Annotated in this window: 54 protein-coding genes, 4 tRNA genes and 3 other RNA genes (1 of these 61 only partly in view); 42 read left to right on the top strand and 19 right to left on the bottom strand. The window is 49.7% G+C overall.

What is annotated here, in order from left to right:
* Positions 1 to 157: 157 nt before the first annotated feature.
* The 4 genes from fur to ybfF form a co-directional block, all read right to left on the bottom strand.
* Positions 158 to 607, bottom strand: coding sequence for a ferric iron uptake transcriptional regulator (gene fur / locus U0008_RS06185; RefSeq protein ID WP_025800678.1), 450 nt, complete (start codon positions 605 to 607; stop codon positions 158 to 160).
* Between the two features lie 319 nt (positions 608 to 926).
* Positions 927 to 1454: a flavodoxin FldA gene (gene fldA / locus U0008_RS06190; protein ID WP_025800679.1), complete on the bottom strand. Its 528-nt coding sequence runs from the start codon at positions 1452 to 1454 to the stop codon at positions 927 to 929.
* 121 nt (positions 1455 to 1575) lie between these two features.
* Positions 1576 to 1851, bottom strand: a complete 276-nt coding sequence (gene ybfE / locus U0008_RS06195; protein WP_025800680.1) for a LexA regulated protein — start codon at positions 1849 to 1851, stop codon at positions 1576 to 1578.
* A 270-nt stretch (positions 1852 to 2121) separates the two neighbouring features.
* Positions 2122 to 2892: an esterase gene (gene ybfF, locus U0008_RS06200; RefSeq protein WP_043491850.1), complete on the bottom strand. Its 771-nt coding sequence runs from the start codon at positions 2890 to 2892 to the stop codon at positions 2122 to 2124.
* Positions 2893 to 3167: 275 nt separating this feature from the next.
* On the opposite strand from ybfF, the gene seqA reads away from it, so the two are divergent.
* The 3 genes from seqA (at position 3168) to U0008_RS06215 (ending at position 5890) form a co-directional block, all read left to right on the top strand.
* Positions 3168 to 3707, top strand: a complete 540-nt coding sequence (gene seqA, locus U0008_RS06205) for a replication initiation negative regulator SeqA (RefSeq protein ID WP_025800682.1) — start codon at positions 3168 to 3170, stop codon at positions 3705 to 3707.
* Positions 3708 to 3790: 83 nt separating this feature from the next.
* Positions 3791 to 5434 carry a phosphoglucomutase (alpha-D-glucose-1,6-bisphosphate-dependent) gene (gene pgm, locus U0008_RS06210; RefSeq protein ID WP_043491854.1) on the top strand — a complete coding sequence of 548 codons (1644 nt, stop codon included), beginning with the start codon at positions 3791 to 3793 and terminating at the stop codon, positions 5432 to 5434.
* Between the two features lie 129 nt (positions 5435 to 5563).
* Complete coding sequence (locus U0008_RS06215) at positions 5564 to 5890, top strand: DUF3861 domain-containing protein (RefSeq protein ID WP_043491857.1); 327 nt, start codon at positions 5564 to 5566, stop codon at positions 5888 to 5890.
* 3 nt (positions 5891 to 5893) lie between these two features.
* Here the strand turns inward: U0008_RS06215 and kdpE are convergent, their stop codons facing one another.
* From kdpE to kdpF, 6 genes are all read right to left on the bottom strand, one after another.
* A complete protein-coding gene (gene kdpE, locus U0008_RS06220; protein WP_043491891.1) occupies positions 5894 to 6583 on the bottom strand; it encodes a two-component system response regulator KdpE in 690 nt (229 codons plus the stop codon).
* A 31-nt stretch (positions 6584 to 6614) separates the two neighbouring features.
* Positions 6615 to 9320 (bottom strand): two-component system sensor histidine kinase KdpD, encoded by a 2706-nt coding sequence (gene kdpD / locus U0008_RS06225; protein ID WP_043491859.1) that lies wholly within the window; start codon positions 9318 to 9320, stop codon positions 6615 to 6617.
* Between the two features lie 30 nt (positions 9321 to 9350).
* Positions 9351 to 9947, bottom strand: a complete 597-nt coding sequence (gene kdpC, locus U0008_RS06230) for a potassium-transporting ATPase subunit KdpC (protein ID WP_043491862.1) — start codon at positions 9945 to 9947, stop codon at positions 9351 to 9353.
* Between the two features lie 175 nt (positions 9948 to 10122).
* On the bottom strand, positions 10123 to 12189 hold the full coding sequence (kdpB, locus tag U0008_RS06235) for a potassium-transporting ATPase subunit KdpB (protein WP_043491864.1): 2067 nt from the start codon (positions 12187 to 12189) through the stop codon (positions 10123 to 10125).
* Between the two features lie 11 nt (positions 12190 to 12200).
* Positions 12201 to 13889: a potassium-transporting ATPase subunit KdpA gene (kdpA, locus tag U0008_RS06240; RefSeq protein WP_025800689.1), complete on the bottom strand. Its 1689-nt coding sequence runs from the start codon at positions 13887 to 13889 to the stop codon at positions 12201 to 12203.
* Positions 13889 to 13978, bottom strand: a complete 90-nt coding sequence (gene kdpF / locus U0008_RS22530; protein WP_038502049.1) for a K(+)-transporting ATPase subunit F — start codon at positions 13976 to 13978, stop codon at positions 13889 to 13891. Before kdpF ends, kdpA begins: the two co-directional genes overlap by 1 nt.
* Before the next feature lie 117 nt (positions 13979 to 14095).
* On the opposite strand from kdpF, the gene U0008_RS06245 reads away from it, so the two are divergent.
* From U0008_RS06245 to U0008_RS06270, 6 genes are all read left to right on the top strand, one after another.
* Positions 14096 to 14719, top strand: a complete 624-nt coding sequence (locus U0008_RS06245) for a hypothetical protein (protein WP_226930122.1) — start codon at positions 14096 to 14098, stop codon at positions 14717 to 14719.
* Positions 14720 to 14995: 276 nt separating this feature from the next.
* Positions 14996 to 15196 carry a YbfA family protein gene (locus tag U0008_RS06250; RefSeq protein ID WP_004096533.1) on the top strand — a complete coding sequence of 67 codons (201 nt, stop codon included), beginning with the start codon at positions 14996 to 14998 and terminating at the stop codon, positions 15194 to 15196.
* A 202-nt stretch (positions 15197 to 15398) separates the two neighbouring features.
* Positions 15399 to 16346: a YbgA family protein gene (locus U0008_RS06255; RefSeq protein WP_043491869.1), complete on the top strand. Its 948-nt coding sequence runs from the start codon at positions 15399 to 15401 to the stop codon at positions 16344 to 16346.
* An 18-nt stretch (positions 16347 to 16364) separates the two neighbouring features.
* A complete protein-coding gene (gene phrB / locus U0008_RS06260; protein ID WP_043491872.1) occupies positions 16365 to 17795 on the top strand; it encodes a deoxyribodipyrimidine photo-lyase in 1431 nt (476 codons plus the stop codon).
* A gap of 38 nt (positions 17796 to 17833) precedes the next feature.
* The gene (locus U0008_RS06265) at positions 17834 to 18814 is read left to right on the top strand and encodes an MBL fold metallo-hydrolase (RefSeq protein WP_043491874.1); all 981 of its coding nucleotides are present in this window, start codon (positions 17834 to 17836) and stop codon (positions 18812 to 18814) included.
* A gap of 31 nt (positions 18815 to 18845) precedes the next feature.
* Positions 18846 to 19589, top strand: coding sequence for a type 2 GTP cyclohydrolase I (locus U0008_RS06270; protein ID WP_040045718.1), 744 nt, complete (start codon positions 18846 to 18848; stop codon positions 19587 to 19589).
* Positions 19590 to 19667: 78 nt separating this feature from the next.
* On the opposite strand, the gene U0008_RS06275 is transcribed toward U0008_RS06270, so the two are convergent.
* The 4 genes from U0008_RS06275 to xapA all read right to left on the bottom strand — a co-directional run bounded on the left by U0008_RS06275 (position 19668) and on the right by xapA (position 23507).
* Positions 19668 to 20003, bottom strand: coding sequence for a zinc ribbon domain-containing protein YjdM (locus U0008_RS06275; RefSeq protein WP_025800696.1), 336 nt, complete (start codon positions 20001 to 20003; stop codon positions 19668 to 19670).
* Positions 20004 to 20243: 240 nt separating this feature from the next.
* Positions 20244 to 21179, bottom strand: a complete 936-nt coding sequence (locus U0008_RS06280; protein WP_051874094.1) for a LysR family transcriptional regulator — start codon at positions 21177 to 21179, stop codon at positions 20244 to 20246.
* Between the two features lie 78 nt (positions 21180 to 21257).
* The gene (gene tsgA / locus U0008_RS06285; RefSeq protein ID WP_043491876.1) at positions 21258 to 22472 is read right to left on the bottom strand and encodes an MFS transporter TsgA; all 1215 of its coding nucleotides are present in this window, start codon (positions 22470 to 22472) and stop codon (positions 21258 to 21260) included.
* 198 nt (positions 22473 to 22670) lie between these two features.
* Complete coding sequence (gene xapA, locus U0008_RS06290; RefSeq protein ID WP_043491878.1) at positions 22671 to 23507, bottom strand: xanthosine phosphorylase; 837 nt, start codon at positions 23505 to 23507, stop codon at positions 22671 to 22673.
* 303 nt (positions 23508 to 23810) lie between these two features.
* Here xapA and pxpB point away from each other — a divergent pair, with 303 nt between their 5' ends.
* The 4 genes from pxpB (at position 23811) to nei (ending at position 26975) form a co-directional block, all read left to right on the top strand.
* A complete protein-coding gene (pxpB, locus tag U0008_RS06295; protein ID WP_043491895.1) occupies positions 23811 to 24467 on the top strand; it encodes a 5-oxoprolinase subunit PxpB in 657 nt (218 codons plus the stop codon).
* On the top strand, positions 24461 to 25390 hold the full coding sequence (gene pxpC, locus U0008_RS06300; RefSeq protein ID WP_043491881.1) for a 5-oxoprolinase subunit PxpC: 930 nt from the start codon (positions 24461 to 24463) through the stop codon (positions 25388 to 25390). Before pxpB ends, pxpC begins: the two co-directional genes overlap by 7 nt.
* Entirely contained in the window at positions 25383 to 26117 is a 735-nt protein-coding gene (gene pxpA / locus U0008_RS06305) for a 5-oxoprolinase subunit PxpA (protein WP_043491884.1), read from the top strand. The genes pxpC and pxpA overlap by 8 nt, the downstream gene beginning before the upstream one ends.
* 66 nt (positions 26118 to 26183) lie before the next feature.
* The gene (gene nei, locus U0008_RS06310; protein WP_025800703.1) at positions 26184 to 26975 is read left to right on the top strand and encodes an endonuclease VIII; all 792 of its coding nucleotides are present in this window, start codon (positions 26184 to 26186) and stop codon (positions 26973 to 26975) included.
* Positions 26976 to 27096: 121 nt separating this feature from the next.
* Here nei and U0008_RS06315 read toward each other — a convergent pair whose 3' ends face one another.
* A complete protein-coding gene (locus U0008_RS06315) occupies positions 27097 to 28377 on the bottom strand; it encodes a citrate synthase (protein WP_025800704.1) in 1281 nt (426 codons plus the stop codon).
* Positions 28378 to 29139: 762 nt separating this feature from the next.
* Between U0008_RS06315 and sdhC the strand changes: the two genes are divergently transcribed.
* From sdhC to ygjG, 28 genes are all read left to right on the top strand, one after another.
* Positions 29140 to 29541, top strand: coding sequence for a succinate dehydrogenase cytochrome b556 subunit (gene sdhC / locus U0008_RS06320; protein ID WP_025800705.1), 402 nt, complete (start codon positions 29140 to 29142; stop codon positions 29539 to 29541).
* A complete protein-coding gene (gene sdhD / locus U0008_RS06325) occupies positions 29535 to 29897 on the top strand; it encodes a succinate dehydrogenase membrane anchor subunit (protein WP_025800706.1) in 363 nt (120 codons plus the stop codon). The genes sdhC and sdhD overlap by 7 nt, the downstream gene beginning before the upstream one ends.
* Position 29898: 1 nt before the next feature.
* Positions 29899 to 31680: a succinate dehydrogenase flavoprotein subunit gene (gene sdhA / locus U0008_RS06330; RefSeq protein ID WP_043491886.1), complete on the top strand. Its 1782-nt coding sequence runs from the start codon at positions 29899 to 29901 to the stop codon at positions 31678 to 31680.
* 51 nt (positions 31681 to 31731) lie between these two features.
* Entirely contained in the window at positions 31732 to 32448 is a 717-nt protein-coding gene (locus U0008_RS06335; RefSeq protein WP_025800708.1) for a succinate dehydrogenase iron-sulfur subunit, read from the top strand.
* A 451-nt stretch (positions 32449 to 32899) separates the two neighbouring features.
* Positions 32900 to 35707, top strand: a complete 2808-nt coding sequence (sucA, locus tag U0008_RS06340) for a 2-oxoglutarate dehydrogenase E1 component (protein WP_025800709.1) — start codon at positions 32900 to 32902, stop codon at positions 35705 to 35707.
* Positions 35708 to 35767: 60 nt separating this feature from the next.
* Positions 35768 to 36982 carry a 2-oxoglutarate dehydrogenase complex dihydrolipoyllysine-residue succinyltransferase gene (odhB, locus tag U0008_RS06345; protein WP_043491888.1) on the top strand — a complete coding sequence of 405 codons (1215 nt, stop codon included), beginning with the start codon at positions 35768 to 35770 and terminating at the stop codon, positions 36980 to 36982.
* Positions 36983 to 37112: 130 nt separating this feature from the next.
* Positions 37113 to 38279 (top strand): ADP-forming succinate--CoA ligase subunit beta, encoded by a 1167-nt coding sequence (sucC, locus tag U0008_RS06350; protein WP_025800711.1) that lies wholly within the window; start codon positions 37113 to 37115, stop codon positions 38277 to 38279.
* Positions 38279 to 39148, top strand: a complete 870-nt coding sequence (gene sucD / locus U0008_RS06355; RefSeq protein ID WP_025800712.1) for a succinate--CoA ligase subunit alpha — start codon at positions 38279 to 38281, stop codon at positions 39146 to 39148. The genes sucC and sucD overlap by 1 nt, the downstream gene beginning before the upstream one ends.
* Positions 39149 to 40005: 857 nt before the next feature.
* Positions 40006 to 41568, top strand: a complete 1563-nt coding sequence (cydA, locus tag U0008_RS06360) for a cytochrome ubiquinol oxidase subunit I (RefSeq protein ID WP_025800713.1) — start codon at positions 40006 to 40008, stop codon at positions 41566 to 41568.
* A gap of 14 nt (positions 41569 to 41582) precedes the next feature.
* The gene (gene cydB, locus U0008_RS06365; protein ID WP_043491900.1) at positions 41583 to 42722 is read left to right on the top strand and encodes a cytochrome d ubiquinol oxidase subunit II; all 1140 of its coding nucleotides are present in this window, start codon (positions 41583 to 41585) and stop codon (positions 42720 to 42722) included.
* A gap of 12 nt (positions 42723 to 42734) precedes the next feature.
* Positions 42735 to 42848, top strand: a complete 114-nt coding sequence (gene cydX, locus U0008_RS06370; RefSeq protein ID WP_020303871.1) for a cytochrome bd-I oxidase subunit CydX — start codon at positions 42735 to 42737, stop codon at positions 42846 to 42848.
* Positions 42848 to 43141 carry a cyd operon protein YbgE gene (gene ybgE / locus U0008_RS06375; protein WP_025800715.1) on the top strand — a complete coding sequence of 98 codons (294 nt, stop codon included), beginning with the start codon at positions 42848 to 42850 and terminating at the stop codon, positions 43139 to 43141. The genes cydX and ybgE overlap by 1 nt, the downstream gene beginning before the upstream one ends.
* 146 nt (positions 43142 to 43287) lie before the next feature.
* On the top strand, positions 43288 to 43692 hold the full coding sequence (ybgC, locus tag U0008_RS06380) for a tol-pal system-associated acyl-CoA thioesterase (protein ID WP_025800716.1): 405 nt from the start codon (positions 43288 to 43290) through the stop codon (positions 43690 to 43692).
* A gap of 5 nt (positions 43693 to 43697) precedes the next feature.
* Positions 43698 to 44372 (top strand): Tol-Pal system protein TolQ, encoded by a 675-nt coding sequence (gene tolQ, locus U0008_RS06385; RefSeq protein WP_202209954.1) that lies wholly within the window; start codon positions 43698 to 43700, stop codon positions 44370 to 44372.
* 13 nt (positions 44373 to 44385) lie between these two features.
* Positions 44386 to 44808, top strand: coding sequence for a colicin uptake protein TolR (gene tolR, locus U0008_RS06390; protein ID WP_004096609.1), 423 nt, complete (start codon positions 44386 to 44388; stop codon positions 44806 to 44808).
* A 171-nt stretch (positions 44809 to 44979) separates the two neighbouring features.
* Entirely contained in the window at positions 44980 to 46218 is a 1239-nt protein-coding gene (gene tolA, locus U0008_RS06395) for a cell envelope integrity protein TolA (protein WP_043491904.1), read from the top strand.
* A gap of 182 nt (positions 46219 to 46400) precedes the next feature.
* On the top strand, positions 46401 to 47693 hold the full coding sequence (tolB, locus tag U0008_RS06400) for a Tol-Pal system beta propeller repeat protein TolB (RefSeq protein ID WP_025800718.1): 1293 nt from the start codon (positions 46401 to 46403) through the stop codon (positions 47691 to 47693).
* Between the two features lie 48 nt (positions 47694 to 47741).
* Positions 47742 to 48257 (top strand): peptidoglycan-associated lipoprotein Pal, encoded by a 516-nt coding sequence (pal, locus tag U0008_RS06405; protein ID WP_025800719.1) that lies wholly within the window; start codon positions 47742 to 47744, stop codon positions 48255 to 48257.
* Between the two features lie 22 nt (positions 48258 to 48279).
* Complete coding sequence (gene cpoB / locus U0008_RS06410) at positions 48280 to 49071, top strand: cell division protein CpoB (protein WP_043491907.1); 792 nt, start codon at positions 48280 to 48282, stop codon at positions 49069 to 49071.
* A gap of 180 nt (positions 49072 to 49251) precedes the next feature.
* Positions 49252 to 49327: transfer RNA gene (locus tag U0008_RS06415), tRNA-Lys, on the top strand.
* A 13-nt stretch (positions 49328 to 49340) separates the two neighbouring features.
* Positions 49341 to 49462: non-coding RNA, RtT sRNA (locus U0008_RS06420), on the top strand.
* Positions 49463 to 49507: 45 nt separating this feature from the next.
* A tRNA-Lys gene (locus U0008_RS06425) sits at positions 49508 to 49583 on the top strand.
* A gap of 56 nt (positions 49584 to 49639) precedes the next feature.
* Positions 49640 to 49715 (top strand) — tRNA-Lys (locus U0008_RS06430).
* A gap of 28 nt (positions 49716 to 49743) precedes the next feature.
* Positions 49744 to 49819 (top strand) — tRNA-Lys (locus U0008_RS06435).
* A gap of 44 nt (positions 49820 to 49863) precedes the next feature.
* Positions 49864 to 49989, top strand: a non-coding RNA gene (locus U0008_RS06440) — RtT sRNA.
* Positions 49990 to 50033: 44 nt separating this feature from the next.
* Positions 50034 to 50157: non-coding RNA, RtT sRNA (locus tag U0008_RS06445), on the top strand.
* Positions 50158 to 50329: 172 nt separating this feature from the next.
* Positions 50330 to 51397: a quinolinate synthase NadA gene (nadA, locus tag U0008_RS06450; RefSeq protein WP_043491914.1), complete on the top strand. Its 1068-nt coding sequence runs from the start codon at positions 50330 to 50332 to the stop codon at positions 51395 to 51397.
* 369 nt (positions 51398 to 51766) lie between these two features.
* Complete coding sequence (gene ygjG, locus U0008_RS06455; RefSeq protein WP_025800722.1) at positions 51767 to 53167, top strand: putrescine aminotransferase; 1401 nt, start codon at positions 51767 to 51769, stop codon at positions 53165 to 53167.
* A 97-nt stretch (positions 53168 to 53264) separates the two neighbouring features.
* Here the strand turns inward: ygjG and zitB are convergent, their stop codons facing one another.
* A complete protein-coding gene (gene zitB, locus U0008_RS06460) occupies positions 53265 to 54233 on the bottom strand; it encodes a CDF family zinc transporter ZitB (protein ID WP_043491917.1) in 969 nt (322 codons plus the stop codon).
* Positions 54234 to 54353: 120 nt separating this feature from the next.
* Positions 54354 to 55007: a CPBP family intramembrane glutamic endopeptidase gene (locus U0008_RS06465; RefSeq protein ID WP_043491919.1), complete on the bottom strand. Its 654-nt coding sequence runs from the start codon at positions 55005 to 55007 to the stop codon at positions 54354 to 54356.
* Between the two features lie 445 nt (positions 55008 to 55452).
* On the opposite strand from U0008_RS06465, the gene aroG reads away from it, so the two are divergent.
* Positions 55453 to 56505 (top strand): 3-deoxy-7-phosphoheptulonate synthase AroG, encoded by a 1053-nt coding sequence (gene aroG, locus U0008_RS06470; protein WP_025800725.1) that lies wholly within the window; start codon positions 55453 to 55455, stop codon positions 56503 to 56505.
* Positions 56506 to 56573: 68 nt separating this feature from the next.
* Here the strand turns inward: aroG and U0008_RS06475 are convergent, their stop codons facing one another.
* Together U0008_RS06475 and gpmA are read right to left on the bottom strand one after the other, a co-directional pair.
* Complete coding sequence (locus U0008_RS06475) at positions 56574 to 56993, bottom strand: Spy/CpxP family protein refolding chaperone (RefSeq protein WP_025800726.1); 420 nt, start codon at positions 56991 to 56993, stop codon at positions 56574 to 56576.
* 219 nt (positions 56994 to 57212) lie between these two features.
* Positions 57213 to 57508, bottom strand: partial view of a 2,3-diphosphoglycerate-dependent phosphoglycerate mutase gene (gpmA, locus tag U0008_RS06480; protein ID WP_025800727.1) — the end only. It continues 457 nt past the right edge of the window; 296 of the gene's 753 nt are visible here — the last part of the coding sequence; its start codon lies beyond the right edge, outside the window; its stop codon occupies positions 57213 to 57215.

Consider the following 57508-nt stretch of genomic DNA (forward strand, 5'->3'; position numbering starts at 1 on the left):
GTATCTGCCGAAGCCATATGAGTGATTTAGTTGTGAGTTGCTTAGCCCCCTGCCTGAGGGGCTTTTTTTTGTCTGTTTTTCGACGAGAAAACGAAGATGGTGGATTTCAGGAAATAAAAAAGCGACCCTCAGGTCGCCTCATTACACTCGCGTGTGCTTACTCTCTGCCATCATGCAGACTTTCGTCTTCGCGGCAATCACCTTCAGCGCAGTGACCATAAAGGTACAGGCTATGGTTGGTTAGTTGGATACCATATTTTTTAGCGATTTCGTGCTGACGCTTTTCGATGGAGTCGTCGCTAAATTCGATCACTTTACCGCAGTCTAAGCAGATCAGATGATCATGGTGATGCTGTTGAGTCAGTTCAAATACGGATTTTCCGCCTTCAAAATTGTGACGAGTCACAATTCCAGCGTCGTCGAACTGGTTCAGTACACGGTAAACGGTGGCTAAGCCGATTTCTTCACCCATATCGATCAGCTTCTTATACAGATCTTCTGCGCTGACGTGGTGGCAAGTTGGATCTTGCAGAACTTCCAGAATCTTAAGACGCGGAAGCGTGACTTTAAGTCCAGCCTTCTTTAAAGCAGTGTTGTTATCTGTCATTCGGATTCTGTCCCGTTACTTAGCTCGAAGACGTTTAGGATAGCCTGCATTTGCTGCCTACGTTGCCCTAATTGTCACCGAACTGAAAATATAATTGAGATTCATTATAAGGCTGATGGCGGTAAATGGAAACCGCAGTGTGTTAACAACTTGGACGGAATTACAAGGTGGAAATAAAACGTAACACACTGACAAATATGTAACTCTGCTGGTGGCGGGGGCTAGAGCGGGAAAAATGAGTTACATAGATGTTGCAAGTTGCTTTCGCCAATCGCTGAAATACCCGCTGACTTATGCAGTCAGCGGGCACAATTTCAGATTAGCCAGCCAGCTCAGCCAAGCTCATCTCTTCGGAAATTTGTTTCACCCACGCATCAACACGCGTTGCGGTGAGTTCAGGCTGGCGATCTTCGTCAATAGCCAAACCAACGAAGGTTTTGTCATCAACCAGCGCTTTAGACGCTTCAAAATGGTAACCCGCCGTTGGCCAGTGACCAACGATAGTCGCGCCGCGTGGCTCGATCAAATCACGGATGGTGCCCATAGCGTCGCAGAAGTACTCTGCATAGTCTTCTTGGTCGCCGCAGCCAAACAGAGCAACCAGTTTACCGTTGAAGTCGATCTCTTCCAGAGAAGGGAAGAAATCATCCCAGTCACACTGAGCTTCACCGTAATACCACGTTGGGATGCCAAGCAGAAGAATATCGAATGCTTCGATGTCTTCTTTGCTGCTTTTGGCAATGTCATGAACTTCAGCAACGTCTTTTCCGAGTTGCTTTTGGATCATCTTAGCGATGTTTTCCGTGTTGCCCGTGTCGCTGCCAAAGAAAATGCCTACGATTGCCATGTCGCGTTTATACCTTTTATATCAAATAATTAAACTGGAATCTTGAGAAAGACCAGTACGTACTTTACGCACTATAGCACTTTAAACCGTATCGATTTGTCGTCATTGTGTGCTGGTGGCGTTAAGATTTTAAAATCTGATTGAGTAAAATTTGTTCAATCAATTCACTGCGGCTAATGTTTTGTTCCTGAGCCAAACGATTCAGCATTTCAACCGCTTCTTCGTTAATCTTTAGCTCGACGCGACGCAGTCCTTTCACTTTATCGCGGCGCAGTTGGTTGCGTTTGTTAATTCTTAGCTGTTCATCCCGAGATAACGGGTTAGTTTTCGGGCGACCCGGACGACGTTCATCTGCGAACAGATCCAGAGTCGTGCGGTCCGTTTGTTCTTTGGCCATATCAGGTAGCGGTACTACAAGGAGAATTTTGAATCTGCGTAACGAATCAGATCATGATTAACATACTAGGGCCATTCACCCTTTACCGGCACTATCCTTGAACAGCAAAACTGCCTGCCAGAATAATAGCGCGCCATAATACCCCAGCGCCCCCAGCTGCGACAATCCTTAATCTTACTTACCTCACTGATGAATGGTGATTTTTTCTACAGTGAGGCTGTCGTTAAGATGAAGTTAGGTCGTGAAGGCGACAAAATTAAGCTGTTTGACTTATTCATCGCTGTCGAGAAAACGGTGCAGAGTGCGTAGCACCAGCTCTGGCTTTTCCGCATGCAGCCAGTGGCCCGTACCGGCTACCACGTGAGCTTTAGCATGAGGAAACTGGCGCGCAATGGCGGCGCGATGAATATCTTGGATGTAGGGCGATGAGCCACCTTTGATAAACATCGCAGGGCCTTGGTAAGGCGTTACTTCTTGCCAGCCCACGATATTTTCGTATTGCTCCCACAGAACGGGCACGTTAAATAGCCATTCGCCCTCCTGAAAAGATTTCAGTAAAAACTGTATTACACCTTCTTCTTGGATGTAGCCGCGCATGATTTCAGCGGCCTCTTGGCGACGCGTCAGCCGTGCATCCGTCACTGCGTTGATAGCTGCAAAAATCGTATCGTGACGACGAACCTGATAGTCAACGGGCGCAATGTCCAGCAAGGCAAGGCGGCGAATACGCTCGGGGGCAAGTGCAGCTAACGTCATCGCGGCTTTTCCACCCATTGAGTGCCCAATGACATCCAACTGCGGCAACGAAAGATCGTCAATCAACGCCAGTAAATCTTCGGCCATCGCGGCATAATCCATGCGCTCTGAGCGCGGCGAGTGGCCATGATTGCGCATATCAACCTGAATCACACGGCGATCGCTGCGCAAGTCTCGGCCTAATACGCCAAGATTATCCAGACTGCCGAATAAACCATGGATCAATAATGCCGGTGGAAACTGGGCTTGCTGGGCTGGAATATGTTCGCGGTAGTTGAGTTTCATATCGTTAGGTCTATTCGTGGTGTCTATTCGCGGGCTTCATGCGCTAAACATGCGGCAACGGAGTGCGACAAATCTTATGTTGTAACAAATAGGTTACCACGACTAAGCATGATTGTTAGCCATCGAGTGTTATCCAGCAAAATTTAAGGGTATTCTTTCCATAAGTTTGGGAAAAAACTCACTGAATTGATCAGAGCATCGGGTTTACGCTATCCGCATGAGGCGTTTGACTTTATAATCCTGCTGATTAAGTCGTAAACCTGTATTGGATAATGATGAAAACTATTGAAGTCGACGAGGAGCTGTACCGCTACATTGCAAGCCACACGCAAAGTATCGGTGAGAGTGCTTCTGACATATTGCGCCGCCTGCTGAAAGTCTCTGAACATAAAGCCACTGCTGCTCCGGCTGTGACGCCTGCCGTCATCGCTGCGCCAGTGGCTGCTGCGGTATCTGCCCGTCCGGTAGATCGCGTTCGTACCATGCGTGAACTGTTGCTTTCTGATGAATATGCAGAGCAGAACAAAGCGGTAAACCGCTTCATGCTGGTACTTTCAACCCTTTACTCCATTGATAACCAAGGGTTCGCTGCGGCAACGGAATCCTTACATGGCCGCACGCGCGTCTATTTCGCCGGTGACCAGCAAACGCTGCTGCAAAACGGCACGCATACCAAGCCTAAACATGTTGCGGGCACGCCTTACTGGGTGATCACTAACACCAACACCGATCGCAAGCGCAGCATGATTGAACACATCATGCAGGCGATGCAGTTCCCAGCCGAACTGATTGAAAAAGTTTGCGGAACCATCTAATTCAAGAACTGCCTAATCGCAAGCACTGGCAACGCGATTAGGCACTCAACCATATAAGCGTAATAGCGTAGGGAGTAGTGACCATGGCAAATCACCCCCGTGCCGGGCAGCCTGCCCAGCAGAGCGATTTGATTAACGTGGCACAACTGGTTTCTCAATACTATGTATTGACGCCGGAAGTGGATAACACGTCGCATGCGGTAAAATTCGGGACTTCAGGTCACCGTGGCAGCGCTCAGCGTCATAGCTTTAACGAAGCGCACATTTTAGCTATTGCGCAGGCAATTGTTGAAGTGCGTAAAGCGAATGGCATCGAAGGTCCGTGTATCGTGGGTAAAGATACACATGGTTTATCTGAACCTGCGTTTATCAGTGTGCTGGAAGTTCTGACGGCAAACGGCGTGGATGTCGTGGTACAGCAGGATAACGGTTTCACCCCAACGCCTGCGGTTTCTCACGCTATTCTGACCCACAACAGCAATAAGAATGCGGCATTGGCCGACGGTATCGTTATCACGCCTTCGCACAACCCGCCTGAAGACGGTGGTATCAAATATAATCCGCCAAATGGTGGACCGGCAGATACTGACCTCACCAAAGTGATTGAGCAGCGCGCCAATGAACTATTAAGCCTTAACTTGCAGGGCGTGAAGCGTCAAACTCTGGATGCGGCTTGGAAAAGCGGTTTGGTGCATGCCAAAGATCTGGTGCAGCCATACATTGAAGGTTTGGTTGATATCGTTGATATGCCAGCCATTCAGCGCTCAGGACTGCATTTAGGCGTCGATCCATTAGGTGGTTCAGGCATCGAATATTGGCAGCGTATTGGTGAGCATTACAAACTTGATCTGACCCTGGTGAACGATCACGTTGATCCGTCATTCCGCTTCATGCATTTAGATCACGACGGCGTGATCCGTATGGATTGCTCATCGGAAAGCGCGATGGCAGGCTTGCTGGCGCTGCGCGATCAGTTTGATTTAGCCTTCGCTAACGACCCAGACTACGATCGTCACGGTATCGTCACACCTTCAGGTCTGATGAATCCGAATCACTACTTAGCGGTAGCGATCAATTATCTGTTCCAGCATCGCCCACAGTGGGGCGCTGATGTTGCCGTAGGTAAAACGCTGGTATCCAGCGCGATGATTGACCGCGTTGTGAATGATTTAGGCCGCAAGCTGGTGGAAGTTCCTGTCGGCTTTAAATGGTTTGTTGATGGTTTGTTTGACGGCAGCTTTGGTTTTGGTGGCGAAGAGAGCGCGGGGGCTTCCTTCCTGCGCTTTAACGGTACACCGTGGTCAACGGACAAAGACGGCATCATTATGTGTCTGCTTGCCGCTGAGATCACCGCAGTAACCGGCGAAAACCCACAGCAGCATTACAATAAGCTGGCGGAACGTTTTGGTGCGCCAAGCTATAACCGCATTCAGGCACCAGCGACACATGCGCAGAAAGATTCGCTGTCGAAGCTCTCTCCTGAGATGGTTAAAGCTGACAAACTGGCAGGCGATCCGATTACCGCGCGTTTGACTAAAGCGCCGGGCAACAACGCTTCTATCGGCGGGCTGAAAGTGATGACCGACAACGGCTGGTTTGCCGCGCGTCCGTCTGGTACAGAAGAAGCCTACAAGATTTACTGCGAAAGTTTCTTGGGCGCTGAACATCGCCAGCGAATCGAGAAAGAAGCGGTGGATATTGTGAGCGCCGTGCTCGCCAGCGCCTAATAAGCGAGTTCTTCAGAAATTCAAAAAGCGCCTTTAACGGCGCTTTTTTTATGCCACAAAAAGGGAAGCTCAATCTGACCGAATATGATAAAAGTTATCATTATCAAAAAAACTTAAAGAGGGAATACTATGTCTGGATACCGCTACCGCATCACCGTAGAGCCGATTGCCGATCGCAAAGGCGAACCGATTGATAAAGCGCCAATCAGCTTTGAAGTTGAAAATCATGATGAGATTTTATCTATCGTCGAAAGATTGGGTGCCCGAGACGATTTGCCGTTCACCGGCGATAAATCGAAGGCCTTTGCCGTTGGGTTAAAACTGTTTTCTGAATCGCTGTTGGAGAACCGTAAACACCCGTTGTTTGACGATCTGCGTGATTCATTCCGCGCTTTTATGATGACCTTAAAAGGTATCAAGCGCGGTGAGAGCGCCGAAGAAGCAAAAGAAGGCTAACAATTACAGCATAAACCGGTAACCCACGCCGGTTTCAGTCAGTAAATGCTTAGGACGTGCTGGTTCTGCTTCTAGTTTCTGCCGTAAATGCCCCATATAGATCCGCAGGTAATGGCTGTGCTCAACGTAGTTTGGCCCCCAAACCGTGCTAAGCAGCTGGCGCTGCGTAAGTACTTTCCCCGCGTTGGCGATGAGTTCGGTCAGTAAACGGAACTCCAATGGGGTGAGATGCAAATCCTCACCGGCTCGAGAGACTCGGCGGTTGATCAAATCCACCTCAACGTCTGAGAATTGAATCAGCGGGCTTTCCTGATTTTGCTGAGCATGGCGGCGCAAAGAGACGCGTACGCGTGCCAATAATTCCGCCACGCCAAAGGGTTTACTCAGATAATCATCGGCTCCGGCATCTAGCGCCAGCACCTTGTCCGACTCCTCGCTGCGAGCAGAAAGCACAATCACCGGAATTGAACTCCACTGGCGCAAATCGCGGATAAAATCCAGACCATCACCATCCGGCAGGCCTAAATCGAGAATAATGAGGTCCGGTTTGCGTGTGCCCGCTTCGATAAGCCCACGCTGCAATGTATCGGCGTCAAAAACTCGCCAGCCCTCACTCTCAAGCGCAGACCTGACAAAGCGGCGGATCTCTTTTTCATCTTCAACGATGAGCACATTTATCGGAGTCTGATTCACGTTATCTCTCTGTTTTGCCGCTTTCTGTTTCTCAAGAACTGGGATGATTAAGCTCATCTTCAATGTCAGGCGGTGCTTCTAGCGGTAGGGTGAAGTGGAAGCAGGCACCGCCTTGGGCAATATTTTCCGCCCATATTTTACCATCATGTACTTCTATAATGGCACGACAAATGGCTAAGCCCAAGCCGACGCCAGGAATAGCCGACTCTTTATCGCCACGGGTAAATTTATTGAATATCAGCTGTAGCTGCTCGGCAGGAATACCGTTGCCGCGATCTTCAATTTCGACTTCTAACCAATTCTCTGAAGCTTTGGCCCGAATCGCCAACGGTGATTCTAATCCGGCATATTTACCTGCATTTTCTAGCAAGTTTTGTATCACGCGCTCAATCAAGCTGCCATCGCAGTTCACCAAGGGAAGATCTGCGGGTAAATCAATCGTGAGCGGATGTGAGTTCAGCATCGGTTCTAACGTATTAACGGCGCTGCCTACGATTTCTTCTAGCGATTGCCACTCTTTGCGCAGGTTAAATCCGCCGGACTGAATGCGTGCCATATCCAGTAAATTATTGACCAGCCGCGTAGTATTGAGGATCTGCTGGCGGATTTGGTTAGCCTGTTGGGCATGCGGCGATTTTTCAGCGGCCAGATCGAGCGTTAAAATTTCAGCCTGACCAAACAACACGGTGAGCGGGGTACGCAGATCGTGCGAAAGGGCGGCTAACAGCGAGTTTCTGAGCTGTTCGCGCTCGGTGTCCATACGTGCGCTCGCCGCCGTTTGGGCCAGATGCAAACGCTCAAGCGCGCTGGCAATCATCACCGCATAGGTTTGTAACAGGCGTTGCTGTTCCGGCACCATCAATTGACGCATATTCATGGGTTCGATAGCTAGCACGCCAAAAGTCTGTTGTGAGGTGCTCAGGGGCAATAGTTGATAAGGAACACCGGGTAGCGTATCGGTGCCTGCTCCCGCCGGTTGCTGCTTATCGAAACACCAGTGCGCAATAGCAAAGTCAACGCCTGATACTCCTTCCTGCGGCGGCGTCACCTGAACTAACGGCGTATCATCGCTGGGAATTAATACTGATGTCCGTGCGTTGAAACTGCTGTTAAGAAAATAGCTGCCGCTGCGAGCGATATCTTCATTAGTGATGGCATTGCTCAGGGCTTTAGACAGCTCATACATATGGCGCGCACGCTGCTCGCGATAACGTGCAACCCGTGCCTGATAGCGTACACCGGCGGTTAGGTTACCAATCACGATCCCGACGGTCAGCATCACGCCAAAGGTCACGAGATATTGAACATCGGTAACGGCGAACGACCACTGAGGTTGGATGAAAAACAGATCGAAGCTGGCAACGCTAACCACGGCGGAAAGCACGGAGGGCCAACGGCCATAAAATAGCGCCACGATCACGACCCCCAGTAGATAGACCATGACGATATTGGCCTGATCGAAATTGGGGAAAATCATTCTCGCCAGCAGTGTAATCAGTGCACACAGCGCAATGGCAACCAGACAGCCGCGAATTTGTATCCGCCATTTTTCGCTGAAAGGACGGCTATCGGACTCTTTGCTGGTGGTGCGAGGCTTGTCTTCAACGGCGACGATAATTAAGTCTAGATCAGGCCCGAGTTTAGCTAGCCGGTCAGCAAAGCTTTCATGCCACCACCAACGCCGCTCTTTCTTATTGCGTCGGCCAATAATAATTTTGCCGAGATTATGTTCACGGGCGTAGCGCAGAATGGCTTTTTCTTCATTTGGATCGGATAGCGTGGTGGTTTCTGCACCTAATTCTTGTGCCAGCTTAACGCTGCGCAAAATGGCTCGTCGCTGATTTTCAGGCAATCGATGCAGGCGCGGTGTTTCTACATAAACCGCGTGCCAAATACAGCCAAGGCGAGCCGCTAATCGAGATGCGGTGCGAACTAGCTTGTCGTTATCAACGTTGTGGCCAATGCACAGTAAAATGGCATCTCGAGTATGCCAAACGCGTTCTTTATCTTGGCTATTACGAAACTCGCGCATTTGCTCATCAACGCGGTCTGCGGTGCGACGCAGCGCCAATTCACGCAGGGCAATCAAATTTCCTTTACGGAAAAAGTGCTCGATGGCACGTTCTGCCTGCCCAGGAATATAGACTTTCCCTTCGTTGAGACGCTGACGTAAATCATCTGGCGGTAAGTCCACCAGCACGATTTCGCTGGCGTCATCGAAGATGCGATCTGGCACGGTTTCGCGCACGCGAATGCCGGTTACGGAACCGACGACGTCATTGAGACTTTCAAGATGCTGCACATTCACGGTGGTGAGCACGTCGATGCCCGCATCCAGCAGCTCTTCGACGTCTTGCCAGCGTTTAGGATGACGGGAACCGGTGGCGTTGCTATGCGCCAACTCATCCATCAGGATCAGCGCTGGGTGGCGAGCTAGCGCCTGATCGAGCGCGAACTCCCGCACTTGACGACCGCGATGGTGAATCCGCTTGAGGGGCAGGATATCCAGCCCCTCAAGCTGTGCGGCCGTTTCCGCACGGCCATGGGTTTCCACCACGCCGACCAGCACGTCTAAGCCTTGAGCGCGAAGACGTTGCGCTTCTTGCAGCATTGCGTAGGTTTTGCCAACGCCAGCGCAGGCGCCGAAAAAGACTTTTAGTTTTCCGCGTGGCTTTTCACAAACCTGAGCCAGTAAGGTATCTGGATCGGGGCGGCGCAGCTCTTCATCGTCTAGCATGTCGTTCTCTTTATGATCGGGCTGGTGGCGTTATGAATGCGTGTTAGATGCATTGTGGGGCAATAATGCATCCAGTGCCATGTTCAGTTCTAATACGTTAACCACCGGCTGACCAATAAACTGCGGTAGGCTGTATTTTGTGTTAGCAGCGATCAGCTTCTCAACGCTGGCCTGCGGCAAATTGCGAACCTTGGCGATGCGTGCCGCCTGATAATAAGCCGCCTGCGGTGAAATGTGGGGATCTAAACCACTGGCTGAGCTGGTCATCAGATCGACCGGAATCGCCACTGGCGCTGAAGGATCCGCCTGACGTAATAGCGCTGCACGCGCCTGTAAATTTTTATCCAACTGCGGGTTGGATGCCGCCAAATTGCTGCCGCCGGAAGCCTGTGGGTTATAGGCTGCGTCAGCGGTCGCTGATGGACGATCCCAAAAATATTTAGGCTGAGTAAAGTTTTGGCCAATCAAACGTGAACCCACGATGACACCATCGCGTTCAATCAACGATCCTTCGGCCTGAGAGTGAAACATCACCTGCGCTAACCCCGTGGTCAGCAGCGGATAGGCTATGCCGGTGATGGCGGTCAAAATCAGCATCATCATTATAGAGGGGCGTAGTAGTGACATTATCTAATCCTTTTCCCCTTCATACTTGAAGCGGTATCTGCGTTGGCTGCGTTCATTCACCCGAATCACTTACTAGAGTAAGCTCATCGGGATGAACTCGCTTGCCGCCTTGATACCACTCCAATTATTTTGGGGATGTTAAGTATTATTGCTCTTTTGAGCGGTTCTATATGAACTAAGCCAAGCCACAAACGGTCAGCAACATATCAATCAGTTTGATCCCGACAAACGGCACTAACAGCCCGCCTGCGCCATAAACCCATAAATTTCGGCGCAGCAATGCGCTGGCGCTTAGCGGTTTATAGCTCACGCCTTTCAACGCCAGCGGGATTAAGAACACAATGATCAACGCGTTGAAAATGACCGCTGACATAATGGCCGACGCCGGTGACGTTAGGTGCATGACGTTGAGCGCATTCAACTGAGGATAAGTGGCTGCAAAGGCCGCAGGAATAATGGCGAAATATTTCGCCACGTCATTGGCGATGCTAAAGGTGGTTAGCGAGCCACGCGTCATCAGCATCTGTTTGCCGATATGCACCACCTCAATCAGCTTGGTTGGGTTAGAGTCTAAATCAACCATGTTGCCCGCTTCTTTAGCGGCCTGAGTACCTGAGTTCATAGCGACCGCCACGTCGGCCTGTGCTAGCGCTGGCGCATCGTTGGTGCCGTCGCCGGTCATGGCTACTAAGCGGCCTTCGGCCTGATACTGGCGGATTAGCGCCAATTTGGCTTCGGGCGTCGCTTCCGCCAGAAAGTCATCCACACCAGCTTCGGCCGCGATAGCCGCAGCGGTTAAGCGGTTATCGCCGGTAATCATGACCGTTTTGATACCCATGCGGCGTAGCTCGGAGAATCGCTCTTTAATGCCGCCTTTGACGATATCTTTTAGCGCCACCACGCCAAGAATGCGCCCATCTTCTGCCACCACCAGCGGTGTGCCGCCGGTACGTGCAACGCTTTCTACGCGTTCATCAACCGCACGTGGGAAGTGGCCTTGGTTAGATTCAACGTGGCGGCGTATTGCGTCCACTGAACCTTTGCGGATCATTCTTCCCTGCACGTTAACGCCGCTCATGCGGGTTTGCGCCGAGAAGGGCACAAAGGTTGCACCTAGGCTAGCTAAATCACGTTCGCGCAGGTTAAAACGCTGCTTTGCCAGCACCACAATGCTGCGACCTTCAGGCGTTTCGTCGGCCAGCGAAGCGAGCTGCGCCGCGCTGGCAAGCTCTTCCTCACTCACACCGGGGACGGGCAAAAATTCGGTCGCCTGACGGTTGCCCAACGTGATGGTGCCCGTTTTATCCAACAGCAGCACATCGACGTCACCGGCGGCTTCCACGGCACGCCCGCTGGTGGCAATAACGTTGGCCCCCAGCATACGGCTCATACCCGCCACACCAATGGCTGACAGCAAGCCGCCAATGGTGGTGGGGATTAAACAGACCAACAGGGCAACCAGTACGGTAATGGTGACCGGAACCCCAACGTGGCTGGCCTGCGCGCTAAATAGCGAGAAGGGATACAGCGTTGCCGTAGCCAGTAAAAACACCAGCGTTAAGGCAATAAGCAAAATGGTCAGCGCGATTTCGTTCGGGGTTTTACGGCGCTTAGCGCCTTCAACCATCGCAATCATGCGGTCGAGGAAGGTTTCGCCAGGGTTAACGGTGCATTGGATCACCAGCCAATCCGACAGAATCCGCGTGCCGCCGGTGACGGAGGAAAAGTCGCCACCCGATTCGCGAATGACCGGCGCTGATTCACCGGTAATCGCGCTTTCGTCCACCGAGGCACCGCCTTCCAATACTTCACCGTCACAGGGAATGGTGTCACCAGCTTCAACCAGCACAATATCGCCTTTGCGCAGAGAGTCAGCCGACACTTTTTCCTGCGGTGAATCATGTCGCTGTGAGGCCAGTTTTTTAGCCCAGCTGGTTTTTTTCACCCCTTTCAGGCTTTCGGCCTGAGCTTTACTGCGCCCTTCTGCCAGAGCTTCGGCAAAGTTAGCAAACAGAACCGTGAACCAAAGCCAAATCGTCACGCTTCCGGTAAATGCGGCGCTGCCGTCACTTTGCCCGCTGAGAATGGAGATCCAGATAATGGTGGTGAGAATGCTTCCCAAATACACCACGAACATCACCGGATTGCGCCACTGCACGCGGGGATCGAGTTTTTTAACAGCATCTTTGATAGCGGTACGGACCAGTTTTGGTTCGAACAACGCGCGTTGTTTACGAGTCATTATTTTATCTCTCAACGTGTTAACCAAACTTGCAGGTGTTCAGCTACCGGCCCCAGAGCTAGCGCCGGAATAAACGTTAATGCGCCGACCAATAAAATGGTGCCAACCAATAGTCCAATGAACAGTGCGCCTTGAGTCGGTAGCGTTCCGTTTCCGGCGGGTTGACGTTTTTTCGCGACTAAAGAACCCGCAATCGCCATCACCGGAATGATGACGCCGAAGCGACCAAGGAACATGGCAATCGCCAATAGAACGTTATAGAACGGCGTATTCACACTCAGACCGGCGAAAGCGCTGCCGTTGTTGTTTGCTGCTGAAGAGAGGGCATAAAGCACCTCGCTGAACCCATGAGCGCCCGGATTAAGAATGCCGGCGCGGCCTGCATCGGTCATCAGCGCGACGGCAGAGCCAATCAGCACCAGCGCAGGAGTAACCAAAATGGCCACCGCGGTCATTTTCATATCGAAAACTTCGATTTTCTTGCCGAGATATTCAGGTGTACGGCCAATCATCAAACCGGCAATAAATACCGTCAGCAGCACGAAGAGCAGCATGCCGTAGAGACCAGAACCTACGCCGCCAAAGACGACTTCACCGATCTGCATCAGCCACATGGGCACCATGCCGCCGAGCGCCGTGAAGGAATCATGCATCGCATTCACCGCGCCGCAGGATGCGGCGGTAGTGACAACGGAATACATCGCCGTTGCTAGAATGCCAAAGCGTGTTTCTTTCCCTTCCATGTTGAAATTACTGGCCGCGCCAAAGTCGGATAAATGCGGGTTTCCCTGCAGCTCGGCGTACATCACCACGATAACGGCCACCACAAAAATCAGGCTCATGGCCCATAGCAGCGTATGGCCTTGGCGGTTTTCTCCCACCGCTTGTCCGAAGGCAAAACAGAGCGCGGCAGGGATTAAGAAGATCGCCAGCATTTGCACCATATTGCTCAGTGCGGTTGGGTTTTCGAATGGGTGCGCTGAGTTTGCACCAAAGAAACCGCCGCCGTTGGTGCCGAGTAATTTAATCGCTTCCTGTGAAGCCACCGGCCCCATAGGCAACAGCTGAGTACCGCCCTCCAGCGTATGCACCGTGATATAGCTATGCAGGTTTTGCAGCACGCCTTGGCTGACGAAAAACAGCGCCAGAATGAGCGACAGCGGCAGAAGAACGTAAAGCGTCACGCGGAATAAATCGACCCATGCATTTCCTAGCGTGCTTGCCGAGTGGCGAGCAAACCCGCGGATCAACGCAAAGACCACGGCAATTCCCGTTGCGGCAGAAAGGAAGTTTTGTACGCTCAATCCAACCATTTGGCTGAAATAGCTCAAGGTGTTTTCGCCGCTGTATGCCTGCCAGTTGGTGTTGGTCACGAAACTCACGGCGGTATTCAGCGCAAGGTGCCAAGACATCCCTGGCATCTGCTGTGGGTTCAGCGGCAAGATGCCCTGTGCCATGAGTAGAACGAAGAGCAGCAAAATACCCAGTAGGTTGAAGGCAATAATGGCGAGCAAATACTGTAACCAGCTCATTTCCTGCGGTTGGATCCCACAGCAACGCCAAAAACCATTTTCAATGCCGCGTAGGGCAACAAAGGGTTCGCCATCGATCAGGCGAGCCAACACCCTGCTCAAAGGCAACGCCAAGGCAAAAAGCACCAGCAGAAATACCGCGATCATCAGAAACGCAGAAGCAGCCATCAGAATTCCTCCGCGTTAAATAATGCATAAATCAGATAAGCCAGCAGCAATACAACTAGGACTGCACAGGCAATCACCCCGATATTCATACAACCTCTCCAAAGGCATTTTTGATACTGCTTAGCCTAGGTAACTTAGGGAATAAATAGCGTAAAAAGGCAGGGGATGGGTGTAAAAAAAGTATAAAAATGATGGAAAAACAGTCGATGTCTGAGTGTTTTGCAAGCGTCATGTTGTTTAGTGAAAAAGCGTGGAATGCGTTTCGCAAATCTCATGGGAGCAGCTGGCATCGTTTTTCTTCTGCCACTAGGGTGAGGCAAATTCGTGGAGTGATGAGGAAAGAAGGGATGCTGCCGGTTTATCAGATAAATACATTTTTATATGCGGTGTTGCAGCAGGCGCAGGCTGCTCTGCAACAACAGGATATCCAACGCTTTGTGTGTGATGCGGTGAATGCGTCTCGGCAAGGGGCGACTGCCGAGCGCTCGCCAACGGCGCAGTTGCTATCTGCATTACCTTTTAACCGACAGCTAAAAAGGCTACAAGCCAGCGGTAAAGATCAGGCTTTTTTTGTCTGGAAAATGCTGTGTCTACCTTTGAAGCAATTCCCGAGTTCAGGAAAACTGGTTTTAAATCAGCAAACGGATGAACCTGAATTAAATCGGCGGTTAAAAAATCTCGCGATAGAGCTGGGCCCGGTTGAATTGCGGATCCTCAGGGGCTATCCATGGCTCGTGCTGTATTTATTTAATGGTCGCGAAGTGTGTTTGCTGCGTTTGCTTGATGCGTCGTTGTTTAGCGAAGCTTTTCTGAATGGCTATTTTTCATAGTGAAATAAAAAGCGAAATAAAATGTTAAATAAAAGTATCAATAAAATAACTAATGTTAAGTTTTTATTTAACCATAAAGTAACAAAATTACATAAAGGTACAATAAAGGCGAAAAAAACAGCAAATATAGTGGTCGGATGAGTGGTAAACTTTCAGCGGATGGGGTAATATTTTGTTCAGATTACAGGCAAACTTAAATTTGAAACATTTTAATTTATAACGTCCGCTGCTTTAGTGCTCCCTTCAGGGAAACAGCTACGTTTTAAGGAGGACTCAATGTACCAACAGTATTCATTATCTCGCATTCTCCTGCGTCGTTGTGGCGTTGTTATTGCCGGTGTTTTGGCTCTGCCAGTGATGTTATTCCGTAGCGATCGCGCACGTTTTTATAGCTATCTGCACCGCGTTTGGTCTAAAACCAGCGATAAGCCGGTTTGGTTGGCGCAGTCGGAGCAGGTCACCGCTGATTTTTATTAATCGCTGCTAGCGAAACGGCAAACGTGAAGAAACCACCTCAATGCAGGTGGTTTTTTGTTATCTGGAACCATTAAAAGCAATTTTCTGCATCTGGTTTAACTTCGATTGTCCATATCCCTATCTTTTCTTGGTGTAATTCCTTCTCTTCTGCACCTACACTGAAAGTGCACAACCCATAAATATCAATAAATAGAGGTGCGCGATGTCAGATAAAATACCCGTTGGTGTGAGTGCCTGTTTGCTGGGCGAAAATGTGCGTTTCGATGGCGGCCATAAACGATTACCGTTTGCGGTGGATGAGCTGTCACCCTTTGTGCGCTTCGAAGCCGTGTGCCCTGAGATGGCGATTGGTTTACCGTCGCCACGCCCAACCCTTCGTTTGATCAAACAGGGCGATGATGTGGCTTTGGTTAACAGCCGCGATGGGGAAGGGGATGTGACGCAAAAAATGCGTGAGTTTTCCAAACAGAAAGTGGCGAGCCTTGAACATCTGTGCGGCTATCTGGTCTGTGCGAAATCGCCCAGCTGCGGCATGGAAAGAGTGAAGGTGTATACCGAGCATGAAGCGCGTAAAAGTGGGGTTGGGATTTTCACCCAGCAGCTGATGGCGCATATGCCTTGGCTGCCGGTAGAAGAGGACGGCAGGTTATATGATTCTGAACTGCGAGAGAATTTTGTTGAGCGTATTTACGCGCTACACGAGTTTAACCAGCTTTGGAAAAACGGTTTAACCCGTGGTGCGTTAGTGGCCTTCCACAGCCGCTATAAGCTCTCACTGCTGGCTCATTCACAGCCGGAATATCGCGAACTGGGGCGTTTTGTTGCGGCGATGGAGCAGTGGGAATCCTTAGATGAATACGCGCACGAATACCGAAATCGTTTTATGGCTTTGCTCAAGCATAAAGCCTCGCGCCGTAATCATACCAACGTGTTACAGCACGTTCAGGGCTATTTCCGTCGCCAGCTCACCAGCAGCCAGCGGCAGGAGTTGGCCGATTTGATCCTGCGTTATCGGCAGGGAACCCAACCGTTGTTGGCTCCGATCACGCTGCTACGCCATTATCTCAAAGAATATCCAGACAGCTATTTAGCCGGGCAACGTTATTTCGACCCTTATCCTGAAGTACTGCGTTTGCGGTATGGCCACTAGCATTGACAAGGACGTGTAATGACTGCCACACATTTAGTTTGGTTTCGTAACGATCTACGGATAACGGATAATCGTGCGCTGCACGCGGCCTGTCAGGATGTTCACGCTAAGGTGATCGCGGTTTATATCGCGACGCCTGAGCAGTGGCAGCAGCATGATATGGCGCCGCGTCAGGCGGCGTTTCTTCAGCAAAATCTGCACTGCCTAGACGCCTCGCTAGCAGGAAAAAACATTCCTCTTTTCTCTCATCAATGCGCTGATTTTGCCGAGAGCGTTGAGTGGCTCAGTGATTTTTGCCAGAAAAACGACGTCACCGACCTGTTTTACAACCGCCAATATGAACTGAATGAGCGACGGCGTGACGACCGTGTTGGTGAGTTACTGCAAGGAAAGTGCAGGCTGCATGCCTTTGATGACAGTTTGCTTCTGCCACCCGGTAGCGTGGTGACCGGTAGCGGCGAAATGTATAAGGTGTTTACTCCCTTCCGTAAGTCTTTCTTACAACGCTTAACCCATTCAGATGCACGCTGTTTGCCTGCCCCCAAACCAAGAGCGGGTAACGCTGAACGGCTGCCGATAGTGTCTTTTGATTATCCCTTCGAGCAACCCGACCCGTCACTATTCCCTGCGGGAGAAGACGCCGCGTTACAGCGTTTGCGGAGTTTCTGCCGAGAACGCGTGCAGGATTATCAGCAGCAGCGTGATATTCCCGCTATTGATGGCACGAGTTGCCTGTCGCCTTATTTGGCTATCGGCGTGCTGTCGCCACGTCAGTGTTTTAACCGGCTTTTGGCTGAGTGTCCGCAAACGTTGGAAGACGATCAAAGCGGCGCCTTTGTTTGGCTCAATGAGCTGGTTTGGCGCGAGTTTTATCGCCACCTGCTGGTGGCTTATCCCAAGCTCTGTCGACATAAGCCGTTTATTGCGTGGACGGACAATGTGCGCTGGAGCGGTGACGCCGATCATTTAGCGGCATGGAAAGCTGGGAAAACGGGTTTTCCGGTTGTGGATGCTGCGATGCGGCAATTAAATCAAACGGGGTGGATGCATAATCGACTGCGCATGATTGTCGCCAGCTTTTTAGTTAAAGATCTGTTGATAAACTGGCGAGCGGGAGAGCGCTATTTTATGTCTCAACTGCTGGATGGGGATTTGGCGGCGAATAACGGCGGTTGGCAGTGGGCGGCATCTTCGGGAACCGATGCGGCCCCCTATTTTCGTATTTTTAACCCGACCACGCAGGGCGAGCGTTTTGACAAAAAGGGCGATTTTATTCGTCGTTGGCTGCCTGAGCTTGCGGATGTACCAGACAGTGATATTCATCACCCCCATCAATGGGCGATTAAACAAGGTCGCGTGTTAGACTACCCTGAACCACTGGTGGATCATGCCGTTGCACGTAAGCAAACCCTTCAAGCGTTTGAAGAGGCTAAGCGAGGCGCGGGCTGATATTTCCAGCCGCTTTTACTGCAAGGAGCACATAACAAATGCGAAAGACACTCATAGCTGTGGTGCTGGCGGGCTATTCCGCATTTACCTGGGCCAGTTTTGACGTAGTGGCGTTAGGCACTCAGGGAGGATTATCGGGAGATAACCTGACCTCCTACCTTATTCGCACCGAGGGGGATGCCAGATATATCGCGTTAGATGCGGGGAGCACTTTACCCGGCATTGCGAAGGGCATTGAAAAAGGGAGTTTCCCGGACGTCACCCCAGAAAAAGCTGCACCGCTCACGCCGCAGGGCTACATTTTTCGTGAGCAGATTAACGCCTATTTCATCAGCCACCCTCATCTGGATCACGTTGCTGGTCTGATTTTGGGGTCACCGGATGATAAAAAGAAGACTATCTATACCCTCGCCGACAGCGCGAATACGCTGCATAACCACTATTTCAACTGGAAAAGCTGGCCAAACTTCAGCGATGCAGGCAACGGTGAACGATTAGGTACCTATCGAATTAATTCGCCGCGCGTCGGTCAGACCTTTACGCTAGGCGTAACGCCGATGCGCGGGGTGATCTACCCGCTGAGTCATAATGGAACGGCATCGTCGATGCTGTTGATCAGCGCACGTGGAGAGTCTTTTGCCTACTTTGGCGATACCGGCGCTGATGCCGTAGAACGCTCTAAAAATCTGGATGCGATTTGGCGTGTTTTGGGGCCGCTTATCCAGCAAAAAGCGCTAAAAGGGATGATTATTGAAACGTCCTATGATGACGCGCAGCCAGACAATAAACTGCTTGGACATCTGACGCCAAAATTACTGCTTTCCGAGCTGACTCAGTTGGAGAAATACAGCGGCGGCGCAGGTTCGTTGAAAGATTTGCCGATTGTGATTAGCCATATTAAACCCACGCTGGTGGCGGGGAAGGATCCGCAAGCGTTGATTCAGCAACAGCTGAGCGCAGGGAATTCATTGGGCGTGAAGTTTATGTTTATGCAACAGGGCGACAAAGCCGTTTTCTAATGATTAATCAAAATTTTTGTGACTAGACACTATGAATAATATTGAACTGGAAAAACTGCTCGATCAGCATCTTAGCGTTAATGATTTCCGTGACTATGCACCCAATGGTTTGCAGGTTGAAGGGCGACAGGAAATTAAAAAAGTCATTACCGGTGTGACCGCCTGTCAGGCGCTACTCGACGCCGCCGTGGCAGAGCAGGCCGATGCTATTTTGGTGCACCACGGCTATTTCTGGAAAAACGATGCGCCAACCGTGCGCGGTATGCGTCGTCATCGTTTGAAAACGCTGCTGATTAATGACATTAACCTGTATGGCTATCATTTGCCGTTAGATGCCCATCCGGTGCTGGGCAACAATGCGCAGCTGGCGCGCGTGATGAAAATCAAGCCATTAGGGATGATCGACCCTTTACTGCCTTACGGTGAGTTTGAGCAACCGATGAGCGCAGGTGAGGTGATTGGCCGTTTGGAGCGTAAGCTGCAGCATGCCGTGCTACACAGCGGAGACAATGCGCCGCAGGAGATCCGTCGCGTTGCGTGGTGTACCGGCGGTGGTCAGAGCTATATTGAGCAGGCCGCTGAGTTTGGCGTTGACGCGTTTATTAGCGGTGAGGTTTCAGAGAAAACCATTCATATCGCGCGTGAGATGGGGCTGCATTTCTTTGCGGCGGGCCATCATGCGACAGAGCGTGGTGGCATTCGTGCGTTAGGCGAGTGGTTAGCGGCGGAACATGGATTAGATGTGAAGTTTATTGATATCCCTAATCCAGCGTAATGCAGTAATGCAGTAATGCAGTAATGAAAACACTCCGTTGCTATCGGTATTTGTCTGATAACAACGGAGGTAAGAATATTAGCTCTTTTTCACAAACTCAGATTTCAGCTTCATTTGGCCGAAACCGTCGATTTTACAATCGATGTTGTGGTCGCCTTCAACCAGACGAATACCCTTCACTTTGGTGCCGATCTTCAGCATAGACGAGCTGCCTTTTACCTTCAGATCTTTGATTACGGTGACGGAATCGCCATCCACCAGCAGATTGCCGTTGGCGTCTTTCACCACCAGTTCATCGCTTTCTTCTGCCGGTGCGCTGTCATTCCATTCGTAAGCACATTCAGGGCAAATGTACATATCGTTGTCCTGATAGGTGTATTCAGAGTTGCACTTCGGGCAGTTTGGTAATTGCATGCTAAGGTCGCCTTTAACAGAAAATAATAAAATGCAGCACTGCTATGGTGATGATTGACACCCACGGTCTTGGTGTGGTCTCAAGGACGTAGAGCATCTAACAGTGATTCCGCAGGGCGGATCTGCAAAGCGCGCGATCATACAACTTTTGACCAATATCGAAAATGATTTATGTTAAAAAGATCGCAATTAGAGTGCTTCTTATAACCTAAATAGCGTAAAGAGTCTATTTTCTCGCCGTTAGGCTGCAATGTGTCCCAATGCCTGTAGAAAGGCGTGCGCAATAGGTGATTGCAGTTCTCGATGGTAGAGCGCATAGAGATCGGCGGGGATTTGCTGTTTTAGAGGAACAAACGTCACGCCTGGCCAGTGAATTAGCGAGCAGGTTTCCGGTAATAGCGCGATACCCAAGCCTGCGCTGACCAGCGCCAACACCGTTTGCGGCTCCATGGCCTGTTGGGCAATGAGCGGATAGAAACCGGTTTGCACGCAGTAATCATAAAGCTGTTGGGCAAAATCGCTGTGGCTGAATGAGAGCGAGATAAACGGGCGTTCGGCAAGCTGCATGAGGTCGAGGCTAGGGAACTGGCATAAAGGATCGTGCTCGAGCAACGCAACCATGACCGATTCGCGTGCAATATGCTGATAGCAAATATTGGGCGTGGACTCTACGGCTACATTTCGGTTGATGCCGATATCAATGGTGTGCTGCATGATCTGCTCAATTTGGCGCTGCTGTGGCAGCTCGTGCAACGTCCACGTGGCGTGGGGATAATCCATGCGAAATGATTTTAGCGCGGGTAGCAGTGCGCCCCACAGCGCGGTGCCGATAATACCGATATTCAAATGCTGGTTTTCATTACGCCCGATCTGACGCACATAATTCAATGAGGTTTCGGTGGCACTCAAAATGCGATCGACCTCGGTCTTGAGCACGCGCCCAGCGTGCGTTAAAGCCACTTTTCGGCTGTTACGTTCGAGTAGCTTCACCTCAAGAATATCTTCCAGCTCTTTAATCTGCGTGCTGAGCGGCGGCTGGGAAATGTTCAGCAGCGCAGCGGCGCGGCCAAAATGCAGCTCATCCGCCAATACCTGAAAATAGCGCAACATACGCAGACTGATACGGCCGTTGCTGTGTCCGTGATGGGGGAGTTGAGAAATGGGCGTGGTTGGCATGAGGCACCTGAATGAAAAAAGGCAGTACTGCATGATGCAGACCGCCTTGGAGGGAGTCAAATCATCAGAAAAATATCGTTAGGCCGAGGCTTGGGTTGCTTTGGCATGAGAGATTTTTTCAGCACGGCTGAGTGCGATGGCGGCCAATAACGCAATCAGCAACAAACCATACGAAATTGCCGCGGTGCCTAATGCCCAATGCAGCCCGAAGTAGGAATTCATCAGCGATGACACGGTTGCAAACATCAATGTGCCCACGGTGCCACAGGTGAGCAAGGCAGAGATAAGGGTTGGCGGGCTGTTGCGTACCTGAAGCGAACCATAGCTCATCAATCCAGAGAATAATCCGGAGTTAAAGAAGCCAAATACACCGCAGGCGACCATGATGAGCTGGGTATGTGTGCTGGTGGTAATCACTAAAATGGAGGCCATTCCGATCAGCGCGCAAACCAGCAGGAAGGTGCGTAGCTTCATTAACTTCACGGTGAACTGGTTAACGAACAGCCCCGTGGCTTTCGCCCACCAGTAGCAGGCCGTGAACAGCGCAGCGTTTTCCGGCGTGATGTGGAAGCGATCTTGCAGATAGGTTGGTGTCCATAGCGTGAAAATAGGTTCAGCCAATAAGAAAGCGAACAGCGCAAAGCAGAGCAGATAAATAGCGGCTCCCCAAGGTTCTGCCGTGGTTTGGACGGCGTGCGTTGAGGTTTCAGCCGGTGCTTCGGTGGTCGGGAAGCGGCTGCGCAAGGTGATGGACAACATTAGGGCACCGATTGCGCCCATAATCGCATACATGGCTAACCAGTTAGCACCGAGTTTAAACATCCAGGCGAGCACGACCGAGAGCGTTGCTCCCGCTAAGCTGAAGAAAAAGTCGGTAAAAATCAGGCTGGAAGAGCGTTTTTTCTCTTCAGGATTGATACGAACCACCAAATAACTACCGATAGTCATAAATACGCCACCACAGGCACCAATCAAGGTGACGGCAAGGCTAAATACGGTAAGCGTTGGGCTAACAAATAGCAGGATACTGACGATCATGGTGATGGCAGAGGCGATCACCAATGGCTTTTGCAGACCCCATTTTTTCATTAGGATACCGCCGAGCATGATCGGTAGGAACATCCCCAGATTCATCAGCGTAAATACCTGACCGATGAAGCTATAGTCTTTATGAAATGCATCGCACAGCGGGCCAAGTACGATACCTAAGGTAGAAACCAGTGCGCCCACAAAGTAGTAGCTGAGGTAGGAAATCGCGTTCATATTCACGCGAGAGAAAGATGACTCTGTCATAGCGAAACTCCAAGCCGGAGAATGAATAAGGCGGGCTTATGCTGTAATACTTCCGCTGAAGTTCGATTTTAGGGGGAATCGTAGGGATGGGGTCGTAGCAGCTTTAGCTGCCGGAGCGCCCCACCCTGCGGTAGCCCCCGTGTATCTCGATCAATTAAACGTTCGCATTACGTTTATGCTGCCCGCTATTGGCCTAAATTACTGCGCATAGCCCGCAACAAATGTACCGATCAGGCGGACAAAATCGTCGGTCACCATGGCGGCGCATTTCAGCGTTTGTTCGTGCGAAAGCTCAACGTCGCTCAGGCCTTCAGCCATGTTGGTGATGGCGGAAACCGCCAACACTTTCAGGCCGCAGTGGCGAGCTGCAATCACTTCAGGCACCACCGACATGCCTACCACGTCGCCGCCGATCATTTGCATCATGCGAATTTCTGCAGCGGTTTCGAAGTTAGGCCCCGGATAGGAAACGAATACCCCTTCGTGCAGTTTTAGTGATAAAGACTCGGCGGTTTGATGTAAGCGGCTACGCAGGTCTGCGTCATAGGCGTTGGCGAGGCTGAAGAAACGTGGGCCAAAGCGTTCATCATTGGGGCCAACCAGCGGCGTAGAAGGCATGGTGTTAATGTGATCGTTGAGTGCCACCAGACTCCCTGCGGGAATACCCGTATTCAGAGAACCGGCCGCGTTGGTGCAAAACAGGAATTCGCAGCCCAGCAGTTTGAAGGTGCGTACCGCTGGCGTCATGATCCCCATACCTTTGCCTTCATAGAAATGGCCGCGGCCTTTCATACAGACAACGTCTACGCCGTTGATGGAGCCCAACACTAACTCTCCTGCATGGCCGACGACGGTGCTCACGGGAAAACCAGGCAGATCCTGATAGGAAATAGCGACTTTGTTATCAAGCTGGTCGGCAAATACGCCTAAACCAGAGCCGAGAATGAGCGCGATGCGGGGTTTGAATCCGGGCTTAGCCGCGCGAATGATCTCTGCGGCATGAAAAGGAAAGTTATCACAATGTGAGAAAGACATAGTCGACTCCAGAACAGGAAAGGTATGCCCGCATTGTGTGTATGGCTTCGATTGGCAATCCAATATTAAAAATGCTTTGATTGATACGAAAATCGAATCGATAGCGCGTTTAGGCATTTTATATTTCAGATTCAGCGGATTGTGAAAGTAGCGAGGAAGAGGTGCTTGCAGACGGGTGCCAACTCAAATTGCCATTCTGTGATCGGAATCTCATCGGGGGATTCATTGACGGCAGTGTTGTCTTTGCGCATAAGTTAACGTAGTGATTGATTATTTGTGGGTGAAATCCATTGGGAGGCGGTCTTGCAAAAAGCACGATGTTATCTGTTAGGTGAACGCGCGGCGGTGTTAGAACTTGAGCCCCCTTTGTCTTTAGAGAGTCAAAAGCGTATTTGGTCGTTAACCACGCGCCTGCGCGAGTATCCGAACGTAGCGGAAGTCATTCCCGGCATGAACAACATTACGTTGTTGCTATCGGTACCGCAGGCCGATCCGGTTGAAGCGCTAGAAAAACTACAGCAATGGTGGGAAGAGAGCGAGTCTGCCCAACCCGAGGTGCGCCACATTGATATTCCTGTGATCTATGGTGGAGCAGAGGGGCCTGATTTAGAAGACGTGGCTCGATTACATAATCTGACCGCGCGTCAGGCGGTAGAGATGCACAGCAGCGCCGAATATGTGGTCTATTTCCTCGGTTTTCAGCCGGGATTTGGCTATTTGGGCGGTTTGCCTGAGGCGTTGCATACGCCACGGCGCGCCGTTCCCAGAGTTAAAGTACCGCAGGGCTCGGTGGGTATCGGCGGCAGCCATACCGGCGTTTATCCGTTAGCGTCTCCCGGTGGTTGGCAGATTATTGGCAATACGCCGCTGGCGTTATTTGATCCTCAGGCTTCGTCATCAACCTTGCTACGTCCCGGTGATAGCGTGCGCTTTGTACCGCTGAAGGAGGGTGTATGTTGAAAATTATTCGTGCGGGTCTACAAACGACGGTTCAGGATCAAGGGCGTCATGGTTTTCGTGGCCAAGGCGTGAGTCTAGGTGGTGCCTTGGATGCACCGGCGCTGTATGCAGCGAATATCTTGGTGGGAAACAAAGGCACTGACGCAGGGCTTGAGATCACCCTAGGTGAATGTACGGTGGAGTTTGCCCGTGATGGCTGGATGGCATTAACCGGCGCGGGGTGCGATGCCTATCTGGACCAGCAGCGTGTTTGGACCGGCTGGAATTATCCGGTTCGGGCAGGACAGCGTTTGGTGTTACACCGCCCTAAGCGCGGCATGCGCAGCTATCTTGCCGTTAGCGGAGGGATTGATGTGCCCGAAGTGTTGGGATCGCGAAGCACCGATCTCACCGGTGGTTTTGGCGGATTGGAAGGGCGGAAATTAAAGGATGGCGATAGCTTGCCTTTAGGCGATATTCGCTTTGTGCCGAAAAAATCGCAGGGTATCAAGCAACTGCTTTTCAGCAACTATATTCGCGTATTACCGGGGCCAGAGTTTCAGGAATTTAGCCCGCAGGAACAGGATTTTTTCTGGCGTACACCGTGGCATCTGAGTCCGCAAAGTAATCGTATGGGCTATCGCTTAACTGGACATTCGTTGAAGCGTGAGAGTTCACGCGAGATGTTTGCGCATGGTTTATTACCCGGCGTTATTCAGGTGCCTCACGGCGGCCAGCCGATTGTGTTGATGGCTGATGCGCAAACCACCGGCGGATATCCGCGTATTGCCTGTGTGATCGAAGCCGATCTCTATCATTTGGCACAGATCCGCCTAGGTGAGCCGATTCACTTTATCCGCTGCACGTTGGCACAGGCCCAGCAGGCTTATAAAGAGCAGAAAATTTATCTGCGCCAGCTTGAGCGAGGGATTCAGGGTGATTGATCTCAATGCGGATTTAGGCGAAGGCGGGGCGAATGACTATGCGCTGTTAAAGCTGGTTAGCTCAGCCAATATCGCCTGTGGATACCACGCCGGTGATGATGCGACCATGCGACAGTCGGTGATTTGGGCCAAGGAATTGGGCGTCGCTATCGGCGCGCATCCGAGTTTTGCTGACCGAGAAAACTTTGGCCGCGGACGTCAAAATCTGTCTCCTGATGAGGTTTATCAGTTGGTCACTGAACAGCTTCATGCGCTTAATCGGCATTGTCTGGCACTGGGTGCCACCCTGCGGCACGTTAAACCCCATGGCATGCTCTACAACCAAGCGGCGGTTGAACCTGCGCTGGCGCATGCCATTGCGCGTGCCGTGCTGGATTTCAACCCCGCACTGCGTTTGGTTGGTCTGGCGGGAAGCGCGCTGATAAGTGAGGGGCAAGCCTTAGGCTTAACCACATGGCAGGAAGTTTTTGCCGATCGCAACTATCAGGCTGATGGATCTTTAGTTCCGCGCAGTGAACCCGATGCGTTAATCATCGACGACCAACAGGCACTGCGGCACACCCTGATGATGGTGCAGCATCATCAGGTAGTTACCCCTCAGGGGGATATCGTGCCTGTTCAGGCTGACACCGTGTGTTTGCACGGCGACAATGCGCATGCGTTGGATTTCGCACGTTTATTACGCACCCATTTTTCACAGCAAGGGATCAAGGTCAGCGCCGAGTGACGTTTGGCACGCTATGCCGAACGCGCTATTCTGGCCCTAGGTTCTAGCCAGATAAAGAGAGTTCAGATGCCAGAAGGCCCAGAGATTCGTCGCGCTGCGGATAAGCTCACCGATGCCGTAGTGGGCAAAACGCTGACCGAGGTGTGGTTTGCGTTTCCGCAGTTAAAGCATTATCAATCACAGTTGGTTGGCGAAAAAATAGAAGATATTGAAACGCGTGGTAAAGCGCTGCTGACACACTTTTCCAATGGTTTAACCATGTATAGCCATAACCAGCTTTATGGGGTGTGGAAAATCGTTGATGCGGGCGAAACGCCGGATACTAAGCGCGATCTGCGTGTGCGTCTTGAGACTGAAGATAAAGCCATTTTGTTGTATAGCGCGTCAGATATCACCATTGCACCGCGTGAAGAAATTGCGCAGCATCCCTTTTTACAGCGCGTTGGACCGGATGTTTTAGATTTGCGACTGAATGCGGCGCAGGTCAAAGAGCGTTTGATGCAGCCAGCGTTTCGCCGCCGTCAGTTTGGCGGGTTATTGCTGGATCAGCGCTTTTTAGCGGGCTTAGGTAACTATCTGCGGGTTGAGATTTTGTGGGATGCCGAGCTGGCTCCAACGCACAACGCTCAGTCGCTGCGTGAAGATCAGCTTGAGCACTTATCTCATGCGCTGTTGGATATTCCTCGCCTTTCGTATAACACCCGTGGAACGATGGATGACGATGTGCATCATGGCGCACTGTTTCAATTCAAAGTCTTTCACCGCGCCGGTGAACCTTGCCTGCGCTGCGGCGAGATGATTGAGAAAACGATGATTTCGTCTAGACCGTTTTATTGGTGCCCGAATTGCCAGCGGTGATGGTTGGGAATAATACGCCGTCCCAGCCCTCCCCTTGGTAGGGGAGGGAGCAGATCGGAACATATTCTCGGTATGCTTATCCCCCTGAAAAGGGGGAGACTGGGAGGGCGTTTTAGCGAAATTATTTTTTCAACTGAGACTCAAACGGACGTTTGTCGTAACCGGTGTACAGCTGACGAGGACGCGCAATTTTAATGCCGTCGTCGTGCATTTCGTTCCAGTGGGCAATCCAGCCCACGGTACGTGCCATAGCGAAGATAACGGTAAACATGGAAGACGGAATACCCATGGCTTTCAAAATGATGCCTGAGTAGAAGTCGACGTTTGGATACAGTTTTTTCTCGATGAAGTACGGGTCGTTCAGCGCGATGTGTTCCAGCTCCATCGCCACTTCCAGCAGGTCATCTTGCAGGTTCAATTCTTTCAGCACTTCGTGACAGGTTTCACGCATCACGGTAGCGCGTGGGTCATAGTTTTTATAAACACGGTGACCGAAGCCCATCAGGCGGAACGAGTCGTTTTTGTCTTTGGCACGACGAACAAACTCTGGGATGTGATCAACTGAGCTGATTTCTTCCAGCATTTTCAGTGCCGCTTCGTTTGCGCCGCCGTGCGCAGGTCCCCACAGCGAGGCAATACCCGCAGCGATACAGGCAAACGGATTAGCGCCGGAAGAGCCCGCGGTACGAACGGTTGAGGTTGAAGCGTTTTGTTCGTGGTCAGCGTGCAGGATCAAAATACGATCCATCGCGCGCTCAAGAATTGGGTTGACCACATATTCTTCACATGGCGTTGAGAACATCATGTTCAAGAAGTTGCCGGAGTAAGACAGGTCATTCCTCGGATAAACAAACGGTTGGCCGAGTGAATACTTGTAGCACATCGCCGCCAGCGTTGGCATTTTAGACAACAGACGATAAGCCGCAATCTCACGATGGCGCTCGTTATTAACGTCTAAGGAGTCATGGTAGAATGCCGCCAGAGAGGCGGTTACACCGCACATCACCGCCATAGGGTGAGAGTCGCGACGGAAACCGTGGAACAGGCGAGTAATCTGTTCGTGGATCATGGTGTGGCGCGTGACCGTGGTTTTAAAGGTTTCGTACTCTTTTGGCGTTGGTGCTTCGCCGTAAAGCAGGATGTAGCAAACTTCCAAATAGTTGGAGTTTTTTGCCAGCTCATCGATAGGGAAACCGCGGTGTAGCAGGATGCCTTCGTCACCGTCGATATAGGTGATTTTAGATTCGCAAGAGGCCGTGGAGGTAAATCCTGGGTCAAACGTGAAGTAGCCTTTTGAACCGAGGCTACGAATATCAATCTCATCCGCGCCCAACGTGCCCGAAAGTACATCAAGTTCAATTGTTTCGGAATCGAGCGTCAGCGTCGCTTTCTTGTTAGCCATTACAGTCTCCTTAGCGCCTCTAGATTTAAGAACCATTAACGACCGACACCGTTAGTGTGTACCAGCCTCCCTGTTAGCGGTTCTTCGCGCTCTGTTGACCACCGTCGAATGTCGTGGGGGTCTTAAATTATAGGGTACAGAGTGCAATTTATCCTGCTAACGGCCAGTTTGTCGTTCGACGACTACTCGCTCGTCGATGTTTAGAATGTTAATGATTCGTTGGTATTCTTTATAACATAATTAATTATTGCCTACGCTAAACCTATGGGTATTCACATATCCCACTGTTGCATAACTTTGCATTGGGGGAAAGAGTTTGCTCATCAATAGTACAACGTAGGTCTATTCGCCACCCTGTTGTAACGGAAATGTTGATTCCTTGTCAAATCATGTAATTAATTTTGACGTATTTGTTACTTTCGTGACTCATGTCACTGTTCCGGTCAAATGTCTTTAATCAGGTTGTATTCGAATTGTAATCAAATTGTGATACTTCTATACTGCCGCCAGGTCTCCGGGACTTATTGTTTTTTAGGGTTGTACCCTCTAAGAAACTGCCCTGAAGTAGGAGCACCCAGCGTGAATATGAAGCGCGCCGTTTTAGCACAGTGGAAGCTGTAGGCGTGTGACGTGAAGGATTACCCAACTTATTGGGTTGCGATAGGTGAACGCCGAAGCAACTTTAATCAGACAGGTAAAGCGCTGCTTGACCCCGCCCAGGCCCGGAGGAAGGAAAAATAATAAAAGAGCTGTGTGGGCGCTATGATAAAAAATGTCAAAAAGCTTTCAAAAAAACAAAGACCCGTCAATCTGGATCTGCAAACGATCCGATTTCCCGTCACTGCGATAGCCTCCATATTACACCGCGCTTCAGGTGTGATTACCTTTGTATCACTCGGTATTCTGCTTTGGTTACTGGGACTTTCCCTCTCTTCTCCAGAAGGGTTTGTTCAGGCCGCAGCGGTTATGGATAGCTTTATCGTTAAATTCATCGTGTGGGGGATCCTCACCGCATTGGCGTACCACATTTGTGGTGGTATTCGTCACATGCTGATGGATTTTGGCTACATCGAAGAGAGTTTCGCCGCAGGTAGTCGCACAGCTTATGTTTCATTTGCGATCACCGTCGTACTTTCTATTTTAGCTGGAGTCCTCGTATGGTAACCCCAAACTCAAAAACCAGTGCATCAGCCTTAGGCCGTAATGGTATTCATGATTGGTTACTGCTGCGTGCGGCGGCCATCGTTATTACCTTATATGTCCTCTACATTCTCGGTTTTATCTTCACCGCAGATTCCCTGACCTATGAAATCTGGCGCGGATTCTTCGCCTCTAACATCACTAAAGTCTTTACCGTGCTCACGTTGGTATCCATTTTGGCTCACGCCTGGATTGGTATGTGGCAAGTGTTAACGGATTACATTAAACCGCTGGCATTACGGCTGATCCTTCAGCTCGTTATCGTTGTCGCGCTGGTGGTTTACTTGGTTTACGGAACATTAGTTGTGTGGGGTGCCTAACATGAGTCAGTCAGTTAGTGGTCTTGAAGTAAGAGAATTTGATGCTGTTGTTATCGGTGCGGGTGGCGCAGGTATGCGTGCCGCGCTGCAAATTTCCCAGATGGGACTGTCTTGCGCCCTGTTATCTAAAGTATTCCCAACGCGTTCTCATACCGTATCCGCTCAGGGCGGCATTACGGTTGCACTGGGTAACACCCATGAAGATAACTGGGAATGGCATATGTATGACACGGTGAAAGGCTCCGACTATATCGGTGACCAAGACGCCATTGAATATATGTGTAAAACCGGCCCAGAGGCGATTCTAGAATTAGAACACATGGGACTGCCATTCTCGCGTTTGGACGATGGCAAAATTTATCAGCGCCCGTTTGGTGGCCAGTCTAAAAACTTTGGTGGCGAGCAAGCGGCACGTACCGCAGCGGCGGCTGACCGTACCGGCCATGCGCTATTGCATACGCTTTATCAGCAAAACCTGAAAAACCACACCACGATTTTCTCCGAGTGGTACGCGCTGGATCTGGTGAAAAACCAAGACGGTGCCGTGGTTGGGACAACGGCTATCTGTATCGAAACCGGTGAAGTCGTTTACTTCAAAGCAAAAGCCACTATTTTGGCGACCGGCGGTGCGGGGCGTATTTACCAGTCAACCACTAACGCGCATATCAACACCGGTGACGGCGTGGGCATGGCGCTGCGTGCTGGGGTTCCGGTGCAGGATATGGAAATGTGGCAGTTCCACCCAACTGGTATCGCCGGTGCGGGGGTTCTGGTTACAGAAGGTTGCCGTGGTGAAGGCGGTTATTTGCTGAATAAACACGGCGAGCGTTTCATGGAGCGCTATGCGCCAAACGCGAAAGACCTTGCAGGTCGTGACGTGGTTGCACGCTCCATCATGATTGAAATTCGTGAAGGCCGTGGCTGCGATGGTCCTTGGGGCCCGCATGCCAAACTGAAACTGGATCATCTGGGCAAAGATGTGCTTGAAGCGCGCTTGCCGGGGATCTTGGAACTGTCGCGTACCTTTGCGCACGTGGATCCGGTGAAAGAGCCGATCCCAGTTATCCCAACCTGCCACTATATGATGGGTGGGATCCCAACCAAAGTCACCGGTCAAGCATTAACCGTGAATGAGAAGGGTGAAGACGTCGTGATCCCTGGGTTGTTTGCGGTTGGCGAAATTGCCTGCGTATCGGTCCATGGGGCTAACCGTCTAGGCGGTAACTCACTGCTCGACCTCGTGGTATTTGGCCGTTCTGCTGGCCTGCATTTGCAAGAGTGCCTGACCGAGCAGGGTCCAAGCCGCGATGCGAGCGAATCTGATATCGAAGCTTCACTGGATCGTATGAATCGTTGGAACAACACCCGCAGCGGTGAAGATCCGGTTCAAATCCGTAAAGATCTCCAGTCTTGCATGCAGCACAACTTCTCGGTATTCCGCGAAGGTGATGCGATGGCGAAAGGCTTAGAAGAGCTGAAAGTGATCCGTGAGCGTCTGAAAAATGCGCGTCTGGACGATACTTCTAGCGATTTCAACACCCAACGCGTTGAGTGCTTGGAATTGGATAACCTGATGGAAACTGCTTTTGCGACCGCAGTTTCAGCGAACTTCCGTACCGAAAGCCGTGGCGCACATAGCCGCTTCGACTTCCCAGATCGTGATGACGCTAACTGGCTGTGCCATAGCCTGTATCTGCCGCAAACCGAGAGCATGACACGCCGCAGCGTGAACATGGAACCTAAGTTACGTCCGGCGTTCCCGCCGAAGATCCGTACTTACTGATTGTTCCATCAATCACTCGGTTAGTTACCCATTTTTTGCGGAGAAACGGTCATGAAAGTAGAGTTTTCTGTATATCGCTATAACCCGGACGTCGATAACGCGCCACGGATGCAAGATTATACCCTAGAGGCCGAAGAAGGCCGCGACATGATGCTGCTCGATGCGCTGATTTTGCTTAAAGAGCAAGATCCAACGCTGGCCTTCCGCCGCTCTTGCCGTGAAGGGGTTTGCGGTTCTGACGGTGTAAACATGAACGGTAAGAACGGACTGGCCTGTATCACGCCGGTTTCAACCCTACAGCGTTCAGGCAAAAAAATTGTGATCCGTCCGCTACCAGGTTTGCCCGTCGTGCGCGATCTGGTGGTCGATATGGGGCAGTTTTACACTCAATACGAAAAAATTAAGCCTTATCTGCTTAACGACGGTAAAAATCCTCCGGCACGTGAGCATTTGCAGATGCCGGAACAGCGTGAGAAGTTAGATGGTTTGTACGAATGTATTCTTTGTGCATGCTGTTCAACCTCATGCCCATCGTTCTGGTGGAACCCGGATAAGTTTATCGGCCCAGCGGGGCTACTGGCATCGTATCGTTTCTTAATCGACAGCCGTGACACCGAAACCGATAGCCGTTTAGACGATTTAGACGACGCTTTCAGCGTATTCCGCTGCCACAGCATTATGAACTGCGTCAATGTGTGTCCAAAAGGCTTGAACCCGACCCGTGCAATTGGTCATATTAAGTCTATGTTGCTTCACCGCAGTGCTTAAGGCTTACCCCGTCATACTTCAAGCTGCATGGGTGTTGGCTGCGTTTGTTCACCCTAGTCACATAGTTATCTCTGTGACTAGGGCTTCACAAACTTGCCGCCTAAATGCAACTCGAATTATTTAGGGGATATTTATTTAAAATTCCAGCGCTTAGCGTTGGATTTATGCGAACCTCTCCCTCCTTGAAAAGGGAGGATGAGAGGGGTTGCAATAGGTAGTACTAAGACGCAAGACACATTTTTGCAACAGGTGATGTATCTTCGTCACAAAAAGCACATAGAGTCATCTGACGATAGGTGCAATTACTATAAGATAGTTACGGTAAAGTAATTGCGATGTATGTAATTACGATAAATGTTTTTAATAACACTCGGTTGGATGCGAGCATTTGTTAAAAGCATGATGTTTATCACGGCGAAAACTAAAGCTGAAAACAGCTTAAGGGATCATGATGCAGAACGGCGCAATGAAGGCCTGGCTGGATTCCTCCTATCTGGCGGGCGCAAACCAGTCCTACATAGAGCAGCTCTATGAAGACTATCTCACCGATCCTGACTCGGTGGATCTGAGCTGGAAGGAAATTTTCCAACAGTTGCCGACGATCGGCCTGAAATCGGAACAATTCCACTCTCAAACACGAGACTACTTCCGCCGTCTGGCGAAAGACCCGTCCCGGTTTAATCTCTCTCTAAACGACCCTGATACGGATGCTAAGCAGGTCAAGGTGTTGCAGATGATCAACGCCTTCCGTTTTCGCGGTCATCAGCAAGCCAATCTGGATCCATTAGGTTTGTGGAAGCAGGATGCGGTGCCCGATCTGGAACCGTCCTACCACAACCTGACCGAAGAAGATTTTGATCAGACGTTCAACGTTGGTTCTTTTGCCATCGGCAAAGAGACAATGAAGCTGTCCGATCTGTATCAGGCGCTTAAGCAGACTTATTGTGGTTCCATCGGTGCAGAATATATGCACATCACCAACACGGAAGAAAAACGTTGGATTCAGCAACGTTTGGAATCTGTTGTCGGTCAGCCTTCCTTTACTCAAGAAGAAAAACAGCGTTTCCTGCGTGAGTTAACCGCAGCGGAAGGGCTGGAGCGCTATCTGGGAGCAAAATTCCCTGGCGCGAAACGCTTCTCACTGGAAGGCGGCGACGCGTTGGTGCCTATGCTCAAAGAGCTGATCCGCCATGCGGGTAAAAACGGTACGCGTGAAGCCGTTCTCGGGATGGCGCACCGTGGCCGCCTGAACGTGCTGATTAACGTGTTGGGTAAAAAACCGCAGGATCTGTTCGACGAATTTGCCGGTAAACATAAAGAACACCTCGGTGCCGGTGACGTTAAGTACCATATGGGCTTCTCGTCTGACGTTGAAACCGAAGGCGGTTTGGTGCATCTGGCGTTGGCGTTTAACCCGTCGCATCTGGAAATTGTGAGCCCTGTGGTCATGGGGTCGGTACGTGCCCGTCGCGATCGTCTGGACGAAGCGCGTAGCAACATGGTTCTGCCAATCACCATTCACGGTGATGCGGCAATCGCAGGCCAAGGCATTGTGCAGGAAACGCTGAACATGTCTCAGGCGCGTGGTTACGAAGTGGGCGGTACTGTTCGCATCGTTATCAACAACCAAATCGGGTTTACCACCTCTAATCCGAAAGACGCGCGTTCAACTCAGTACTGTACTGACATCGCGAAAATGGTTCAGGCGCCGATCTTCCACGTTAACGCGGATGATCCTGAAGCCGTTGCCTTTGTAACGCGTTTGGCCCTCGATTTCCGTAACACCTTTAAACGTGATGTGATGATCGATCTGGTGTGCTACCGCCGCCATGGTCATAACGAAGCTGATGAGCCAAGTGCAACCCAGCCGGTTATGTACCAGAAAATCAAAAAACATCCGACCCCGCGTAAAATTTACGCTGATAAGCTGACCGAGCAGAGCGTTGCCTCTCTCGAAGATGCCACGGAAATGGTTAACCTGTATCGTGACGCGTTGGATCGCGGCGAGTGTGTGGTGGACGAGTGGCGTCCGATGAACATGCATACCTTCACATGGTCTCCTTACCTGAACCATGAGTGGGATGAAGTTTATCCAAGCACCGTTGAGCTAAAACGCTTGCAGGATTTGGCTCGTCGTATCAGCCGTGCACCAGAATCGGTTGAAATGCAGTCGCGTGTGGCCAAAATTTATGGCGACCGTGCCGAGATGGCTGAAGGTAACAAACTGTTTGACTGGGGCGCGGCTGAAAACTTGGCCTACGCCACCTTAGTGGATGAAGGTGTTCCAGTACGTATTTCTGGCGAAGACTGCGGGCGTGGTACGTTCTTCCACCGCCATTCAGTGATTCATAACCAGAAAGATGGCTCCGTGTATATTCCGCTAGAAAACGTGCATAACGGCCAAGGTGATTTCAAAGTTTGGGACTCCGTGCTGTCTGAGGCCGCTGTTTTAGCCTTTGAATATGGTTACGCCACCGCAGAACCTCGCACGCTGACCATCTGGGAAGCGCAGTTTGGTGACTTTGCCAACGGTGCGCAGGTGGTGATTGACCAGTTCATCAGCTCCGGCGAGCAGAAATGGGGTCGTCTGTGTGGTTTAGTGATGCTGTTGCCACATGGCTATGAAGGCCAAGGCCCTGAGCACTCCTCTGCACGTTTAGAACGCTATCTGCAACTGTGCGCTGACCAGAATATGCAGGTTTGTATTCCGTCTACGCCGGCTCAGGTTTATCACATGCTACGTCGTCAGGCGCTACGCGGAATGCGTCGCCCTTTGATTGTGATGTCGCCTAAATCCTTGCTGCGCCATCCGTTAGCGGTATCTTCTCTGGAAGAGCTAGCAAATGGCAGCTTCCAGCCGGTGATTGGCGAGATTGATGAAATCGATCCAAAAGATGTTAAGCGTGTGGTGATGTGTTCCGGTAAGGTTTACTACGACCTGTTGGAACAACGTCGCAAAAACGAACAGAAAGACGTGGCGATTGTGCGTATCGAACAGCTGTATCCATTCCCTCACCAGGCGATTCAGGATGCATTTGCCCCTTATGCCCACGTACACGATTTTGTCTGGTGTCAGGAAGAACCACTGAACCAAGGTGCTTGGTACTGTAGCCAGCATAACTTCCGTGAAGTGATTCCTTTTGGAGCATCGTTGCGTTATGCGGGGCGTGCGGCATCGGCTTCGCCGGCTGTGGGTTATATGTCGGTTCACCAGAAACAGCAGCAAGATCTGGTTAACGACGCGCTGAACGTGGAATAAGAGTCTGGGCGCATAAGCGCCCAGTTCTGCAAAAAAATTGGTTATAAAAAAGGATATAGCATGAGTAGCGTAGAAATTCTGGTCCCTGACCTACCTGAATCCGTTGCCGACGCTACGGTTGCAACGTGGCACAAAAAACCGGGCGATACCGTTGCCCGCGATGAAGTGATCGTTGAAATCGAAACCGACAAAGTTGTTCTGGAAGTGCCAGCGCCGGAAGCCGGCATTATGGATGCCATTCTGGAAGAAGAGGGTGCAACCGTACTTTCTCGCCAGCTGTTGGGCCGTTTGCGTCCGGCTGATGTTTCCGGCAAACCGACCACTGACAAAGCGCAATCGTCTGAATCAACACCGGCCTCACGCCATACGGCGGATCTGGAAGACGGTAGCAGTGATGCACAAGGCCCAGCCATTCGTCGCCTGTTAGCCGAGCATTCTCTGAATGCCGCTGACATCAAAGGCACCGGCGTGGGTGGCCGTCTGACCCGCGAAGACGTTGACAAACATTTAGCTTCAGCACCTAAAGCCGCCAAAGCGGCTGAGCCAGAAGTACCAGCCGCCGCTCCATTAGGCGCTCGTACTGAAAAACGCGTTCCGATGACCCGCCTGCGTAAGCGTGTGGCTGAGCGTTTGCTGGAAGCGAAAAACAGCACCGCGATGTTGACGACCTTTAACGAAGTCAACATGAAGCCAATCATGGACATGCGTAAGCAGTACGGCGAAGCGTTTGAGAAACGCCACGGTGTGCGTCTGGGCTTTATGTCTTTCTACATCAAAGCGGTGTTGGAAGCGCTGAAGCGTTATCCAGAAGTGAACGCCTCTATTGATGGCGAAGATGTGGTTTATCACAACTACTTCGACGTCAGCATTGCGGTGTCCACGCCACGCGGCTTGGTAACGCCAGTGCTGCGCAACGTTGATACGTTGGGTATGGCTGACATTGAGAAAAATATTAAAGAACTCGCGGTGAAAGGTCGTGATGGCAAACTGAAAGTTGAAGAACTGACCGGCGGTAACTTCACCATTACCAACGGCGGCGTATTTGGCTCACTGATGTCTACTCCGATCATCAACCCACCGCAGAGCGCGATTCTGGGCATGCACGCGATCAAAGATCGTCCGATGGCGGTGAATGGTCAGGTTGTGATCCTGCCAATGATGTATCTGGCTCTGTCTTACGATCATCGCCTGATCGATGGACGCGAATCCGTAGGCTTCTTGGTTACGGTGAAAGAGATGCTGGAAGATCCGGCCCGTCTGCTGCTGGACGTATAAGCCAAGTCTCCTCCCCGTGCTCCTTTCAGGTGTGCGGGGGATGGAGAACCCCTACTGAAGTAAAGACGCTATGCACTGATTCGCTAACAGCGGGTCATATCCACAAATATAATTAAATGGATAGAACATCATGAATCTACACGAATATCAGGCCAAACAACTGTTTGCTCGGTATGGTCTACCGGCACCGGTCGGTTATGCCTGCACCACACCTCGCGAAGCAGAAGAAGCAGCATCCAAAATCGGTTCCGGCCCGTGGGTGGTGAAATGTCAGGTTCACGCTGGTGGCCGCGGTAAAGCGGGCGGCGTTAAGCTGGTTAAATCTAAAGAAGAGATCCGTGCTTTTGCTGAGAACTGGTTAGGTAAGCGTTTAGTGACTTACCAGACAGATGCGCTGGGTCAGCCGGTTCACCAGATTCTGGTGGAAGGCGCAACGGATATTGATAAAGAGCTGTATCTGGGCGCGGTTGTCGATCGTGGCACACGTCGCGTGGTGTTCATGGCATCCACCGAAGGTGGCGTGGAAATTGAGAAAGTGGCTGATGAAACGCCACACTTGATCCATAAAACTGCACTTGATCCACTGACTGGCCCACAGCCTTATCAGGGGCGTGAGCTGGCATTCAAACTGGGTTTGACGGGCAAACAAGTCGGTCAATTCACCAAAATCTTTATGGGCCTGGCGACGCTGTTCCTTGAGCGCGATCTGGCTTTAGTTGAGATTAACCCGCTGGTTATCACCAAGCAGGGCGATCTGATTTGTTTAGACGGCAAACTGAGCGCTGACGGCAATGCGCTGTTCCGCCAAGCTGAACTGCGTGAAATGCGCGATCCTTCTCAGGAAGATGCGCGTGAATCTCAGGCTGCACAGTGGGAACTGAACTACGTTGCGCTAGACGGCAACATCGGTTGCATGGTGAACGGTGCTGGCTTAGCGATGGGTACCATGGACATCGTTAAATTGCACGGCGGCGAACCCGCTAACTTCTTAGACGTTGGCGGCGGTGCAACCAAAGAGCGTGTGACTGAAGCGTTTAAAATTATTCTCTCCGATGAGAAAGTGAAAGCGGTGCTGGTTAATATCTTCGGCGGCATTGTGCGCTGTGACCTGATCGCTGATGGGATTATCGGTGCGGTAGCTGAAGTGGGCGTTAACGTACCGGTTGTGGTGCGTTTAGAAGGTAACAACGCTGAGCTGGGTGCGAAAAAACTGGCTGACAGCGGTCTGAATATTATTGCAGCGAAAAGCTTAACGGATGCTGCGCAGCAGGTTGTTGCTGCCGTGGAGGGGAAATAATGTCCATTTTAATTAATAAAGATACCAAAGTGATCTGCCAAGGTTTTACCGGCAGTCAGGGCACCTTCCATTCTGAACAGGCTCTAGCCTACGGTACTAAATTAGTTGGCGGTGTTACGCCAGGTAAAGGCGGCACCGAACATCTGGGTCTGCCAGTATTTAATACCGTGCGTGAAGCAGTTGAAACGACAGGTGCAACGGCGTCGGTTATCTATGTCCCTGCGCCTTTCTGCAAAGATTCCATTCTGGAAGCGATTGATGCAGGTATTAAGCTGATCATCTGTATCACTGAAGGCATCCCGACTCTGGATATGCTGGTGGTGAAAGCGAAGCTGGAACAGAGCGATGCTCGCATGATCGGTCCAAACTGCCCAGGCGTTATCACTCCGGGTGAATGTAAGATCGGTATTATGCCTGGTCACATCCATCTGCCGGGTAAAGTGGGTATCGTGTCTCGTTCTGGTACCTTGACCTATGAAGCCGTTAAGCAAACGACAGATATCGGTTTTGGCCAGTCTAGCTGTGTCGGTATCGGCGGCGATCCCATCCCAGGCTCTAACTTCATCGATATCCTGAAACTGTTCCAGGAAGATCCGCAGACTGAAGTGATTGTGATGATTGGTGAAATCGGCGGTAACGCTGAAGAAGACGCTGCTGCATACATTAAAGAGCATGTGACTAAGCCTGTAGTCGGCTATATCGCGGGTGTTACTGCGCCTAAAGGTAAACGTATGGGCCACGCAGGCGCCATTATTGCTGGTGGGAAAGGTACTGCGGACGAAAAATTTGCAGCGTTGGAAGCAGCAGGGGTGAAAACCGTACGCAGCTTGGCCGAAATTGGCAACGCCGTGAAAACAGTATTGCGTTAAGTCTTGTTCAAACATCACGTTTGAACGCTGTTTGTTGAAAGAAACAGAAAAGTTTCGACATGTTGGGTCACTTCGGTGGCCCTTTTTTATACCCTGAGCAACAACATTCCGTATCGCGGTTAAATGACCACTGCAATTCCTTCGCCACACAGAGAAAAATGGCGATATTTTATGCTCCATCAACTCTGCGCTATTGCTTCTTTCGCCATTAACTTCTTACCTGTTTGCGTAACGTTTCCACTTTGCTTACTGACGATTTGTCACGTTGCTTTATTACTCTGTTATTGAAAATAGCGCGTAATGAAAATAAAAAATCACGGAAAAGAAACAGGATGCCGAATAAATAACAATCAATTAACAATAAGTAACCATGAATACGTTTATGATACTTTTGCTTAACATAGATCAATGAAATTCCTATAAAAAAATGCCAGAAATAGTGCCTTAAACAGTGGGTTTTGCTAATCTTGTTGCAGATCAATTTTGGGTAATTATAACCATTTGCCTAAAACGTGACCTAAATACACAAATCTAATTCCTAACATGAAAATACCTATTTATTGTGTGGGAATGGCGGGGTACTATTTACTCGTCTGTAATACTGAGTCGTTTTTATTGTTATATTTGTTATCTTCCTTCGGTTTTTCGTTGCAAACGTTTTCTGAACTATGCTGATGGAGAGGTTTTACCTCAACACCCGTTGCTAAGATTTGGAAAGCGTAGGCTGCCGAGAATTGGGGGAGGTTCCAATTTGTTGTTGAAGGGCATTCACTGCTGGTAGTTATGTGACTTCCGTACTCGAACGGGAGCCGTGTTGCCGCAAGTCGGAGTCTTCCTGCGAGGAGCAAGGAGTCAAGATGTTGGATATTGTCGAACTGTCACGGTTACAGTTTGCCTTAACGGCGATGTACCACTTCCTGTTTGTGCCACTAACGCTGGGTATGGCGTTCTTGTTGGCCATCATGGAAACGGTATACGTTCTTACGGGCAAACAAGTTTATAAAGATATGACTAAGTTCTGGGGCAAGTTGTTTGGTATCAACTTTGCGCTTGGGGTTGCCACGGGTTTAACCATGGAATTCCAGTTCGGGACTAACTGGTCATACTATTCCCACTACGTTGGAGACATCTTTGGTGCGCCGTTGGCCATTGAAGGGTTGATGGCGTTCTTCCTTGAATCTACCTTTGTTGGTCTGTTCTTCTTTGGCTGGGATCGTCTGGGCAAAGTACAGCACTTGGCAGCCACCTGGTTAGTTGCGTTAGGTTCCAACCTGTCTGCACTGTGGATTCTGGTGGCTAACGGCTGGATGCAGAACCCAATCGCGTCGGATTTCAACTTTGAAACCATGCGTATGGAAATGGTGAGCTTCTCTGAGCTGGTATTAAACCCAGTTGCTCAGGTGAAATTCGTTCACACCGTTTCTGCGGGCTACGTGACCGGTGCCATGTTCGTTCTGGGTATCAGTTCCTACTACTTGCTGAAAGGCCGTGATTTCGCCTTTGCTAAGCGTTCATTTGCTATCGCCGCGGCGTTTGGTCTGGCTGCGTCTCTGTCTGTTATCGTTCTGGGTGATGAATCCGGTTACGAGATGGGTGACGTACAGAAAACCAAACTGGCAGCGATTGAAGCAGAGTGGGAAACCCAACCGGCTCCAGCATCGTTTACTCTGTTTGGTATCCCTAATCAGGAAACCATGACCAACGAATATGCGATTCAAATTCCTTACGCACTGGGCCTGATCGCGACGCGTTCGCTTGATCAGAAAGTGACTGGCCTGAAAGAGCTGATGGCTCAGCATCAGGTTCGTATCCGTAATGGTATGAAAGCTTACGAGTTGCTGCAGGAACTACGTACCGGTAACACCGATCCTACCGTGCGTGATGCCTTCAACAAAACCAAGCAGGACTTGGGCTACGGTATGCTGCTGAAGCGTTATACTGATAACCCATCTCAGGCAAGTGAAGAGCAGATTCAGGCCGCAACCAAAGATTCTATTCCTAAAGTTGCTCCGTTGTACTTTGCCTTCCGCATCATGGTGGCATGTGGCTTTGCGCTGTTGCTGATCATTGCACTGTCCTTCTGGAGCGTTGTTCGCGGTAACGTGGGTAAAAAACGCTGGCTGCACCGTGCGGCATTGCTGGGTATTCCTTTACCTTGGATTGCCTGTGAAGCGGGCTGGTTTGTTGCTGAGTATGGTCGTCAACCATGGGCTATCGGTGAAGTATTGCCGACCGCGGTGGCGAACTCTTCTCTAACAACGGGCGATCTGCTGTTCTCCATTATTCTGATCTGCGGTCTGTACACGCTGTTCTTAGTCGCAGAAATGTATTTGATGTTCAAATTTGCTCGCCTGGGGCCAAGCAGCCTGAAGAGCGGTCGTTATCATTTTGAACAGACGAATGCAGTAGAAGCGCGCTAACAGGAGTCCACGCTATGTTTGATTATGAAGTATTGCGGTTTGTCTGGTGGCTGCTCGTTGGTGTGCTGCTGATTGGATTCGCAGTCACCGACGGTTTTGATATGGGGGTAGGTGTGCTCTCCCGTATCATCGGTAAGACCGATACCGAACGCCGTATTATGATTAACGCGGTTGCCCCTCACTGGGAAGGTAACCAAGTTTGGCTGGTAACCGCGGGTGGTGCGCTGTTTGCTGCATGGCCAATGGTTTACGCGGCTGCATTCTCCGGCTTCTACGTTGCTATGATTTTAGTACTGGCGTCATTGTTCTTCCGTCCGGTTGGCTTTGATTACCGTTCTAAGATCGAGAGTACACGCTGGCGTAACATGTGGGACTGGGGCATCTTTATTGGTAGCTTCGTGCCTGCACTCGTCTTCGGCGTGGCATTCGGTAACTTGCTGTTGGGTGTTCCATTCCATATTGATGAATACCTGCGTCTTTACTACACAGGCAACTTCTTCCAACTGCTGAATCCGTTTGGCCTGTTGGCGGGTGTGGTAAGCTTGACGATGTTGCTGGCTCAGGGCGCAACTTATCTGCAAATGAAAACCTCGGGCGAAGTGCATTTGCGCTCTCGTACTGCGGCGCAGATTTGTTCTCTGGTCATGGCAGTCGCATTCTTGCTGGCAGGCGTTTGGCTGGTGAAAGGCATTGATGGTTATGTGATTACTTCTGCTATCGATACTACGGCCCAGTCTAACCCACTGCGTAAAGAAGTTGCTCATCAGGCCGGTGCATGGCTGTTGAACTTCAACAAGTACCCAATCCTGTGGGCTCTGCCTGCGCTGGGTGTGGTACTGCCGTTGCTGACAACGTTGTGCTCACGCGTTGAGAAAGGTGGCTGGGCGTTCCTGTTCTCCTCTCTGACCATTGCCTGTGTGATCCTGACCGCCGGTGTGACCATGTTCCCGTTCGTGATGCCTTCTATCACCAACCCAAGCATGAGTCTGACCATGTGGGATGCGACGTCTAGCTTGCTGACTCTGCAAGTGATGACCGTGGTTGCGATTATTTTTGTTCCAATTGTGCTGCTGTACACCATCTGGTGTTACTACAAAATGTTCGGCCGTTTGGACAAAAAATATATCGAAGAAAACACGCACTCACTTTATTAAGGAGCGATAACCATGTGGTATTTTGCCTGGATTTTAGGAACGCTTCTGGCTTGTTTCTTCGCTATCATTACAGCGATGGCGATTGAAAACAGCGAAGCCAAGGCAACGGCGAAAGACGCCGAGTAATGGCTAACTTATCTGATAAGCTCTATCAGATCATGGACAAGGGCCCGTTACGGGCCCTTTCACTGGTTCTGGCATTAGTGGTGGCGTTTTGTGTTTTTTGGGACCCATCGCGTTTTGCCGCCAAGACCAGTGAGCTTGAGATTTGGCAAGGGCTATTAATTATGTGGGCGGTTTGCGCCGGTGTGATACATGGCGTAGGTTTTCGTCCTTACCGCAGTCTGTGGAAAGCCGTGTTCTCTCCATTGCCTGCCGTGATTATTCTGCTGGCCGGTTTGTTACACTTCTTCAGTTAACGTCAAGAACGGTTAGTAATTCTTCAAAATAATTATGGGTCCATGATTGATCCATAATTATTTTCGTTCTCATCTACCTCCCCCATTCCCAACCCGTTTTCAAGTGAGTATAGTAACCGCGTTAATTTGCATTTCTGAGATGTAGAGTGAGTATTATGATCTTCCGATGGCCGGTACGTGTATATTACGAAGACACGGACGCCGGGGGCGTGGTTTATCACGCACGATACGTCGCTTTTTATGAAAGAGCGCGCACAGAGATGCTGCGCCAACATAATTTCAGTCAGCAACAATTGCTGAGTGAGCATGTCGCTTTTGCTGTCCGTCGCATGACGGTAGAGTATCTGTCACCTGCACGTCTGGATGACATGCTGGAGGTAGAGACTGAGATTACCGCCATACGAGGGGCTTCTCTCACGTTTGCCCAACGTATCATCAATTCGCAAGGCAAAATTTTAAGCCAAGCTGATGTGTTGGTTGCATGCATCGATCAAAACCAAATGAAGCCTATTGCGCTTCCCAAGTCTATTGTCGCGGAGTTTAAGCAGTGACTGACATGAACATGTTCGATTTATTTTTGAAGGCGAGCCTGCTGGTAAAGCTTATCATGCTGGTTTTGGTGTGCTTCTCTATCGCCTCTTGGGCCATCATCATTCAGCGTACCCGCATCCTGAATGCGGCCACGCGTGATGCTGAAGCCTTCGAAGATAAATTCTGGTCGGGAATTGAGTTATCTCGTCTGTATCAGGAAAGCCAAACTCGTCGTGATAGCCTGACTGGCTCAGAGCAAATCTTCCATTCTGGTTTTAAAGAATTTGCGCGTTTACACCGTGTAAACAGCCATGCTGCGGACGGCGTGATTGAAGGCGCAACGCGTGCGATGCGCATTTCATTAAATCGCGAAGTTGAAGGTTTGGAAACGCATATCCCGTTCTTGGGTACCGTTGGTTCAATCAGCCCGTATATCGGCCTGTTCGGTACCGTTTGGGGGATTATGCATGCCTTTATCGGTTTGGGTGCTGTTAAACAGGCAACCCTGCAAATGGTTGCTCCAGGTATTGCAGAAGCATTGATCGCAACGGCGATCGGTCTGTTTGCTGCAATCCCAGCGGTTATGGCCTACAACCGTCTGAATCAGCGTGTGAATAAGCTTGAACAGAATTACACCAATTTTATGGAAGAGTTCATTGCCATTCTGCACCGTCAGGCTTTTGCTACCGAATCTAAATAAGTAGGAGGTTAGCATGGCGAGATCAAGTGGCCGTCGCGAGCTCAAATCTGAAATTAACATCGTTCCGTTACTGGACGTGTTATTAGTTCTGGTACTGATTTTTATGGCGACAGCGCCGATTATCACCCAGAGCGTTGAGGTTGATTTACCCGACGCAACGGATTCAAAAACGGTAAGCACCAACGACAACCCACCGGTTATCGTTGAAGTGTCTGGCATTGGCCAATATGCGGTTGTGGTTGATCATAATCGTATGGAACAGCTGCCAGCGGAGCAGGTTGTTGCGGAAGCGCAATCTCAGCTTAAAGCTAATCCAAAAACCGTATTTTTGATCGGTGGTGCTAAAGATGTACCTTATGACGAAATCATTAAGGCGCTGAATCTTTTGCATCAGGCAGGCGTAGCCTCTGTAGGGTTAATGACGCAGCCGATCTGATTGCTGTAAAAAAGCATGAAATCCGTGTTGGAATTCCTGTACTAAAGCGCTAGCATGCAGCCTGTTTATAGGCTGCGTGTTGCATTTTGCGCAGAGGATATTTGGCACTTAATTTGTTTAACTGAGCTTTTGGAAACCGGCTCCGGGATACTGGCTCTTGGAAACTGAATCGTGGTAAAGGCATCTGAGAAAAACGATAAGCTAAATCGCTCTGTCATCGTTTCAATCATTTTGCATATTGTCCTGATAGCGTTATTAGTCTGGGGCTCAATGATGCAGGATTCAACGATAAGTGCTGGCGGCGGCGGTGGCGGCGGTTCTGCCATTGACGCGGTCATGGTTGATTCCGGTGCAATGGTTCAACAGTATAATGATCGCCAGCAACAGCAGCAAAGTGATGCGCGTCGTGCAGAACAGCAGCGTAAAAAACAAGCCGAAAAGCAGGCTGAAGAACTACAACAAAAACAGGCTGAGGAACAGCAGCGTCTAAAAGAGCTGGAAAAAGAGAGAATTCAGGCGCAGGAAGATGCTAAACAAGCTGCAGAAGACGCCAAACAGGCGGCTGAAGAAGCTAAAAAGCAGGCTGCGGAAGAAGTGAAAAAGGCAGCAGAAGACGCTAAGAAAGAGGCTGCTTTAGCAGCGGCTAAAGCGAAGCAGGAAGCAGCCAAAGAGGCAGCGCTTGCTGCCGCTGCCGCGAAGAAACAAGCGGAAGAAGAAGTTAAGAAAGCGGCAGCAGAGGCGAAGAAACAGGCCGAAGCTGAAGCGAAAAAACAAGCTGCAGCTGATGCTAAGAAAGCCGCTGAAGAAGCCAAAAAACAGGCTGCTGATGAGGCGAAGAAGGCGGCTGAAGACGCTAAGAAAGAAGCCGCAGCTGAAGCGAAAAAACAAGCTGCCGCAGATGCTAAAGCGAAAGCAGATACTGAAGCTAAAGCCGCAGCCGCTGCGAAAAAAGCCGCAGATGCCAAGAAAAAGGCCGATGCCGCCGCCGCTGCGAAAGCCGCAGAAGGCGTTGACGACCTGTTTGATGGCCTCGCTGATGGCAAAAACGCGCCGAAGGGTGGGGGAGCCGCAGGTGCTGCGGGGACTTCTGGCAAAGCTGGCGCGGCAGGAAAAGGTAATAGCAAAACGAGTGGAGCTTCTGGCGCAGATATCAGTAACTACGCTGGACAGATTCAAGCGGCGATTGAAAGTAAGTTCCATACAGATCCGAGCTTTAGCGGCAAAGTATGTAACCTGCGTATTAAGCTCGCGTCGGATGGCATGCTGTTAAGCGTGACTTCTGAAGGTGGCGATCCTGCGCTTTGTCAGGCGGCGGTTGCAGCTGCGAGAATGGCGAAATATCCTAAGCCGCCAAGTGACGCCATTTACCAGATATTTAAAAATGCGCCCGTTGATTTTAAACCGAATTGATTTGACTAATTTTGTTTGAATAACAGTGCATTAGATAAAGCCGAAGTAAAGCAACATATAGTGAAGGTAAAGTTTCGGAATTATATGATGGTTACACTGGGCAATATGTAGTTTTGTGTGCGTTGGTTTGTTAAAATTCTGCTAAATTATCGTGGCCATCGGGGTCAGATAAGGGAGATATGATGAAGCAGGCGTTTCGTGTAGCGATGGGACTATTAATCCTGTGGGCCAGTGTGCTCCACGCGGAAGTCCGAATAGTGATTACTCAGGGTGTTGATACCGCTCGTCCGATCGGTGTAGTGCCTTTCAAATGGATGGGACCGGGTTCTGCTCCTGAAGATATCGGTGGGATTGTCGCGGCTGACTTACGCAACAGCGGTAAATTCAACCCGATTGACACCAACCGTATGCCACAGCAGCCAACGACGGTTGCTGAAGTGACTCCGGCAGCGTGGACAGCATTGGGTATTGATGCGGTCGTGGTGGGTCAGGTTCAGCCAAGCGCAGATGGCGGCTATATGGTTTCTTATCAGATGGTTGATACCTCTGGTAACCCTGGCAGCGTTCTGTCTCAGAATCAGTACAAAGTGACCAAGCAGTGGCTACGCTATGCGGCACATACCAGCAGCGATGAAGTTTTTGAAAAGCTGACCGGTATTAAAGGCGCATTCCGTACCCGTATTGCCTATGTTGTGCAGACTAACGGCGGCCAGTTCCCTTATGAACTGCGCGTTGCTGACTACGATGGCTATAATCAGTTTGTTGTTCACCGCTCACCACAGCCATTGATGTCTCCGGCGTGGTCTCCAGACGGTAGCAAACTGGCTTATGTGACTTTCGAAAGCGGTAAATCAGCGCTGGTGATTCAGACTCTGTCTAACGGAGCAATCCGTCAGGTAGCGTCATTCCCACGCCACAACGGTGCGCCATCGTTCTCTCCAGATGGCAGCAAGTTGGCGTTCGCGCTGTCTAAAACAGGTAGCTTGAACCTGTATGTTATGGATTTGGGCTCTGGCTCAATTCGTCAGGTTACTGATGGCCGTAGCAACAATACGGAGCCTTCATGGTTCCCGGATAGTCAAACTTTGGCATTTACATCTGACCAAGGTGGACGTCCACAGATTTATAAAGTGAATATTAATGGTGGTGCGCCTGAACGTCTGACCTGGGAAGGTTCTCAGAATCAGGATGGCGACGTAAGTTCTGACGGCAAGTTCCTTGTCATGGTTGGCACTAGCGGCGGTTCACAGCACATCACTAAACTGGATCTCGGATCGAATGCGAATCAAGTTTTGACCAGCACGTTCCTAGACGAAACGCCGAGTATCGCGCCAAATGGTACCATGGTTATCTATAGTTCTACTCAAGGACTGGGTTCCGTGTTGCAGCTAGTCTCGACCGACGGGCGTTTCAAAGCGCGTCTTCCGGCAACCGATGGACAGGTGAAATTCCCTGCCTGGTCGCCGTATCTGTGATGCATGTATAAAAAGATATGTATAGCAAATTATAAAAGGATCAAAGAGATGCAACTGAACAAAGTTCTGAAGGGGCTGATGTTGGCACTGCCTATCATGGCTGTAGCTGCTTGTAGTTCACATAAAAATGCGAACGACGATCAATCAGCAATGGGTGCTGGCGCTGGTAACGGTATGGAAAACGGCAGCAGCAACCTGTCTTCTGAAGAACAGGCTCGTCTGCAGATGCAAGAACTCCAGAAAAACAACATCGTTTACTTCGGTCTGGACAAGTACGATGTGAGCTCTGACTACGCTCAGATGCTGGATGCGCATGCTGCTTTCCTGCGTAACAACCCATCTTACAAAGTGACTGTAGAAGGTCATGCGGATGAGCGCGGTACTCCTGAGTACAACATCGCCCTGGGCGAACGTCGTGCTAACGCAGTTAAGATGTACCTGCAAGGTAAAGGCGTAGGCGCTGATCAGATCTCTATCGTTTCTTACGGTAAAGAAAAACCAGCAGTACTGGGCCACGACGAAGCAGCCTATGCTAAAAACCGTCGTGCCGTACTGGTTTACTAATAGTTAGTAAGACGAGTATCGCATGAGCAGTAACTTCAGACTTCACTTGTTGAGTCTGTCGTTACTGGTTGGAATAGCGGCCCCCTGGGCCGCTATTGCCCAAGCACCAATCAGTAGCGTCGGCTCCGGCTCGGTTGAAGACCGAGTCACTTCACTTGAGCGTATAACCAATGCTCAGGGTCAACTATTTTCTCAGCTCCAGCAGCAACTCTCCGATAACCAGCGCGACATTGATTCTCTTCGTGGTCAAATCCAAGAAAGTCAGTATCAACTGAATCAAGTTGTTGAACGTCAAAAACAGATCCTCTTGCAGTTAGACAGTCAAGGTAGTGCCAATACAGGTGCCGCAGCCGCAGATTCGGCCGCCGCAGCCTCGACGGCTTCTGATGCTTCTAGCACTACGGCAGCCCCTGTAGCGAGCACTGCACCAGCTAGCAGTGGTGATGCCAACACGGATTACAACCGTGCGGTAGATTTGGTGTTGGTGAAAAAGCAGAACGATCAGGCAATTACCGCCTTCCAAAGCTTTGTTAAGCAATATCCAGATTCGACCTATCAGCCAAATGCAAATTATTGGCTGGGGCAACTTTTTTACAACAAAGGTAAAAAAGATGACTCGGCGTATTATTTTGCCGTAGTTGTTAAAAATTACCCTAAATCCCCGAAAGCGCCCGACGCGATGTACAAGGTTGGGGTGATCATGCAGGAGAAAGGGCAGGCTGATAAAGCCAAAGCCGTCTATCAGCAGGTTATTAAGCAATATCCAACGAGCGATGCTGCGAAGCAGGCTCAAAAACGTATTGCTGCATCATAAGCGTATTTTCAGGCTCAGAAGTAGACGATTTGTTTAATTTATGGGCCTGAACGTACGAAGTGCAATCAATTGAACTGATTATTAAAATTTTTGGTTGCGCTGTCCTGATAAATGGGTAATATATGCCGCCGTTGCCCAGACAAACTGAAACAGAGTGATTCAGGCAACAATTTTTGAAATGGGTCGTTAGCTCAGTTGGTAGAGCAGTTGACTTTTAATCAATTGGTCGCAGGTTCGAATCCCGCACGACCCACCATTCAAAAATAGTAGAAATAGGTAAGACGTGTGGGTGAGAACCGTAAAGGTTCGAGTCGAGCGAAAGCGAGACAACGTTGCGAAGCAACGGCCCGAAGGGCGAGGCGAAAGCCGAGTCATCCCGCACGACCCACCATTTCAAAATGATTTAGTTTTAAGGTAGTAAGCCAGATAAATAAATGGGTCGTTAGCTCAGTTGGTAGAGCAGTTGACTTTTAATCAATTGGTCGCAGGTTCGAATCCCGCACGACCCACCATTTATTTATTATGTTTGAGCATCAAACGGTTTTCTACTGAAGTAGCACTCTCGAATGGGTCGTTAGCTCAGTTGGTAGAGCAGTTGACTTTTAATCAATTGGTCGCAGGTTCGAATCCCGCACGACCCACCATTCGAAGAGAGTTACACTCCGCTACAGCGGGTCGTTAGCTCAGTTGGTAGAGCAGTTGACTTTTAATCAATTGGTCGCAGGTTCGAATCCCGCACGACCCACCATTTCTTTTAGTACCCTCATCGTTTCAAATAATCTAGATATATACAGAGTTCACTTGTCGTGTGGGTAAGAACCTGCGTTCAGGTTCGACAAAACACGTTAGTGTTTTGAACGTCGCTTGCGACGACCCTAAGGGCGAGGCGCAGCCGAGTAATCCCCGCACGACCCACCATTTCTTTTAGTACCTTCATCGCTTTAAATAATCTATATATATACAGAGTTCGCTTGTCGTGTGGGTAAGAGCCTGCGTTCAGGTTCGACAAAACACGTTAGTGTTTTGAACGTCGCTTGCGACGATCCGAAGGGCGAGGCGCAGCCGAGTCATCCTAACCAAATATCACTTTAGTGCCATTTCTTACCGATACTAAACAATCTCACGCTAACCTACCATTTCTGGCCTGAATTTGGCCTATCTCGACTAACTATGTTTAGTATACAAAACAAAAAGTCTAATTAGTGCTCACCTGTGTTAATCATTTGTTGTATACTCGCCAAACAATCAACCCTCCAAGATGAGCTATAGCGCGATGTTTGACCCAAATGCTGCGGTATACCCTTTTCCACCCAAGCCAACACCGCTGGTTCCAGATGAAAAACGCTTCTACCGCGAGAAAATCAAAACGCTGCTTAAGCAACGTAACGCGGTTCTAGTCGCACATTACTATACCGATCCAGAAATTCAGGCATTAGCAGAAGAGACCGGTGGCTGTGTGTCTGATTCATTAGAGATGGCGCGTTTTGGCCGAGATCATCCAGCGACGACTTTGCTTGTCGCCGGCGTTCGCTTTATGGGGGAAACGGCAAAGATCCTCAGCCCTGAAAAGCAGGTATTGATGCCAACGCTGCAGGCTGAATGCTCGCTCGATCTTGGCTGTCCTGTTGATGAGTTTAGTGCATTCTGCGATGCGCACCCGGATAGAACCGTGGTGGTTTATGCCAACACGTCGGCCGCAGTGAAAGCGAGAGCTGATTGGGTGGTCACATCCAGCATTGCAGTCGAGCTGATTGAGCATCTCGATAGCCTGGGCGAAAAAATTATCTGGGCTCCCGATCGCCATTTAGGTCGTTATGTTCAACGCCAAACCGGTGCGGATATACTGTGTTGGCAAGGTGCCTGTATTGTTCATGATGAGTTTAAAACTCAGGCATTAGAGCAAATGAAGCTGCTTTATCCTGATGCAGCCATTCTGGTTCATCCTGAATCGCCTCAGAGTATCGTCGACATGGCTGATGCAGTTGGTTCAACCAGCCAGTTGATTCAAGCTGCTCAGCGGCTGCCTAACCCGCAGATGATAGTGGCGACTGACCGCGGCATTTTTTACAAAATGCAGCAGGCATGCCCAGATAAAATTTTGTTAGAGGCACCAACGGCGGGCGAAGGCGCAACCTGTCGAACGTGTGCCCATTGCCCATGGATGGCAATGAATGGCCTTCAGGCCATTGCTACGGGATTAGAACAGGGTGGAAGCATGCATGAAATCAATGTTGATGCTGCGCTGCGTGAGCGCGCTCTGATGCCGTTGGATCGCATGTTACAGTTTGCAAGCGATCTCAAGCTCAAAGTGAAAGGTAATGCCTAAGTGGCTTGGCGCCTAACGGCTACAGCAAAAATGTGAGTATTAACTATGGCCTGAGCACTGTGTCTCAGGCCTTTTTTATGAATTTTTATTTACACGCTTTCCAAAAAAGAGCGAAACCCAAAATGCGCTGCTATAGTTCATGCTTGCACTGTGATGGTGAGCACACACTCCGATTGGCAATTTTATGCCGTTAGACTATTTAGCGTGTCGATTTTTTCTGCCAGTATTCATTTTCTTAAACAGCGTTAATCCTGTTGGTTCTATTAAATAACTATTTTCTTTCGAAATGCGTTAGCGGGCTGCGTTTGGTGCAATTTGTGCAATATTTAAACTGACGTCATGTGATGTCGACGAATTCAGGAGCACATTTTGTCTCGAACAAACGTGGTACTTAACCCGCTAGAGTGTACTCAGCAGGCATTGAACTGGATTGAAAAAAAGTCGCTAACGCATGATGAAATGGTGGCTTTAAACAAAGAAGTCCTGAGCAACTTCAGGGAGTACGTCAATCCTGGTTTCTTGGAATATCGGAAATCAGTCACGGCAGGCGGGGATTACGGAGCCGTAGAATGGCAAGCCAGCGGTCTAAACACGCTTGTCGACACTCAGGGGAACGAGTATATCGATTGCTTGGGTGGATTCGGTATTTTTAATGTAGGGCACCGTAATCCAAAAGTTATATCCGCCGTAGAAAGTCAGTTGGCGAAACAGCCGCTGCACAGCCAAGAACTCCTTGATCCACTACGTTCTATGTTGGCGAAAACCTTGGCGGCGATTACGCCGGGCGATCTCAAATATACGTTCTTCTGTAATAGCGGAACCGAATCCGTTGAGGCCGCGCTGAAGCTAGCTAAAGCGTATCAATCGCCGCATGGTAAATATACTTTTGTTGCTGCGACCGGTGCGTTCCACGGTAAATCGTTAGGCGCACTGTCCGCAACTGCGAAGTCTATTTTCCGTCGTCCGTTTATGCCTCTGTTACCCGGTTTCCATCATGTTCCTTTTGGGGATATTGAAGCCCTGCGCACTCAGTTGCATGAGTGCAAGAAGACCGGTGACGACGTTGCCGCTGTTCTGCTCGAGCCTATCCAAGGTGAAGGTGGGGTTATCTTGCCACCGAAAGGTTATTTACCGGCGGTCAGAGCGCTTTGTGATGAATATGGCGCATTGCTGATATTCGATGAAGTGCAAACCGGTATGGGCCGTACTGGCAAGATGTTTGCCTGTGAGCATGAAAATGTTACTCCAGACATTCTGTGCCTCGCAAAAGCTCTTGGCGGCGGTGTGATGCCAATTGGTGCAACGGTTGCGAACGAAAAAGTCTTCTCTGTCCTGTTTGATAATCCGTTCCTACACACTACGACCTTTGGTGGTAATCCGTTGTCCTGTGCGGCAGCGCTGGCGACCTTCAATGTGCTGTTAACTGAAGATCTTCCCGCGAAAGCAACCGAGCGTGGCCAGCAGTTAATGGATGGGTTCCGTCGCTTAGCAACGCAGTATCCTGAGTTTATGATGGAAGTGCGTGGACAAGGGCTCATGCAGGCGATTGAGTTTATCAAAAGCGAGGTAGGCTATGCGTTTTCTCGCGAGATGTTCCAGCGCAACGTGCTGGTTGCTGGAACGCTGAATAACTCTAAGTCTATTCGTATAGAACCGCCGCTCACCATTACGGCAGAACAATGTAAGCAAGTGCTGACTCGCGCAGAAGAGGCGTTAAAAGCGATGCGTGCATTGAGTCCCACTCAGCAGCCAACGATGAGCGTGGCCTGATAGGGATGATATAACGATAAAAAAGGGAACCTCGAAGCGATATGGCGAGGTTCCCTTTTTTCATTTGCTTTTCGCGAAGATGTTTGTGATTGCTTACTTAGTCTGTGTGCTCATGTGTGTGCCCATGGCTATGCGAATGAGAATGGCCTGAGGGCATTTTTACCTGAGTCATAAGATCGCAGTCATGTTCCTCACAGCCGTTATATTCCATTTGAATGGTTGCGTGCCCAATCTGATAGTGTTCTGCAAGATAATGCTGGATCTGGTCTAAAAGACCATCATGATCGTGTGGCGGAATCACTCGTACGTGCAGCGTCATTAAGCGCTGTTCGCCAATTTGCCAAATGTGCACATGATGTACATTACGCACCTCGGGAAATACATTGCATAGCGCTCGCTGGAGCTGCGGTACATCGACATCTTCTGGTGTGCCTTCTAAAAGTTCGTTAGTGCTTTCTTTCAGCAAATTCCATGCGCTGTGTAAAACCAAGCATGAGACGACGACGGAAAGAATAGGGTCAATGGGGGTCCATCCCGTCCACATGATGACCAGCGCCGCCACGATGGCACCCACGGAGCCTAAAAGATCGCCCATAACGTGCAGCGCGGCAGCACGAACGTTGATGTTTTTCTCTTCAGAACCGTGATGAAGCAGCCAGAATGAGAGAATATTCGCCAACAAACCTGCAATGGCGATGGCTAGCATTGTCCCTCCCATCACAGGCTCGGGCGACATAAAGCGTTTGACCGCTTCCCATACGATGATGAAAACAATCACCACCAACGCGGCGGCGTTAACGAATGCCGCAAGCGTGGTGAAACGCAGAAAACCAAATGAGTGTTTCAGAGTCGGTGAACGAGCGGCAAAGCGCACGGCGATAACCGCAACAAACAGGGCTGCAGTATCCGTTAGCATATGACCAGCATCGGCGAGCAACGCCAGCGAGCCTGAAATAAGCCCGCCGATAACTTCAACCACCATGAAGATGGCGGTGACGGCCAGAGCCAGTATCAAGCGTTTACTGTCGCTGCTTTGTGGGGAGTGAGAATGTTGATGAGCTGGCATCTTTTGTCCTTAATACGCTTTAGATTTTAACTATATAACTATAGTTTAAGCACAGGACGGCTGATACGGAACGTTCTCTAACGTTTTTTTGCCTAAGAAGGTGTCAGAAATATTTGTCATCTATCTGCTTAATATGACCAATATAGTTGCAAATGAATTAAAAATACAATGCAGAAATATAGGAAGCAGTAATCCATTTTTGTATATTCTTGCATAACATAATATGACGGAAAAAGTGAATAACTCTATGAAGGTCGTGGGAGAGTTATATTGAGTATGCATAAGACTGAATAAGAGAGATGTTAATACTATCCCATAAACTTTTACTTTAGGCCCCCATAAAAGAAATGCATTGAGAAGAAAACCACGAAATACGATCTCTTCATAAATAGGGGCTAAGAAGCAAACACAAAAAGAGAACAGGAAAAAAGAAAAACTGGAATAAGTAACTATCGATTCAGTCCACACTTCGGGCTTATCATAAAAAGCGGATATTATCCTTAGCGTGATGATAAAAAAGATAAAAAATAGCGCGCTTTTTATATCGATACTGCCCTTGTTGATGTCTTTGTAGTGAAACGAATATTTTCTTATTGCGATGTAAGAAAAAGGTGTCCAAAGTGCAAAACTCATAAATGGGATGAGATACCCACTTTGATAGAGTGCTTTATAGTTACTAAGCAATAGTGAAACATAAGAAATAAAATACCAAAGTATAAAAATGCTAAAGCAAATGAAGGATTGTGTTATTTTACCCAGTGTCTTGCTGTCCATTGCACGGTATTTCTCTATGATGTGTTCGCATGATTATAAATGCGACAGAGAAAACTAAGCAAGCATCCGACCTGAAACCTATGCTGAATTATAAATTAAGAATTTTATTAAAAATAATAATAGTGAATGAATGCGCTACAAATCTTTGCACGATTGATTGCTTGTAACCTGATGAAACTATTTTATGCGGAAAAGGCTTCTATGTGAGGAAGAAATTTTGTTGTTGGAGTTGCTTTTTCTTAGGCTGTTCAATATCCATCTATGCTGATTAATACGTTTAAAATCAGCATCAATGATGACTCATGATGAAGTGATGACCGTAGTTGCTAGGCTGTCGGGGGCTTAAATCAAGAAATTGTTGAACAAACCCCGTTTACAATTGCCGCGTAAAACGGCTAGATTGGAGATTCGCCTATTAATCCCCTTCGACACCAACGGAATAGTTATGAATTACCAGAACGACGATTTACGCATTAAAGAAATTAAGGAACTCCTGCCACCTGTTGCCTTGTTAGAGAAGTTTCCGGCAACGGCGTTTGCAGCAGAGACGGTGTCGCAGGCCCGTGGTGCAATTCATCAAATCCTCAAAGGCAAAGACGATCGCCTGCTGGTGATTATCGGCCCATGCTCAATTCACGATATTGAAGCCGCCAAAGAATACGCGCAGCGCCTGCTCAAGCTACGCCAAGAACTCAACGGTGAGCTTGAGATTGTGATGCGCGTGTATTTTGAAAAACCACGCACCACCGTGGGCTGGAAGGGATTAATCAACGATCCGCATATGGACAGCAGCTATCAGATCAACGACGGTTTACGCATTGCGCGTAAATTACTGTTGGATATCAATGATATTGGTATGCCAACGGCGGGTGAATTCCTTGATATGATCACGCCACAATATTTGGCGGATCTCATGAGCTGGGGCGCTATTGGTGCGCGCACTACGGAATCACAGGTTCACCGCGAGCTGGCTTCAGGCTTGTCATGTCCTGTTGGATTTAAAAACGGCACCGATGGCACCATCAAAGTCGCTATTGATGCGATCAACGCGGCAAGCGCGGCGCATTGCTTCTTGTCAGTCACCAAATGGGGTCACTCTGCGATTGTGAATACCAGCGGTAACGGCGATTGCCATATTATTTTGCGTGGTGGTAAAGAGCCAAACTACAGCGCTGCACATGTACAGGAAGTGAAAGCGGGGCTAAAGAAAGCCGGTTTGGCTGAGCAGGTGATGATTGATTTCAGCCATGCAAATAGCAGCAAACAATTCAAAAAGCAGCTAGATGTTTGTACTGACGTTTGCCACCAACTGGAAGCGGGTGATAAAGCCATTATGGGCGTGATGATCGAGAGTCATCTTGAAGAAGGCAACCAGAACCTAGAAGGCACAGAGCCTCTGGTTTATGGCAAAAGCGTGACTGATGCGTGTATTGGTTGGGATGATACTGAAACGGTACTGCGCCAATTAGCACAGGCCGTGAAAGCACGTCGCGGTTAATCAGCTGTTTTACAAAAAAGCCCACTTCACGGAGTGGGCTTTTTACTAGATAAAATCCGATAGCAGTTTTACTGCTGCTGCATTTCTTGTGCTAAATCGCTTTTAACCTGTGCTTTTTGTTCTGGAGTTAAGATTTTGCTCAAATTAAAGAAATACTGCATACGATAGTAGCGAGCCTGCTCTTGTGCTTTACCGAAAGCCGCAATTTGTTTCTTAACCGCTGTTTCATCCCATTTACCTGAATCAATAATATCGATTAGTAGGCCATTCTGGATATCTTTTGTATCAATAGAGGCCATTTTCTTATCTGTTTCAGTCCGCAGGGCTTTAATCTTATCCACTTGAGATTGATTTAAATGCAGATGCTGGATCATTGGATCTTGCTGAGGTTCCGGTTGAGTGCTTCCGCTAGTATTGCTGGATGCTAAAGCGAAACCAGAAAAAACGAGCGCTGATGCAGCAAGAGTCAATTTAGAAAATTTGTTCATCAATGTAATTCCATAAAGGGAAAAGAAAATTAGTCCAAATAACTGTAAACCATTTATGAGTTAGTGTTGTAATGAAGTGTGTGAACTCGTGAACACAGATTGTTTAATTATGCATTGTGATTATTTATTAGTTGTGTGAATTTTTGTGATTATTCGCCACGGTACTCAGCAAGAAAAAAGCGCCCGAAGGCGCTTATTAATAATAAAACAGGAGGGAAATTATTTCGCTTTACCCTGATTAGCAACCGCCGCGGCTTTAGCTGCAATTTCATCTGCATCGCCAAGATAGTAACGTTTTAATGGTTTAAGATTTTCATCAAACTCATAAACCAACGGTACGCCGGTTGGAATATTCAGCTCAAGAATTTCATCTTCGCTTAAATTATCTAAATATTTAACCAATGCGCGCAGTGAGTTACCGTGTGCTGCGATAATGACGCGTTCACCGCTCGCAATGCGTGGCTTAATCACATCGGTCCAGTAAGGAATAACACGGTCAATGGTGGTCGCTAAGC

The sequence above is a fragment of the Hafnia alvei genome (genome assembly GCF_034424155.1).
Taxonomy (GTDB): Bacteria; Pseudomonadota; Gammaproteobacteria; order Enterobacterales; family Enterobacteriaceae; genus Hafnia; species Hafnia alvei.

What these genes read in the sequence shown, in the direction of transcription:
- sdhA (WP_043491886.1), top strand. Translation starts at nt 29,899, where the DNA reads ATGAGTCAGTCAGTTAGTGGTCTTGAAGTAAGAGAATTTGATGCTGTT.
- tsgA (WP_043491876.1), bottom strand. Translation starts at nt 22,472, where the DNA reads ATGACAGAGTCATCTTTCTCTCGCGTGAATATGAACGCGATTTCCTAC.
- kdpB (WP_043491864.1), bottom strand. Translation starts at nt 12,189, where the DNA reads ATGACTCGTAAACAACGCGCGTTGTTCGAACCAAAACTGGTCCGTACC.
- sucD (WP_025800712.1), top strand. Translation starts at nt 38,279, where the DNA reads ATGTCCATTTTAATTAATAAAGATACCAAAGTGATCTGCCAAGGTTTT.
- aroG (WP_025800725.1), top strand. Translation starts at nt 55,453, where the DNA reads ATGAATTACCAGAACGACGATTTACGCATTAAAGAAATTAAGGAACTC.
- tolR (WP_004096609.1), top strand. Translation starts at nt 44,386, where the DNA reads ATGGCGAGATCAAGTGGCCGTCGCGAGCTCAAATCTGAAATTAACATC.
- ybfF (WP_043491850.1), bottom strand. Translation starts at nt 2,892, where the DNA reads ATGAAACTCAACTACCGCGAACATATTCCAGCCCAGCAAGCCCAGTTT.
- ybfE (WP_025800680.1), bottom strand. Translation starts at nt 1,851, where the DNA reads ATGGCCAAAGAACAAACGGACCGCACGACTCTGGATCTGTTCGCAGAT.
- U0008_RS06245 (WP_226930122.1), top strand. Translation starts at nt 14,096, where the DNA reads ATGTCTGAGTGTTTTGCAAGCGTCATGTTGTTTAGTGAAAAAGCGTGG.
- xapA (WP_043491878.1), bottom strand. Translation starts at nt 23,507, where the DNA reads ATGTCTTTCTCACATTGTGATAACTTTCCTTTTCATGCCGCAGAGATC.
- U0008_RS06280 (WP_051874094.1), bottom strand. Translation starts at nt 21,179, where the DNA reads ATGCCAACCACGCCCATTTCTCAACTCCCCCATCACGGACACAGCAAC.
- cydB (WP_043491900.1), top strand. Translation starts at nt 41,583, where the DNA reads ATGTTTGATTATGAAGTATTGCGGTTTGTCTGGTGGCTGCTCGTTGGT.
- seqA (WP_025800682.1), top strand. Translation starts at nt 3,168, where the DNA reads ATGAAAACTATTGAAGTCGACGAGGAGCTGTACCGCTACATTGCAAGC.
- sucC (WP_025800711.1), top strand. Translation starts at nt 37,113, where the DNA reads ATGAATCTACACGAATATCAGGCCAAACAACTGTTTGCTCGGTATGGT.
- cydX (WP_020303871.1), top strand. Translation starts at nt 42,735, where the DNA reads ATGTGGTATTTTGCCTGGATTTTAGGAACGCTTCTGGCTTGTTTCTTC.
- U0008_RS06255 (WP_043491869.1), top strand. Translation starts at nt 15,399, where the DNA reads ATGTCAGATAAAATACCCGTTGGTGTGAGTGCCTGTTTGCTGGGCGAA.
- U0008_RS06215 (WP_043491857.1), top strand. Translation starts at nt 5,564, where the DNA reads ATGTCTGGATACCGCTACCGCATCACCGTAGAGCCGATTGCCGATCGC.
- tolQ (WP_202209954.1), top strand. Translation starts at nt 43,698, where the DNA reads ATGAACATGTTCGATTTATTTTTGAAGGCGAGCCTGCTGGTAAAGCTT.
- nadA (WP_043491914.1), top strand. Translation starts at nt 50,330, where the DNA reads ATGAGCTATAGCGCGATGTTTGACCCAAATGCTGCGGTATACCCTTTT.
- U0008_RS06250 (WP_004096533.1), top strand. Translation starts at nt 14,996, where the DNA reads ATGTACCAACAGTATTCATTATCTCGCATTCTCCTGCGTCGTTGTGGC.
- odhB (WP_043491888.1), top strand. Translation starts at nt 35,768, where the DNA reads ATGAGTAGCGTAGAAATTCTGGTCCCTGACCTACCTGAATCCGTTGCC.
- phrB (WP_043491872.1), top strand. Translation starts at nt 16,365, where the DNA reads ATGACTGCCACACATTTAGTTTGGTTTCGTAACGATCTACGGATAACG.
- sdhD (WP_025800706.1), top strand. Translation starts at nt 29,535, where the DNA reads ATGGTAACCCCAAACTCAAAAACCAGTGCATCAGCCTTAGGCCGTAAT.
- U0008_RS06465 (WP_043491919.1), bottom strand. Translation starts at nt 55,007, where the DNA reads ATGGACAGCAAGACACTGGGTAAAATAACACAATCCTTCATTTGCTTT.
- sdhC (WP_025800705.1), top strand. Translation starts at nt 29,140, where the DNA reads ATGATAAAAAATGTCAAAAAGCTTTCAAAAAAACAAAGACCCGTCAAT.
- cydA (WP_025800713.1), top strand. Translation starts at nt 40,006, where the DNA reads ATGTTGGATATTGTCGAACTGTCACGGTTACAGTTTGCCTTAACGGCG.
- sucA (WP_025800709.1), top strand. Translation starts at nt 32,900, where the DNA reads ATGCAGAACGGCGCAATGAAGGCCTGGCTGGATTCCTCCTATCTGGCG.
- U0008_RS06275 (WP_025800696.1), bottom strand. Translation starts at nt 20,003, where the DNA reads ATGCAATTACCAAACTGCCCGAAGTGCAACTCTGAATACACCTATCAG.
- pgm (WP_043491854.1), top strand. Translation starts at nt 3,791, where the DNA reads ATGGCAAATCACCCCCGTGCCGGGCAGCCTGCCCAGCAGAGCGATTTG.
- nei (WP_025800703.1), top strand. Translation starts at nt 26,184, where the DNA reads ATGCCAGAAGGCCCAGAGATTCGTCGCGCTGCGGATAAGCTCACCGAT.
- U0008_RS06475 (WP_025800726.1), bottom strand. Translation starts at nt 56,993, where the DNA reads ATGAACAAATTTTCTAAATTGACTCTTGCTGCATCAGCGCTCGTTTTT.
- ybgE (WP_025800715.1), top strand. Translation starts at nt 42,848, where the DNA reads ATGGCTAACTTATCTGATAAGCTCTATCAGATCATGGACAAGGGCCCG.
- kdpC (WP_043491862.1), bottom strand. Translation starts at nt 9,947, where the DNA reads ATGTCACTACTACGCCCCTCTATAATGATGATGCTGATTTTGACCGCC.
- U0008_RS06315 (WP_025800704.1), bottom strand. Translation starts at nt 28,377, where the DNA reads ATGGCTAACAAGAAAGCGACGCTGACGCTCGATTCCGAAACAATTGAA.
- U0008_RS06270 (WP_040045718.1), top strand. Translation starts at nt 18,846, where the DNA reads ATGAATAATATTGAACTGGAAAAACTGCTCGATCAGCATCTTAGCGTT.
- kdpD (WP_043491859.1), bottom strand. Translation starts at nt 9,320, where the DNA reads ATGCTAGACGATGAAGAGCTGCGCCGCCCCGATCCAGATACCTTACTG.
- fldA (WP_025800679.1), bottom strand. Translation starts at nt 1,454, where the DNA reads ATGGCAATCGTAGGCATTTTCTTTGGCAGCGACACGGGCAACACGGAA.
- kdpA (WP_025800689.1), bottom strand. Translation starts at nt 13,889, where the DNA reads ATGGCTGCTTCTGCGTTTCTGATGATCGCGGTATTTCTGCTGGTGCTT.
- kdpF (WP_038502049.1), bottom strand. Translation starts at nt 13,978, where the DNA reads ATGAATATCGGGGTGATTGCCTGTGCAGTCCTAGTTGTATTGCTGCTG.
- pal (WP_025800719.1), top strand. Translation starts at nt 47,742, where the DNA reads ATGCAACTGAACAAAGTTCTGAAGGGGCTGATGTTGGCACTGCCTATC.
- U0008_RS06265 (WP_043491874.1), top strand. Translation starts at nt 17,834, where the DNA reads ATGCGAAAGACACTCATAGCTGTGGTGCTGGCGGGCTATTCCGCATTT.
- cpoB (WP_043491907.1), top strand. Translation starts at nt 48,280, where the DNA reads ATGAGCAGTAACTTCAGACTTCACTTGTTGAGTCTGTCGTTACTGGTT.
- tolB (WP_025800718.1), top strand. Translation starts at nt 46,401, where the DNA reads ATGAAGCAGGCGTTTCGTGTAGCGATGGGACTATTAATCCTGTGGGCC.
- U0008_RS06335 (WP_025800708.1), top strand. Translation starts at nt 31,732, where the DNA reads ATGAAAGTAGAGTTTTCTGTATATCGCTATAACCCGGACGTCGATAAC.
- zitB (WP_043491917.1), bottom strand. Translation starts at nt 54,233, where the DNA reads ATGCCAGCTCATCAACATTCTCACTCCCCACAAAGCAGCGACAGTAAA.
- fur (WP_025800678.1), bottom strand. Translation starts at nt 607, where the DNA reads ATGACAGATAACAACACTGCTTTAAAGAAGGCTGGACTTAAAGTCACG.
- pxpC (WP_043491881.1), top strand. Translation starts at nt 24,461, where the DNA reads ATGTTGAAAATTATTCGTGCGGGTCTACAAACGACGGTTCAGGATCAA.